The organism is Streptomyces sp. SLBN-31, assembly GCF_006715395.1.
In the GTDB taxonomy this organism is placed as follows: Bacteria; Actinomycetota; Actinomycetes; order Streptomycetales; family Streptomycetaceae; genus Streptomyces.
Window position 1 is genome coordinate 1,520,623 of record NZ_VFNC01000002.1, and the last position, 57,671, is coordinate 1,578,293.

A 57,671-nucleotide genomic window follows, 5' to 3' on the forward strand; every position below is an offset into this window, starting at 1 on the left:
CGGACTGGGCGCTGCGCTGGTTCACGCCCGCGACCGAGGTGGCCATGTGCGGCCACGCCACGCTCGCCACCGCCCACGTGCTGCACACCACCGGCGCCCACGAGGGCACGGTGCGCTTCGCCACCCGCAGCGGTGTCCTGGTGGCGACGCCCCGCGAGGACGACTCGGTCACGCTGGACTTCCCGACCGCCCCGCTCACGGCGGTGGAGGTGCCGGCCGGGGTCGCCGACGCGCTGGGCGCCGAGCCGCTGCGCACGTACGACACCGGGCCGAACGTCGGCGACCTGCTGGTGGAACTCGCCGACGAGAAGACGGTCCACGCCCTCTCCCCCGACCTCAGGGCGCTGGGCGCCTACTCGGAGCGCGGCATCATCGCCACCGCCCGCGCCGCGGACCCCGCCCAGGGCTACGACTTCGTCTCCCGCTGCTTCTTCCCGAACGTCGGCATCGACGAGGACCCGGTCACCGGCAGCGCCCACACCGCGCTGGCCCCCTTCTGGTCGGAGCGCCTGGGCAGCGCCGTCCTGACCGGGCTGCAGGCCTCGCGCCGCTCCGGCCGCGTCCGCACCGAGCTGCGCGGCGACCGCACCCTGCTCACCGGCCACGCGGTCACCGTGATCGAAGGCGAGCTGCTGGCCTAGGCCCTGTCGTCAAATTCCCGTCGTCCGCCCGTAGGCAGGCGGGAATTTGACGACAGGGCCTGGGAACTACGGGGTCGGCAGCCAGCCCACCTTGCCGGCGAGCAGCGCGTAACCGACGAACGCCCCGATGTCGAGCAGAGAATGCGCCACCACCAGGGGGCCCACTCGGCCCCAGCGCCGGTACAGCCAGACGAAGACCACGCCCATCACCATGTTGCCGACGAAGCCGCCGATGCCCTGGTAGAGGTGGTAGCTGCCGCGCAGTACGGAACTGGCCACCAGCGCGGTCCCCGGGGTCCAGCCCAGCTGTCCCAGCCGGCGCAGCAGATAGCCGACGACGATGACCTCTTCGAGGATCGCGTTCTGGATCGCCGAGAGGATCAGCACCGGGTACTTCCACCACACGTCGGGCAGGGCCTCGGGCACCACCGTGAGATTGGCGCCGAAGCCCCGCGCGGCCAGGTAGAAGGCGATTCCGGTACTGCCGATCACCGCCGCGACGGCGGCGCCGCGGCCCAGGTCGGGCCAGGGCCGGGTGCGGTCGAAGCCGAGGGTGCGCAGGCTGCCGCCCTCGCGCAGCAGCAGGTGCGCGACGAGGGCGACGGGCACCAGGGCGGTCGCGATCCCGAACAGCTGCCAGGCGAGATCCAGCCAGGGCCGGCCCGGCGCGGCCGAGGCGTTGAGGGTCGCCGCCTGGTCCTTGAGCCCTCCCGGTTTCGTCACCGATCCGACAAAGCTGATCAGGGCGGACACTCCGCTCGCACCGAGCGAAAGCCCCAGAACGAGCAGCGTCTCGTCACGGAGGATTCGCCGCGAGAGCCGCTCAGGAGGAACAGAATCGGCCACCGCACCCGTCTCCGCCTGCACACCTGACTCCAATTCAGTAATCCCGCCTCATCCCCATCCCCGCCCCGCTAGGGTCTCGAAAGAACTTACGAAGATCGTGCGCTTGGCCGTCAGGGGGGGGACGGACGCCGTACGGGGCGTACCTCCCCTCCGCATGCCGTACGGCCGCTTGCCGGGCACGAGGTTCGACAGGGAGGGGCACCACCGTCATGGGACGTCACAGCTTGCCCGATCATTATGGGGCGGGCGGCAGCGACCCCCGTCCCCGCGCGCGCCGCCGCACGATGGCCGTCGCCACGGTCCTGGTCCTGACGGTGGCCGGGGGCACGGCCGTCGCGGTGCAGAGCGGGCTGCTCTCGTTCGGATCGTCCTGCCAGGACGACGCCGTGCGGCTGCGGCTGGCCGCCTCCCCGGACATCGCCCCCGCCCTGACGGCCGCGGCCGAGCGGGCCCGGCGCGAGAACATCACCTCCGACGGGCGCTGTGTCGCGGTCTCGGTGAGCGCCCGCGACTCCTACAAGGTGGCGGACACGCTCGCCACGGGCGGAAAGTCCGACGTCCAGGTGTGGGTGGCGGACTCCGGCCTGTGGGTCGACCGGATCACGAACGACAACACTGCGACCGAGGTGACCCCGGCGGGCGCCGTGGCCTCCACCCCCGTCGGCGTGGCCATGGTGCCCGAGGCGGCCGAGTCGATGGGCTGGCCGAAGAAGAAGTACAGCTGGATCGAGCTGGCCGGCGCGACCATGCGGGACGACGCGCTCAGACTGGGGGCGGCCGACCCCGCGCGCAGCGCCACGGGACTGCTCGCGCTCACCCGGCTGACCACCGCCGCGGCCGGGCTCAAGGGTGGTGACACCCAGGCCGCGGCGATGATGAAGACGCTGTCGCAGCGCACCTCGGACAGTGACGGCCAGGTCCTGGACACGCTGCCCAGGAACAGTTCGGGAACCGAGCAGGGCAACCCCAGACGCAACCAGGCGCTGATCCTCAGCGAGCAGGCGGCGTACACGTACAACTCGTCGGCGGACGGCGGCGACGGCCTGGACATGTTCTATCCCGAGGACGGCTCGCCGCAGCTGGACTTCCCCTATGCGATGGTCGGGCAGCTCACGACCGACCAGAGCCGGGCCGCGCTGCGGTTCATGAACTATCTGCGGCAGCCGGCACAGCTGCGGCTGCTGCAGAAGTACGGCTTCCGCACCTCCGACGAGGAGGCGCCGGAGGCGGTGGTCGCCGAGGCGGGCGGCAGCAGCCCGCAGCCGTACGCGGAGCCCGCCGTCCAGCCGGCCACGGACGAGGCGCTGCAGGAGGCCCTGGGCACCTGGACGATCACGGTGCAGAGCGCCCGGCTGACCACGGTCGTGGACGCCTCGTCGTCGATGTCCGAGCCGGTGCCGGGCACGGGCGGGCAGTCCCGTATGGCGGTGACGAAGGCGTCGCTGCTGCAGGCCCTCGCCACCTTCACGCAGGAGGACGAGATCGGCCTGTGGGAGTTCTCCACGAAGCTGGACGGCGCCAAGGACTACCGGGTCCTGGTGCCGACCGAGCGGCTCGGCGACCGGATCGGCGACGGCACCCAGCGGGAGCGGCTGTCGGCGGCCTTCGGCGCGCTGAAGCCGGTCGCGAACGGGGCGACGGGCCTGTACGACACCACGCTCGCCGCGTACCGGGCGGCGACGTCGTCGTACGCGAAGGGGAAGTTCAATGCGCTCGTCGTCCTCACCGACGGGGTCAACCAGGACCCCGGCAGCATCTCCCGGGCCGAGCTGATCAGTGAGCTGCAGAAGCTCACCGATCCCGAGCACCCGGTGCCGCTGATCATGATCGCCGTGGGGCCCGACGCCGACCGGGAGGAGGCCGAGGAGATCGCCGGAGCGACCGGCGGCTCGGGCCAGTCGGTGAACAACCCCTCGCAGATCCAGTCGGTGATGCTGAAGGCGATCGTGGCGGCCGGCGCCCAGGGCAGCGGCACGAGCTGACCGCCCGCAAGGCGCCCGCTCACCCCAGCGGCACCGGCTCCGGCATGCCCACCGGCCAGGTGTGTACCGGATCGCCCATGTGCATCAGCTCGCTGTAGCGCCGGGTGGTGGCCGCCAGTGCCTCGTCCCGGGACATGCCCGTCTCCAGGGCCCGGTGGAAGGTGGCCGCCTGCCAGGACGCGCCGTTGACCCGGCGCCGGCAGCGTTCGTCGATGACGCCGAGGTAGAGATCGCGGTCGGCGGGTTCGATGCCCCAGGCGTCCAGGCCGGCCTCGGCGAGCGGCAGCAGCTCGTCGCGGACCAGGCTCACCGCGTCGACCTGCGCCGTGCCGCCGTACCGCCCCCGCCGCGGCCACTCCAGGCGCGCGTCGATGCCGTCCTTGCAGGCGGCGTCGAAGTTGGCGGCGGCGGCCTCGAAGGGCAGCCGGGTCCACACGGGGCGGGGCTCCTCGGCGAGGGCGCGCACGAGACCGTAGTAGAAGGCCGCGTTGGCGATGACGTCGATGATGCTGGGGCCTGCGGGCAGGACGCGGTTCTCGACGCGCAGGTGCGGGACACCGTCGGCGATGCCGTAGACCGGGCGGTTCCAGCGGTAGATCGTGCCGTTGTGCAGGACGAGTTCGTGCAGGTTCGGGATGCCGCCCGCGTCGAGGACCTCCAGGGGGTCCTCCTCGTCGCAGATGGGCAGCAGCGCCGGGAAGTACCGCAGGTTCTCGTCGAAGAGGTCATGGGCGGAGGTGATCCAGCGCTCCCCGAACCAGGTGCGCGGGCGCACCCCCTGGGCCTGCAGTTCGGGCGGCCGTGTGTCGGTGGACTGCTGGAACAGCGGAGGCCGGGACTCGCGCCACAGTTCACGGCCGAACAGGAAGGGCGAGTTGGCGCCCACGGCTATCTGGACGGCGGCGACGGCCTGGGCGGCGTTCCACACGTCGGCGAATCGGCCCGGGGTGACCTGGAGGTGCAGCTGTACGGAGGTGCAGGCGGCTTCCGGCGCTATGGACTTCGAGGTGCAGGTCAGACGTTCCACGCCGTCGATGTCGAGGACGAAGTCCTCACCGCGGGCGGCGACGATCTGATCGTTGAGCAGTGCGTAACGGTCGACCGCGGAAAGGTTGGAGGAGACCAGGTCGTCCCGGTCGAGGGTCGGCAGAATGCCGATCATCACGATTCCCGCGTCGAGCTCACCGGCTTTTCGGTCGGCATATGCCAGAGAGGTCCTGAGTTCCTCTCCGAGCCGGTCGAATACCCGCCCCTGCAAGCGGTGTGGGGCGATGTTCACTTCCAGATTGAACATGGCGAGTTCTGTTTGGAAATCTCGGCTCGCGATCCGTTCCAGGACCTGCGCATTGAGCATTTTCGGCATGCCGTCGGCACCGGCGAGATTCAATTCGATCTCCAGCCCCATCAGGTTCCTGGGGCGGTCGAACCGCTTCTCGGCCAGGAGCCGCTCCAGCCCCGTCAGGCACCTGCGGAGCTTGTCGCGGTAGAGCTGCCGATCGGACAGATCGAAACGACCTGCCACGACCTTCTCCCCCATCGGAGCGTCCCTCCTCGATCGGGCGGCGTCCTGGATCCCGGCCGCCGGTGTCGGGTCACGTGGGATAATGCCCAGCGTCGGCGATCGGTAACGTCCCCATGCGAGCGGGTCGCGCGCTACTCTGGTCACATGTGACCGGCGGCACATTCGCCGGGCATGCCGCACGGCGCAGTTTCATGTACGCGACGAACTCGTGAAAAACGCCGACGAGAATTGGCCGACCCCACCTTCGGCATTTACCGAGGTCACCGCCTCCGGGCCGAGCAGAATCGGGGTGATTCCCGCGTGTCGCCGACCGGATAACCCCTTGCCGAGTGCTCCGGAAACGGCTAGACGAAACACCGGCTGAACATGTGTCGTATAAACTCCGCGAACAGGCAGAGGGTCGGCGCCCCCGGTCTTCGAGACCTGCCGTCAGATGACGAGCGACAGGTCTCACCCACATCCCTCGTACCCGGACCCCGCCCCGTCTCTCTCGCCCCGTGAGCAGACAGCGCCGTCCGCCCCCGCCCTCGCGCCACCGTGCCTGTCGAATGAGAGGCGACCCACCATGCCGTTGCATGTCCCCCCGGCTCCCGCGCCCGCCCTTCGCACCGTCCTGACCGCGCTCGGCTCGCCCACCGCGGTTCGCGAGGCCCGAACACCCTCCCTGCTGCGCTCCCAGGGACCCGCCACACCGGAACTGCCACTTCCCGTGCACGTACTGGACGAGCTCACCCCCGAGGGCGCCTCCGCCAGCCGGCTGGCCGGCTGGCGGTTCCTGATCCGCTGCGGCGACCGCGCGGTGGCCGCGGCCGAGACCATGCTGACCCCGGACGGCTGGGCCTTCTCGCACTTCTTCGAAGGTCCCTACATCGCCTCCACCGAGCGGGCGTTGCGCCAGGCCGAGACGATGAAACAGCCCTACCAGGCGCGCCTGCTGTCGGTGCCGAGCCTGTACATGCTCACGCTCTGGCTGCACGGCGACTGCGCGGCGGACGGCGCGGCCGGCCACCCGGCGGCCACGGACCTGCTCGTCCCGCTGGCACCGGCCCCGCCCGGCATCGCGGCGCACCGCCCGCACCGCGTCGCCGAACTGCTGCCGGTGCTGACCCATCGGGTGACTCCGGCCCCCCTGCTCGGTCAGATCGCCTGACGTAAGACCTCGTGCCCCGCCGTCGAATTCACCGACGGCGGGACACGGCGTTTCACCCGGCGCTTCACCCGGAAGCCATTGCGCTCGTACGAGCGAAAAACTGCTCGTACGAGCCGGAAAGTGGCCCCGCCCGGTATGGACTAGCCCCATCCGACCAGTGCGAACCACCCGAAGGGACAGTGTGGTTGGACTGAACCGTCCGGGCCGCCGAAGCGTCATCAACCTGTGAAGAAGTGGTGCGTCGAAATGCCTGCGGATTCGCCTCCGTAGGGCAACACTGGACTGGACCGACTTAAACCAACGGGGGGCGGCCATGGACAACGCTTCAAGCCGCAGCACAGACACGACAGCCATCTCCGACATCACGACAGAGCGAAAGATCCCACCAATGTGCCAGCATCAGCCGCCGTGCCCTTCAGCAGACTCCGCCGACAGGGAATCCGCCCGACTCGTGGCGCACCACCCGGAGCAGGGGTGGAGCCTGCTGTGCAACGGCGTTCTGCTCTTCGAGGACACCGGTGAGCTGCTGCCGGACGGCCAGGTCATCGCCCCGCACCGCCAGGTGATGACGGCCGCCTGAGGCGGCTTCCGGGCGGCCACGGCCGCCCGGCGGATTTCCGGGGGCCGGTCGCGGAGGACATTGCCGCGAGCCGGCCCCGACGCATGTCCGGCCCCGATCACCCACCGTAGTTACCCGGGCGTACCAGGGTCATGGGGCTCGTATTCGTCGCCTGCGATCCCGTCTTGATCACCCTTCCCACGGGCCCACCTCTTCCGGAAGACTTCTGGAAGTTTCGCGGCGCGTGCGCACGGAGGTGGGGGAATTGGCAGCAGACGGGGCCGGTGCCGAGGGCGTGGCGGAGAGCCGGGGGAAGGTCACGATCACGGAGATCGCCCGGCAGGCGGGGGTGTCGGTGCCGACCGTCTCCCGAGTCGTCAACGGCCGCTCCGACGTCTCGCCGCGGACCAGGGCACGGGTGGAGGATCTGCTGCTGCGGCACGGTTACCGCAAGCGCGCCGGCGCCTCCGGTTCCGGCGCCGCGCTGCTCGACCTGGTCTTCAACGACCTCGACAGTCCCTGGGCGGTGGAGATCCTGCGCGGTGTGGAGGAGGTCGCCCACGCCGCCGGGGTCGGCACGGTGGTGTCGGCGATCCACGGGCGCTCCGGCGACGCCCGTGAGTGGATGCGCAACCTGCGGGCCCGCGCCTCCGACGGCGTCGTCCTGGTCACCTCGGCGCTGGAGCCGGTACTGCACGAGGAGTTGCGCGCCCTGGGTGTCCCGCTGGTGGTCGTCGACCCGGCGGGCTCCCCCGCCCTGGACGTCCCGACGATCGGCGCCGCCAACTGGTCGGGCGGCATGGCGGCCACCGAGCACCTGCTCTCCCTCGGGCACCGCAGGATCGCTCTGATCGCCGGCCCGCCACGGCTGCTGTGCTCCCGCGCACGCCTCGACGGCTATCGCGCCGCCCTGGAGGGCGCAGCCATCCCACCCGACGGCTCCCTCGTCGTCCCCGGGGACTTCCACCCCGAGTCCGGGTTCACCGGCTGCAACGCCCTGCTCGCCCTCCCCGAACCGCCGACCGCGATCTTCGCGGCCAGCGACCAGATGGCGCTCGGCGCGATCGAGGCACTGCGCCGGCGGGGTCTGAGGGTGCCGGAGGACATGAGCGTGGTCGGCTTCGACGACCTTCCGGAGGTCCGCTGGTCGGCGCCGCCGCTCACCACGGTTCGTCAACCGCTGGCCGACATGGGCAAGTTGGCCGTCCGTACGGTCCTGCGGCTGGCCCGCGACGAACAGCCGGACTCCCCGCGCGTGGAACTCGGCACCGAGCTGGTGGTGAGAGCCAGCACGGCACCCCCGGCACCCTGACAGACCGGGGGTGCCGGGACCCCGGCGGTGCTCCCCAATGCACCGCCGGGGCGTTCCGGAAAACCCCTCCCGCAAGGGCTGCTACTTGCCGCCCAGCGCCTCTCGGATCGCGAAGTACGCGGGCTTGGGCCGCAGTTGGTCGTCGTACGGCAGCGCGGCGCCCTCCCCGGGGAAGAACGCCGGGATCCAGGAGTACTTGTCGGTGTAGTCCCACACCGTGATCCCCACGCACCGCCGCACCGCCAGACAGGCGGACGTCATGTCGCGGTACCAGTCGGCCTGCTGGGCCAGCTTCTCCTCGGTCGCCGGCAGGATCATGCGGACGTCGACCTCGGTGAGAGCGGTGTCGAGCCCGAGTCGGGAGAAGCGGCGGAGGTTGTCCTCCAGGGTGGTCGGATAGCCGTACTGCAGCGCCAGATGGGCCTGCAGGCCGATGCCGTCGAGCGGGACGTGCTGTGCCTTCAGCTCCTGTGCGAGCCGGTAGTAGGCGTCGCTCTTCGGTCCGACGGCCTCGATGTTGTAGTCGTTGAGGTACAACTTCGCGTGCGGGTCGGCCTGGTGGGCCCAGTGCAGGGCGTCGGCGATGTAGCCGGGGCCCAGCGTGCGGTACCAGATGGTGTCGCGGTAGGTGCCGTCCTCATTGAACGCCTCGTTGACCACGTCCCAGGAGTAGACCTTGCCGCGGTAGTGCCGCACCTCGGTCTGGATGTGCTTCTTCAGTACGGCCCTGAGCTCGTCCGCCGTCCATGCGCGGCCGGTGAGCCAGTCCGGCAGCTGGCTGTGCCAGACAAGCGTGTGGGCGCGCACCCGCTGGTGGTTGCCGCGCGCGAGGTCGACGATCTGGTCGCCGTCGGTCCAGTCGAAGACGCCCTGCTGGGGCTCGGTGGCGTACCACTTCATGCCGTTGCCGGGCGTGATCATGTCGAACTCGCTGCCCAGTACGGAGGTGTAGGCGGTGTCGGTGAGTTCGGGGTTGTCGGTGGCGCTGCCGAAGTAGCGGCCGTGGCGGTGGGCGAGTTCGGCCAGGGTGGTGGGCCGTGGGTGCGCCTGGGCGGGGGTGCCGGTGGTGACGCCGGCGGCGACCAGGACGGCGGCGAGGGCTCCGACGAGTCTGAGACGGGTCTTGGGCATGGTGCGACTCCTCACGGGGTGGGGTGTGGGGCCGTACGTCCGGCGGCGCGCGTCATCCCTTGGTGGCGCCGGCGGTGAGGCCGCCGACGAGCTGACGCTCGGCGACCGAGTAGAGGGCGAGGGCGGGGACCATCGCCAGGACGAGGTAGGCGAAGACACGGGCGTACTCGGCCGAGTACTGGCCCTGGAACTGCGCGACGCCGAGCGGCAGCGTCCACCACTTGGAGTCGGTGAAGACCAGCAGCGGCAGCATGTAGTTGTTCCAGCTGGTGACGACGGCGAGTACGGAGACCGTGCCGAGCGCGGGCCGGGCCATCGGCAGCAGCACCCGCCAGAAGAAGCCGAAGGCGCTGCAGCCGTCGAGGGTGGCCGCCTCCTCCAGTTCGCCGGGGATCTGCCGGAAGAAGCCGCGCAGGATGATGATCGTCATCGGCAGGCCGAAGGCGGCCTGCGGCAGGATCACGCCGAGGGGGTTGTCCAGCAGGCCGAGGGAGCGCAGCAGGAGGAACAGGGGCAGGGCGGCGACCGCGGGCGGGAACATCAGCCCCATCGTGAAGAAGGTGAACATCAGCTCCCGGCCGCGGAAGGCGAACCGTGCGAAGGAGAAGGCCGCGAGGGCGGACACGGCGACCACGAGCACGCACGTCGCCACCGCCACCAGCGTGCTGTTGCCCAGCAGCCGCCAGAAGTCACCGGACCCGAGGATGTCGGTGTAGTTGCCGGTCAGCCAGTGCTCGGGCAGCCCGAAGGGGTTGCGGGAGAGCTCGTCGGTGGACTTGAAGCCGGACAGCGCGGCGTACAGCAGCGGTACGACGATCACCGAGCCGACGACGACGAGGACCACGTGCAGCGGCATGTTGCGCAGTGTCTTCACCTGCCGTCTCCCCTCATGTTCGTGGTGGCGCCCTCGAGGTCGCGGCGCAGCACGAACCGCTGGTAGGCGAGGGCGAAGACGAGGCAGATGCCGAACATGACCACGCTGATCGCGCTGGCGTAGCCGACCTGGTAGCGCTTGAAGCCGTACTGGAACATGGTCACGGCCATCGTCTCGGAGTGGTGGTCGGGACCGCCCTGGGTGATCACCCACACCAGGTCGAAGAGCTGGATGGACCCGATGACGGACAGGAAGATGCTGATGCGGATGGTGGGCGCGAGCAGCGGCAGGGTGACGTTGCGGAAGCGCTGCCAGGGATTGGCGCCGTCGATCAGCGCTGCCTCCGTCAACTCGGCCGGGATCGACTGGAGTCCGGCGAGCAGCAGCATCATGTGGAAGCCGAAGTACTTCCAGGTCATGACGAGGAAGAGGGTCGCCATGACGTAGGAGGGGTCGGCGAACCACTCACCGCCGACGCCGTCCAGCCCGACGGCGCCCAGGACATGGTCGGCGAGCCCGTCGTCCGGTGCGAAGACCATGCTGAACAGCACGCCGGTGATGGCCTCGGACAGGACGTAGGGCGCGAAGAACAGCATGCGGTAGACGGCCCGGCCGCGCAGCTTCTGGTTCAGTGCCACCGCCATGCCCAGCGCGAACGGCAGTTGCAGCAGGAGCGAGAGCCCGACCAGGAGTGCGCAGCGCCACAGGTCGCCGAGGAAGACGTCGTCCTGGAAGAGGCGGGTGAAGTTGTCGCCGCCGATGTAGTCGGAGGGCATGCCGAAGCCGCCCCAGCGGAAGAACGCGGCGTACAGCGCGAACAGCATCGGCAGCAGGACCAGCCCGATGAAGAGCACCAGCGCGGGCACCTGGAAGCCGACCGCGGTGAGCCAGTTCACCAGGCGCCGGCGCGCCCGCCCCCGCCCCGGCGTCGCCGTCGGGGAGGGGAGGGCGACGTCCGGGCCCGTCCGCTTGTCCGGAAGGAAAGTGGAGGTCATCGCCGGTTACTGCTCTTCCTTCGCGGTCTTGGAGATCGACTGCGTGACCTGCTCGGGCGACTTGGAGCCGGATATCAGCGCGGCGACGCTGTCGTTGACCTCCTGGCCGACGGCGGGCGCGTAGGCCTGGTCGAGGTAGAGCTGGAAGCCGGTGGCCGCCTTCAACTGGGCTTGCACGGCCTTGGTATTGGGGTCGGAGAGCCCCTTCTCGGCGCCGGGGACCACCGGGAGGGTGTTGGTCTTCTTCACCAGCACCAGGTCGGTGGCCTCGGAGGCGAAGAACTTCAGGAAGTCGACGGCCGCCTGCGGGGCGCCCTTGCGCAGGGCGTGTCCGCCGCCGCCGCCGAAGACCTCGGTGATGGCGCCCTTTCCGCCCTCGACCGCCGGGAAGGGGAAGAAGCCGAGGTTCGAGCCGAGGCCCTTGCCGGAGTCGGCCTCGACGACCGGGGCCCACTGGCCCATGAGTTCCATGGCGGCCTTGCCGTTGCCCATGGTGGCCGCCTGGCCGGTGGGCGTGGAGTACGCGGCGCCGAGGAAGCCCTTCTGGAACGGCTGGAGTTTGACCAGGTCCTGGAGGTGCTGTCCGGCCTGGACGAGCCCGGGGGCGGTGAAGTCCTTGTTCTCGTTGGCCTTCTTCAGCGCGTCGATGCCGGCCGTGCGCATCGCGAGGTAGGCCCAGAAGTACATGCCGGGCCACTTCTCCTTGCCGGCCAGGGCGATGGGCGTGATGTTCTTCGCCTTGAGCTTCTTGACCGCGTCGAGGAAGCCGCTCCAGGTGGTGGGCGGGGCGGTGATGCCGGCCTGCTTGAACAGCGCCTTGTTGTACCAGAAGCCGATCATGCCGATGTCGAACGGGATGCCGTACGTCTTGTTGTCCAGGATGTACGCCTGTTTCGCGACGGACAGCATGCCGTCGGCCCACGGCTTGGTCCGGTCGGTGAGGTCCTCGACGAGTCCGGCGTCCACCTGCTGCTGGAGGACGCCGCCGCCCCAGGTGTGGAAGATGTCCGGGAGCTTCCCGGAGGCGGTCAGCGCCGTCATCTTCGACTTGTAGGCGTCGTTCTCCATCTGGACGATCTTCACCTTGACCTTGGGGTTCTGCGCCTCGAACTTCTTGGCCAGACCCGCCCAGACGGTTTTGGTGGGTTCGGTGGTGGAGATGTTCCACCACTCGATGGTGGTCTTCCCGTCGGCCGACCCTCCGTCCGAGTCGCCGCCGCATGCGCTCAGAGCCGTCATGCCCAGACCGGCCGCGGCGGAGGCCGCCAGGAACCCGCGGCGGGACAGTGCCCGGTCGCCCATTTTGTGCTCCTTGGGGTAGGGACGGCGCGTCCACGACCGTCCACTGGGACCGAAAGTTTCGGAGATGATCCAGAAAGCTTCGTTGATGCCGCACCCTAGAGACAGCTCCCAAACGGTGGCAACCCCTTGTACGCGGTGAATCTGCGCGCGACTTCGCCCAGCGCCGACAATGGGGGACTCAGGCCCGGTCCGACAGGGGCGGCGATCCTCGCCCGTCACTTCACGACCGGTCGAAACATTCGACTCCGCAGGCGAACATTACGGAGCTGATCAGGCGGTGCTACCGCACCGACACCGAGTCGGCCCGCTCCGTCTCGCCTTCGGCGGCCGCGAGTGCTTTGTTGCGGCGGACGGAGGACCAGAAGGACCAGGCGATCAGGACGACGCCGATGAGACCGGTGACGACCTCGTTGATCTGGTACTGAATGGTGACCATGAGGATCACGGCCAGGGCGCCGATCGCGTAGTGGGCGCCGTGCTCCAGGTAGACGTAGTCGTCGAGGGTGCCCTGGCGGACGAGGTACACGGTCAGCGACCGGACGTACATGGCGCCGATGCCCAGACCCAGGGCCATCAGCACAATGTCGTTGGTGATGGCGAACGCGCCGATCACGCCGTCGAAGGAGAAGGAGGCGTCCAGGACCTCCAGGTAGAGGAACATGAAGAACGCGGCCCGGCCCACGAGGGTGCCCGCCGAGGGCTTGCTCTGCTCCCGCTCCTCCTCGTCCTCCAGCCTGTTCTCGAAGTAGCCGGACAGGCCGCCGACGACCAGGTAGGTGACCAGACCCGCGATGCCGGAGACGAGCACGGTCTGTGCCTTGTCGGCGTGCGCGCCGCCGTGCTGGTGGGCGTGGGTGGCGAAGGTGAAGGAGGTGATCAGCAGGACGATCAGGGCGATGCAGACCGACAGCATGTCGACCTTGCCGAGCCTGGCCAAAGGGCGCTCGATCCAGCCCAGCCACTGGATGTCGCGGTCCTCGAAGATGAAGTCCAGGAAGATCATCAGCAGGAACATGCCACCGAACGCGGCGATCGCCGGGTGCGCGTCGGTCACCAGCTGCTCGTAACGGCTCTTCTCCGTCAGCGCCAGGTGGACGGCGTCGTATGGGTTCAGTTTCGCGGTGACGGCGACGATGACGACCGGGAAGAGCAGCCGCATGCCGAACACCGCGATGAGCACGCCGATCGTGAGGAAGATCGTCTGCCAGAAGGCGCTCATCTTCTTCAGGATCCCGGCGTTGACCACGGCGTTGTCGAACGACAGGGAGATCTCCAGCACGGCCAGGATCGCCACGATGCCGAACGCGGTCCAGCCTCCGTAGAGCACCCCTGCGGCCAGACCGAGCGCGGTGGCCGCGAACGCCCAACGGAAGGTCTTCAGCATCACCGGTCACCCAGTCCTCTCACCACGGCCCTGAACGCTCCGTACCGTCATCGGCGTTGTCTACCACGCCCGGCTGTCGTGCGGGTGTCCCGCCGGGAACCCGGCACACCGGTTGTCGGGATCTTTGCGCTTCGCGGTGCGGGTTCCGTGCGGTGAGCGGACGGGGGTGTCGCCGTCGGACGCGGCCAGCCCTTGGCCACCAGCTCCCTGAGCGCGATGTCGAGCTCGAGGACGTTCACGCGCGGAAACCCGGGGTGCGGCCCTGCGTGTGGTCCCTGACCAGCCGCTCCACCCGGGCGACGGACAGACCGTTGCGCTCGGCTCCCTGGTCACGGGTGAACGTCCGCCAGGAGGATGTCCAGACCGCGCCGCGTCGTCGCGAGGACCACCCGGTCCCCCGCCCGCAGAAGGCGGCCCTGCTCAGGACGCCAGTCGAAACCAGTCCGGCCAGGACGTGTCCCGTCCGGGGCATCCGCGGCAGCGGGTTGCGGAAGCGGCCCGGCGGCGGCGCCCACGGCCAGCACGCGCCACTCGTTCGCCCGGAACGCCTCGTGCACCGAGCGCCCCTCCAGCTCCGGGTGCCCCGCCACGTCGACGCAGGTGAACAGCAGCGACCCGCGTTCCACCGGCATCACGCCCAGCACATGCCGGCCCATCATCGCGGCGGCGAACGAGGGCGCGGCCAGCGCGGAGACGCTCCTGCTCCGCGTCAGGGCATCCGGGTAGGAGGCGCGCAGGGTGCGCTGGACGGTGGCCGCGAACCCGTCGTCGTACAACCGTGTCACCACGCGCACCTCGGGGTCGGTCTCCCGCACCGCCATGACGATGTCGAGGTTGCGGCCGTCGTCGCGGGTGAGGACGAGCAGCGAGCGGCTTTGCCGGACCCGGGCCCGTTCGAGCACCCCGGGGATCGTGGCGTCGTCCAGGACCAGCGGGATGCCGAGTTCGCGCGCGAGGGCGATACCGCGGGCCTGCGGGTCGCACTCGATGGCCACGACCTGGTGACCGGTGCCGTGCAGCCGGGCCAGCACCCGGGTGCCGACCATGCCGAGGCCGACCAGCACGATATGACCGTTGACGTCCTCGTCGGGGGGATGACTCGCCGAGGCGGTGCGGAAGGCCTCGGTGGCGTTCATGGTCGCGGCGACAACGAGTGGAAGTACCGCCAACCCCACGAAGCCGGCCAGCAGTTGGAGCACACGCCGGGCGGGGGACTCGTCGGTGGCCGGGTCACCCATGGTGAAGATGTCCAGCAGCGGCAGGTAGAAGTTCTTCCACCAGGGATGTTCGTCGGTGAACAGCGCGGTGGCGGTCGACAGGGCCACCACGACAGCGGCCAACGCCCCGTACACGGCCGCGAGTTGGTGTGACAGGAAGACCTTCAAGGGCAGGCGCGCCACGCGTGCCCGCAGCCATTTGCGGGGGCGGAAACGCCGGGCACGGACGGCCGGTTCGGCCGGATGCCTGCCGACCTCCTCCAGCATCAGCCGACCGTGCGTGCCCTGCCGATGCCGCGCGGTACCGGTGTCGGGCAGCAGTTGGGTGCCCTCCTCACCGGGCGTCTCCGCGCTGTCCTGGCTGGCCGGGTCGTCCTGGTGGGCGCCGGACAGGACGGCCAGGGTGGTCAGGTCGGTGGTGTGCGAAGGGGTGCCGGCGGGGCGTACGACACCGCGGAAGACCCTGCTCTCGACCTGGAGGGTATGTCCGCGGCCGAGAGCCGCGGCCGCCACGAGCTCCGGTACGGCGGTGTCGGCGTCGGAGAGCACCGTCGTGGAGGTGTCCCGCGCGAGGTCCTCGCTCAGCCCGGCCGCCCGGTCCAGCAGCCGCTCCAGATGACGGCCACGCTCCCGGTCGAACATCCGGACGACCAGCCGGACGGAGGGGTTGACGGTGCGGGCCAGCAGAGCGGCGGTCATGTTGACCTGGTCGTCGCGGTAGGTGAGGGCGAGTGCCACCGCCCGCTCCACGCCCGCCGCGCGCAGGGTGCGTTCGTCCGGGCGGACGGAGACGTGCAGTTCGACCGGCGACCGCGGGTCGTGGTGCAGTTCGGCGACCTGGGCGCCGTGCTGGTCACTCGCCGACGGCAGCACGACGGTGACGATCTCACCGCACACGGCGTCCAGCTCGACGGCGAGCCGGTGCGCGAGTCCGTCGTCGCCGCAGATCACCATGTGCCGGGATCTCTGGCCGGGTTCCGTGCGGGCGGGGTGGGTCGACGTCACATCCGACGAACGGCCGGACCATGAGACCAGTTCCGGCCGTGTACCTGACAGAGTCCAAGATTGCGTCAAGGAGGCGCCAAGAGGGCGGGACGTTTCCTGGCACCCGGAGATGACGCTGGGTGTCCACCCACGCCCCTCTCCCGCCCAGCACATCCGCCGCCCGGCACCGCCGTTCGCTCCGCTCTCGGCATGCGGACGCCTCTCACCAGGTCGGTCTTAACGCAAGCTTGACGCCCTCGCCCCCCTCATCCACGGGCCAGCACGTCACGCTCCGCTTACGCTGGTGCCGCCGTCCGCGTGATGGCCTCCACCACACGCCGAGCCGCACCTCAGGAGCACGTCGATGGCCACCACCGAGCACCCACCCCCCAGTCGCCTGCGCGCCTGGATGCTGGAGGGGCTCTCCGACATGGGCAAGGGCGTCCAGCAGGCGCCGCACGCCCGGCCGGAACCCCCGCACAAGGGCCAGCGCTGGTACCGGGTGATGTGCCTGACCGGCGTCGACTACTTCTCGACCCTGGGCTACCAGCCGGGTATCGCGGCCCTCGCCGCAGGACTGCTGTCACCGGTGGCGACCGTCGTGCTCGTGATCGTCACGCTCGCCGGCGCACTGCCCGTCTACCGCCGCGTCGCCGAGGAAAGCCCGCACGGCGAGGGCTCGATCGCCATGCTGGAACGCCTGCTGTCCTTCTGGAAGGGCAAGCTCTTCGTCCTGGCGCTGCTGGGCTTCGCCGCCACCGACTTCCTGATCACCATCACCCTCTCCGCGGCGGACGCGGCCACCCACATGGTCGAGAACCCGCACCTGACCAGCATGCTGCAAGGCCGGCAGATGCTGATCACGCTGGTCCTCGTCGCCCTGCTCGGCGCGGTCTTCCTCAAGGGCTTCCTGGAGGCGATCGGCGTCGCGGTGGCCCTGGTGGTGGCCTACCTCGGCCTCAACGCGGTCGTCGTGGTCGTCGGCCTGTGGCACGTGCTCACCGCGGGGAACGTCGTCACCGACTGGGCCGGCGCCCTGACGACCGAGCACGGCAACGTCTTCGCCATGATCGGCGTGTCCCTGCTGGTCTTCCCCAAGCTCGCGCTGGGCCTGTCCGGTTTCGAGACCGGCGTTGCCGTCATGCCGCACGTGCAGGGCGACCCCGGCGACACCGAGGACAACCCCAAGGGCCGCATCCGCGACACGAAGAAGCTGCTCACGACCGCCGCCCTGATCATGAGCGTCTTCCTGATCGTCACGAGCTTCATCACCACCGTGCTGATCCCCGAGAAGGAGTTCAAGTCCGGCGGCCAGGCCAACGGACGCGCCCTCGCCTACCTCGCCCACGAATACCTGGGCAACGCCTTCGGCACGGTCTACGACGTCTCCACCATCGCCATCCTGTGGTTCGCGGGCGCCTCCGCGATGGCCGGCCTGCTCAACCTGATGCCGCGCTACCTGCCCCGCTACGGCATGGCCCCACACTGGGCCCGCGCCGTCCGCCCGATGGTGATCGTCTTCACCCTGATCGCCTTCCTGGTCACCTGGATCTTCGACGCGAGCGTCGACGCCCAGGGCGGCGCCTACGCCACCGGCGTACTGGTCCTGATGTCCTCCGCGGCGATCGCGGTGACCATCGCCGCCCACCGCGCGGGGCAGCGCGGCTGGACGATCGGCTTCGGCGTCGTCTCGGCGGTCCTGCTCTACGTCACCGGCGCCAACGTCGTCGAACGCCCCGACGGCGTCAAGATCGGCGCCTGCTTCATCGCCGGCATCATCCTGGTCTCCCTGCTGTCCCGGCTGGCCCGCGCCTTCGAGCTGCGCGTCACCGACGTCCAGCTCGACGCTATGGCGCAACGCTTCATCCGGGACATGGCCAGCCGGAAGATACGGTTCATCGCCAACGAGCCCGATCAGCGGGACAAGGCCGAGTACCGCGACAAGATCGAGCAGATCCGCGCCGACAACGACATGCCCGACGCGGAGGACTTCGTCTTCGTCGAGGTCACGGTCACCGACCCCTCCGAGTTCGAGGCCGGCCTCACGGTGCGCGGCGAAGTCCTGCACAACCGCTACCGCGTGCTGACCCTGGAGTCGTCCTCGATCCCGAACGCCCTGGCCGCGCTCCTCCTCCACGTCCGCGACACCACGGGCTGCATCCCGCACATCTACTTCGAGTGGACCGAGGGCACCCCCTTCGCCAACTTCCTGCGGTTCTTCCTCTTCGGCCAGGGCGAGGTCGCCCCGGTCACCCGGGAGGTGCTGCGCGAGGCTGAACCCGACCGCGACCGCCGGCCGCGCGTGCACACGGGCTGACGTACGCACGGGCTGACGTACGCACGGTCTCGACATGCGAGGCAGCGGGCCGCCGAGCCCGGCCGGCGACCGCCACCGGCGTGGCTGCGCACGGCCGGCCGGGTGCTGCGCGCTCGTCTCCTGCGCCACGGCCGAACCGGTCGCCTGGGACGCACGCACCCTGACGCCCCTGCGCGCCCGGGTCCGGCTTCCGTCGCACGTCACGAGCCCAACCCTTTTCCGCCGCGATCCGTTCCCGGCCCTATCGTGACCGCATGCAGAGCTACACGATCGGCCAGGCAGCACGGCTGCTCGGCGTCAGCCCGGACACCGCACGCCGCTGGGCCGACGCCGGCCGGGTGGACACCCACCGCGACGAGGGCGGACGCCGGCTCATCGACGGCCGGGCACTCGCGGCCTTCTCCGTCGAACTCGCCAAGGCCGGCAGCACCGACGACGAAGCCCCTTACACCTCGGTCCGCAACGCCTTCCCCGGGATCGTCACCGCGATCAAGCTCGGGGACGTCGCCGCCCAGGTCGAGATCCAGGCCGGCCCGCACCGCCTGGTCTCCCTCCTGACCCGCGAGGCGGTGGAGGAACTCGGTCTTGAGGTCGGCATGGAGGCCACGGCCCGCGTGAAGTCGACCAACGTCCACATCGACCGCACCTGACCCGCCCGCCCCACCCCTCCCGTACGAACGCACATGCACGGCCCCGGCGCCCATTGGGCCAGCTCGTGCGAAGCAACAGGAGGCTTATGCCTCGCATATGCGCCAGTATGATCGACGCATGGGAGGGGCTCGACGGACTCCTCCACGGAGGCAACCGAGGGAGTGGACCCCGTGATGACCCGTTCCGCGCGCCGGACCCTGCGGACGGCCGGCGCCGGCACCGCCGCGCTGCTCGCCCTGACCGCCTGCTCGTCCTCCGACTCCAGCGACACGAAGTCCGCCCCCGCGCCGTCCTCGTCGGCGAAGCTGTCCGGCACGGTCACCGTCTTCGCCGCCGCCTCCCTCCAGGAGAGCTTCACGACCCTGGGCAAGGAGTTCGAGAAGGAAAACCCCGGCACGAAGGTCACCTTCAACTTCGGTGGCAGCGACACCCTCGCGGCGAGCATCACCGGCGGCGCCCCGGCCGACGTCTTCGCCGCCGCCAGCCCCAAGACGATGGCGATCGTGACCGACAAGAAGGACGCGGCCGGCACCCCGGCCACCTTCGTCCGCAACCAGCTGGAGATCGCCACGCTGCCGGGCAACCCCGACGAGGTCTCCTCCCTCAAGGACCTCACCAGGTCGGGCCTCAAGGTCGTCCTGTGCGACAGGACGGTGCCCTGCGGCGCCGCGGCTCAGAAGGCCCTCGACGCGAGCAACCTGAAGCTCACCCCGGTCTCCTACGAACAGGACGTCAAGAGCGCCCTGACGAAGGTCGAGCTGAAGGAGGCCGACGCGGCCGTCGTCTACAAGACGGACGTGAAGGCCGCCGGTGACAAAGTGGAGGGCGTGGAATTCCCCGAGTCCGCCAACGCCGTCAACGACTACCCGATCGCCCTGCTCAAGAACGCGCCCAACGCCGCCGCGGCCCAGGCCTTCATCCAGCTGGTGAAGTCCGCCGAGGGGCAGAAGGCGCTGAGCGGGGCCGGGTTCCTCAAGCCATGACCTCCGGCGACGAGCCCGACGCCGCGGCCGACACCCTTGCGGGCGGCCCGCGGCCCGGCCGTGCCCGCAAGACCGGACCGTCCCGGCGCCAAGACCGCCGGCTGCGGGGCCGCGGCGTCCCGCTGCCCCTCCTGCTCCCCGCCCTGCTCGGGCTTGCCTTTCTCCTCCTCCCGCTGCTCGCCATCCTCGTCCGGGCCCCCTGGAGCACCCTCCCCGACCAGCTGACCAGCGCCGAGGTGTGGCAGGCGCTGCGGCTGTCCCTGGTGTGCGCGACGTCGGCGACCCTGGTGTGCCTGGTCGTCGGCGTCCCGCTGGCCTGGCTGCTGGCCCGCACCGACTTTCCCGGCCGCGGTCTGGTACGGGCTCTGGTGACCCTGCCCCTCGTCCTGCCGCCGGTCGTCGGCGGTGTCGCCCTCCTCCTCGCCCTCGGCCGCAACGGCATCGTGGGCCAGTGGCTGGACTCGTGGTTCGGCATCACCCTGCCCTTCACCACGACCGGCGTCGTGGTCGCCGAGACCTTCGTGGCGCTGCCGTTCCTCGTCATCTCCGTCGAGGGCACCCTGCGCGCGGCGGATCCCCGATACGAGGAGGCGGCCACCACCCTGGGCGCCTCCCGCTTCACCGCCTTCCGCCGGGTCACGCTCCCCCTCATCGCCCCCGGCATCGCCGCGGGCGCCGTCCTGGCCTGGGCCCGGGCACTGGGCGAGTTCGGCGCGACGATCACCTTCGCGGGCAACTTCCCCGGCCGCACCCAGACGATGCCCCTGGCGGTCTACCTGGCCCTCCAGAACAACCCGGAGGCGGCCATCGCCCTCAGCCTGGTCCTCCTGACGGTCTCGATCGCGGTACTCGCAGGGCTACGGGACCGCTGGATGACGACGTCATGAGACGCGAAAACCCACCCGACCGCAAAGACCTGCCGGACCCGAGGGCCACCTGATGCGAAACCCCCACCCCGCAGCCGCCGACGGCGCTCAAGCCCCACAGGGGCCACCCGCACCCGACCACGAATCCGGCACGGATGGTGCCGGTGGGAAGCCCGTCCCGGCCGAAGGCCGGGCAGGACAAGCCCGCACCGCCCTCGACGCCCACCTCCAGGTGATCCACGCCCGGTTCAGCCTGGACATCACCCTTACCGCGGCCCCCGGCGACGTCGTCGCCCTCCTCGGCCCCAACGGCGCCGGCAAGACCACCGCCCTGCGCGCCCTCGCCGGCCTCACCCCCCTCACCGACGGCCACCTCCGCCTCGACGGCACCGACCTGACCCGCACACCCCCCGAGAACCGCCCCGTCGGCGTCGTCTTCCAGGACTACCTGCTCTTCCCCCATCTCACCGCCCTGGACAACGTCGCCTTCGGCCCCCGCTGCCAGGGCGCCACGAAGGCCGAGTCCCGGGCCCGGGCCACCGAATGGCTGACCCGCATGGGCCTGGCGGACCACATGACGGCCAGACCCCGCCGCCTCTCCGGCGGCCAGGCCCAGCGCGTCGCCCTCGCCCGCGCCCTCGCCACCAACCCCCGCCTGCTCCTCCTCGACGAACCCCTCGCCGCCCTCGACGCCCGCACCCGCCTCGACGTACGCGCCGAACTCCGCCGCCACCTGGCGGAGTTCGAAGCCGTGGCCGTCCTGGTCACACACGACCCCCTGGACGCCATGGTGCTGGCCGACCGGCTGGTGGTCGTCGAGCACGGCGAGGTCGTCCAGGAGGGCAGCCCGTCCGACATCGCCCGTCACCCCCGTACGGACTACATCGCCAGACTGGTCGGCCTGAACCTCTACAAGGGCCGGGCCGACGGGCACACCGTCCGCCTCGACGCCGGCCCCACCATCACCACCACCGAAGACCTGTCCGGTCCGGTGTTCGTCGCGTTCCCGCCCAGCGCCGTCACCCTCTTCCGCAACCCGCCCACCGGCTCCAGCGCCCGCAACCACTGGCGCTGCGAGGTGGCCGGCCTGGAGACCCACGGCGACCAGATCCGCGCCGACCTCATCGGCGAACTGCCGCTGGCCGCCGACCTCACCACGGTCGCGGCGGCCGAACTCGGCCTGCACCCCGGCTCGGTGGTCTGGGCGACGGTCAAGGCGACGCAGACGCACGCATACCCGGCATGACGGGCGCCCGGCCCTAGGGTTTGCCCATGACCCTGAGCATCCGCAACCAGATCCCCGGCACGGTCACCGCCGTCACCCCAGGCGAGGTGATGGCGACGGTCAAGGTGCGCCTCACCGGCGGCCAGGACATCACCGCGGCGATCACCCGGGAGTCCGTCGAGGACCTCGGCCTCACCGACGGCACCGCCGTACGCGTGCTGGTGAAGTCGACGGAGGTCTCCCTGGCCACCGCCCCGGTCGCGGGCCTGTCCATCCGCAACCAACTGCCCGGGACGGTCACCGGCCTCGCCACCGGCGGCGCCATGGCCTCCGTCAAGGTGGCCGTCCAGGGCGCCGAACTGACGTCCGTCATCACCAAGGACGCCGCACAGGACCTCGGTCTGGCCTCCGGCACCTCGGTCGTCGCCCTGATCAAGGCGACGGAGATCTCGCTCGCCACCGCCTGAGAACGACACCCACCAACCCCGCCCCCGGCGCGCCACACGCAACGCGAAAGGGCCCCACCGAAGCGGGGCCCTCCTCCAAGCCTGTCGGCTCAGTCCTCGTACGCGTCCAGCGGCGGGCAGGAGCAGACCAGGTTGCGGTCGCCGTACGCCTGGTCGATACGGCGCACCGGCGGCCAGTACTTGTCGGCGGCCGAGACCCCGCCCGGGAAGACGGCCTCCGCACGCGTGTACGCGTGCTCCCACTCCCCGCCCAGCGCGGCGGCGGTGTGCGGAGCGCCCCGCAGCGGGTTGTCGTCCGCCGGCCACTCGCCCGCGGCGACCTTCTCGATCTCCGCGCGGATGGCGATCATCGCCTCGCAGAACCGGTCGAGCTCGCCGATGTCCTCGGACTCGGTCGGCTCGATCATCAGCGTGCCGGCGACCGGGAAGGACATCGTCGGCGCGTGGAACCCGTAGTCGATGAGCCGCTTGGCGACGTCGTCGACGCTCACGCCGGTCGCCTTGGTCAGCGGCCGCAGATCGATGATGCACTCGTGCGCGACCAGCCCACCGGGGCCGGTGTAGAGCACCGGGTAGTGGGGCTCGAGCCGCTTGGCGATGTAGTTGGCGGAGAGCACGGCCACCTGCGTGGCCCGCTTCAGCCCCTCGCCGCCCATGAGCCGGACGTAGGCCCACGAGATCGGCAGGATGCCCGCCGAGCCCCAGGGCGCGGCGGAGATCGGGCCGACGCCCGTCTCCGGCCCGGCGGCCGGCTGCAGCGGGTGGTTGGGCAGGTACGGCGCCAGGTGCGCACGCACGCCGACCGGGCCGACGCCCGGACCGCCGCCGCCGTGCGGGATGCAGAAGGTCTTGTGCAGGTTCAGGTGCGACACGTCGCCGCCGAAGTGGCCCGGCTTGGCGAGGCCCACGAGCGCGTTGAGGTTGGCGCCGTCGACGTACACCTGCCCGCCGGCCTCGTGCACCTGCGCGCAGATTTCCGCGACGTGCTCCTCGAACACACCGTGCGTCGACGGGTAGGTGATCATCAGCACCGCCAGCTCGTCGCGGTACTGCTCGATCTTCGCCCGCAGGTCCTCGACGTCGATCTCGCCGTCCTCGGCGGTCTTGACGACGACGACCTTCATGCCCGCCATGACGGCGCTGGCCGCGTTCGTGCCGTGCGCGGACGACGGGATGAGGCAGACGGTCCGCTGCTCGTCCCCGTTGGCCCGGTGGTAGCCGCGTACGGCGAGCAGTCCGGCCAGTTCGCCCTGCGACCCGGCGTTGGGCTGCAAGGACACCTTGTCGTACCCGGTGACCTCGGCCAGCCGCTCCTCCAGCTCCCGGATGAGCGTCAGGTAGCCCTGGGCCTGCTCGGCGGGCGCGAAGGGGTGCAGCTGCCCGAACTCGGGCCAGGTGACCGGCTCCATCTCGGTCGTCGCGTTGAGCTTCATGGTGCAGGAGCCCAGCGGGATCATGCCGCGGTCGAGCGCGTAGTCGCGGTCGGCGAGGCGGCGCAGGTAGCGCAGCATCGCGGTCTCGGAGCGGTGCTGGTGGAAGACGGGGTGGGTGAGGAAGTCGCCGTCGCGCAGCAGCTCGCGCGGCAGGGCCTCCTCGACGACGGCGTCCAGCGCCTCGATGTCGCCCTTGACCCCGAACGCGCTCCACACGGCGCTCAGCTGGGCCCGGCCGGTGGTCTCGTCGCAGGCGACGGAGACGTGGTCGGCGTCGACGAGCCGCAGGTTGACGCCGTTGTCGCGGGCGGCGGCGACGATCTCGGCCGCCTGCCCGGGAACGCGCGTGGTCAGGGTGTCGAAGTAGGAGCCGTGCACGACCTCGACCCCGCCGGCCCGCAGCCCCTCGGCAAGGATGGCGGCGTACCGGTGGGTGCGCCGCGCGATGCCCTTCAGGCCCTCCGGTCCGTGGTAGACGGCGTACATGCCGGCCATGACGGCGAGCAGCACCTGGGCCGTACAGATGTTGCTGGTGGCCTTCTCCCGGCGGATGTGCTGCTCACGGGTCTGCAGCGCCAGCCGGTACGCCCTGTGCCCGTCCGCGTCCACGGACACGCCGACGAGCCGCCCGGGCAGGCTGCGCGCGAACTTCTCCTGTACGGCCATGTAGCCGGCGTGCGGCCCGCCGAAGCCCATCGGCACACCGAACCGCTGCGTCGTACCGACGGCGATGTCCGCACCGAGCTCCCCGGGCGACTTCAGCAGCGTCAGCGCGAGCAGGTCGGCGGCCACGGTGACGAGCGCGCCGAGCTCGTGCGCCTGCTCGATGACCCGCTTGATGTCGCTCACGGCACCGGAGGCGCCGGGGTACTGCACCAGAACGCCGTTGATCTCACGGCCGGCGAGGTCGGTCGGGATCCCGTCCCGGAGGTCGGCGACCACGACCTCGACGCCCGCCGGCTCGGCTCGGGTCTCGATGACCGCGATGGTCTGCGGCAGCGCGTCGGCGTCGACGAGGAAGAGGCCCTTCTTGTTCTTCCCCATGCGCCGGGAGAGCGCCACGGCCTCGGCGGCCGCCGTCCCCTCGTCGAGCAGGGAGGCGCCGGAGGTGGGCAGTCCGGTGAGTTCGGCGACCACGGTCTGGAAGTTGAGCAGGGCCTCCAGCCGGCCCTGCGAGATCTCCGGCTGGTACGGCGTGTAGGCCGTGTACCAGGCGGGGTTCTCCATCACGTTCCGCAGGATGACCGGCGGCGTGAAGGTGCCGTAGTAGCCGAGCCCGATCATGGAGTCGAGGACCTGGTTGCGGTCGGCGAGCGAACGCAGCTCGGCGAGCACCTCGGCCTCGGTCCGCGCGCCCGGCAGATCGAGCGCGTCGGCGTTCTTGATCACGTCCGGTACCGCGGCGGCGGTCAGCTCGTCCAGCGAGCCGTACCCGACCTGCGCGAGCATCTTCGCCCGCGCCTCGTGGTCGGGCCCGATGTGGCGCTGCTCGAACGGGATTCCCTGTTCGAGCTCGGAGAGCGGAATGCGGTGGGCGGTCATTGCGGAGGCCTCCTGGTCTGACGCGACCTTCGAGGGGCACCACGGCGCGGGTACCCGGACGGCCTCCCCCTCTGTCATCTCAACCTGAGAGCTTCACCGGATCGCCCAGGGGCGCCCGGTTTTCACCGTCGGTGAGAGCGGAAGCCGTCGACACCCGCCCTGCTTTCCAGAGTGACCTCGTCCGTGCGGTACGTGAGCCTGAGAGATTCCGGGGAGGATTTGCTCCTTCGGCGCCTCCGGTGTTCTCCGGAGGACTCTCCCGCACGGGGTCAGCAGCCAGTGCCAGCGTACCAGCGGGCACAACACAGGGGTCTTTCGAGTGGCCGCCCGTCCCGTTGTGCTCTTTTGTAGTGCTTAGGACGAGTTGCGAGCAACAGGAGGGCACGTGCAGACCGACATCGATCCGCGCAACCTGATCGGCCGCAAGGCGTTCGACCGCAACGGCACCAAGATCGGTACCGTCGACGAGGTCTATCTGGACGACGCCACCGGCGTGCCCGAGTGGGCGGCGATACGCACCGGTCTGTTCTCCCGCGACGCCTTCGTCCCCCTGGAGCCCAGCGAACTGGTCGAGGGCACGCTCCACATTCCCTTCGAGCGCTCCCTCATCAAGGACGCCCCCGACTTCGGTGTGGGCCGCCACCTCTCGCCCGAACAGGAACTGCAGCTCTACCACCACTACGGCCTTGACGTGGCACCCCCGCCGTCCTTCCCGGACCGCAGCTTCGGCAAGCTGGCGGGAACGGAGGACGCGGACGCCTAGGCCCGGTCACGCACCGACCCCCTCGACGGAGACCCCAGCCGCCCCCTCGACCAACGGCAGCGGATCGGCCGGCTCCAGGTCGGGATCGTCGACCCGGAACGTCCGCACCCGCCCCGGCTCCGACCCGGGCGTCTCGAAGCGCACGGTCACCCTGCCCAGCCCGCTCCCCTGCACCCACCCGTGCCCGAACTCGGCATGCCGCACGTCGTGCCCCGCGGGCCACCGCCGCTCGACGACCACCTGCTGCTCCTCGACCGGCTCCTCGTCCCCCTCCTCCGCCACCTGCTCGGCCGCGCCTTCCCCGGCCGCCTGGGCGAACAGATCCTCCTGCGTGTAGTCGGCCAGCCCGCTCACCCCGACCCCCAGCAACCGCACACCCCCCGTCGTGTCCACGGAGTCCAGCAACCGCGCGGCGGCCTCCCGCACCACCGCCGGATCGTCGGTCGGCCCCCGCAGCGTCTCCGACCGGGTCAGGGTGGAGAAGTCGTACCGCCGCACCTTCAGCACGATGGTCCGCCCCGACAGCCCCGCGGCCCGCAGCCGCCGCACACACCGGTCGGCGAGCCGCTGCACCTCCAGCCCAACCCGCAGCCGGTCGTGGATGTCCACGTCGTACGTGTCCTCGACGGACACCGACTTCGCCTCGCGCTCGGCCACCACGGGCCGCTCGTCGCGCGCCAGCGCCATGGCGTGCAGGGCGTGCCCGTGCGCCTTGCCCAGCAGCCGTACGAGCTCGTCCTCCCCGGCCTCGGCAAGGTCGTCGACCGTGGTGATCCCGGCCCGCCGCAGATGGTCCCCCGTCGCCGGTCCCACCCCCGGCAGGGTCCGCACCGACATCGGCCCGAGCATCGCCCGCTCGGTCCCGGGCTCGATCAGCACCAGCCCGTCCGGTTTGGCCTCCTCGGATGCGATCTTCGCGAGCATCTTGGACGCCGCGAGCCCCACGGACCCGGTGAGCCCCGTGCCGGCCCGTATGTCGGCCCGCAGCTTCTCCCCCACCAGCCGCGCCGAGACCGCGTCCCAGGCCACCCCGCCGGCCTCCAGGTCCACGAACGCCTCGTCCAGGCTCAACGGCTCCACCAGGGGCGACAGCACGTGCAGGAGCCCCATGACCTGCTCGCTGATCGCCCGGTAGAACCCGAACCGGGGCACCAGATACGCGGCGTTCGGTGCCAGCCGCCGCGCCTGGGCCATCGGCATCGCGGACCGCACCCCGAACACCCGCGCCTCGTACGAGGCCGTCGCCACGACCCCGCGCGGCCCCAGTCCGCCCACGACGACGGCTTTCCCGCGCAGACTCGGCTTGGACGCCTGCTCCGCCGAGGCGTAGAAGGCATCCATGTCGAGATGCAGGATCGTGGGCGCGTTTCTCACATCTCCGATGCTGCCCTACGCCACTGACAATGCCCCCGTACGACGGCCGGACCGCCGTCGCTCCCGCCTCAGACGGCCCGGTTGCGCCGCCGCGCCAGTTCGTCGGCCGGGTTGGATCCCACCAGGGTCTCGCCGGTGTCGATGCGCTCGCCGTGCAGCTGGGACAGCGCGCTCTCGACGTCCCGCCAGACCACCCCGACGGCGATGCCGAAGATGCCCTGGCCGCCCTGGAGCAGTGCGTGGACCTCGTCGGGCGAGGTGCACTCGTAGACCGTGGCGCCGTCGCTCATCAGCGTCATGCGCTCAAGGTCCCGGAAGCCGCTCTCCCGCAGGTGCTGCACCGCGGTACGGATGTTCTGCAGCGACACACCGGTGTCCAGGAAGCGCTTCACGATCTTCAGGACGACGACGTCCCGGAAGCTGTAGAGCCGCTGCGTCCCGGAACCGTACGCGGGCCGCACGCTCGGCTCCACGAGCCCCGTGCGCGCCCAGTAGTCCAGTTGCCGGTAGGTGATGCCGGCGGCCGCGCAGGCCGTCGGCCCGCGGTAGCCGATCTCCTCGGACGCCATCGACGCCGCCCCTCCGCTGCTCGGCACGGCCGCAGGTCGCTGCGGAACGTGGTCGGCCGCGTTGCTCTGAAGCGGGTACGGTCCGCTGTCCCCGGGACCACGTCCGGGGGCACCCCCAGCCGTACCGTCGCCGCTGCTTCTCACGCCGACCTCCGTCCTTGACCTGCCTCCTCGACGGTAGGCAGCCACCAGGGGTGCGTCAACGACCGCCACACTCGGCACGCCGAGTGATAATCACCCTGAGAGTGGTTTCCCGTGCCCCACCGCGGGGAAAGGCTAGCCGAATGCGCTCGGAGCGAGCCGCAGGACGCTCGCACTGGCCCCTGGCAAATGCGGGCATTTGAGCCGTGATCGCCTGCGAACCGGCCACTCACGGACCACCGGGGTCCGCCGGGCCGGCCCCGCCTCACTGACTGCTGGTTCCGAAGTCCTCCGGCGAGATCTGGTCGAGGAACTCGCGGAACTTCTCCACCTCGTCCTCCTGCTCGTCCGGGATCGCGATGCCCGCGTCGTCGAGCACACCGTCGCTGCCGTAGATCGGCGTACCGGTGCGCAGCGCCAGCGCTATGGCGTCGGACGGACGGGCGCTCACCTCGACCCCGCTGGCGAACACCAGCTCGGCGTAGAAGACGCCCTCACGCAGGTCGGTGATGCGCACTTCGGTGAGCTCCTGGCCGACGGCCTCCAGCACGTCCTTGAACAGGTCGTGGGTCAGCGGTCGCGCGGGGGCCATGCCCTGCTGGGCGAAGGCGATCGCCGTCGCCTCCCCCGGCCCGATCCAGATGGGGAGGTAGCGGTCGCCTCCCACTTCACGCAGGAGCACGATCGGTTGGTTGGAGGGCATTTCGACCCGGACACCTACGACATCGAGCTCGTTCACACAGCAACCCTAGGACGTGCCCGGGACGTTTGGGTAGTCGGGCAGGAAACGGGGGGACGATCCGGCCTTGCGGCGCATGCCCGGCTCAGGGCAGTCGCACACCGAGCGCGGTCTGCACAAGAGCCGCGTGCAGCTTCACCGTGAGCGCCGCCAGCTCCTTCGTACGGGCCTCCGCGTGGGCCCTGGTCTGCGGATTGCGGTGCCGCTTCAGCGGGGCCACCACCTGGTCCACGAGCCCCGCCTCGCGGTCGGCGGCGGCCTTCATCGCCCTCAGGTGCCGCGGCTCGATCCCGAACCGCCCCAGTTCCACCACGAGGGAGGCGACGGTGACCGCCTCCGCGTCGTACGACCCGTCCGGCATCGGAGTGAGCAGACCGTACGACTCCCACTCCTTGAGCTGCTCCTCGCCGATCTCGGCGGCGGCGAGCAGCTCGTCCTTCCCGATCCTGGCGGCCGTCGGCCCCTCCAGGGGCTCCAGGGCGGCCTCACCGTCCCGCTGACGGCCCACCGCGGGCAGCGCCACGGCCTCGCCGCGCTCCATGGCGTCCAGGTGCTCTCGGATCACCTTCAGCGGCAGGTAGTGGTCGCGCTGCATCCGCAGGACGTGGCCGAGGCGCTCGACGTCGCCGACCGTGAACTTGCGGTATCCGGAAGGGGTCCGCTGCGGCTCGATGAGCCCTTCCGACTCCAGGAAGCGAATCTTGGAGATGGTGACTTCGGGAAACTCCTCGCGCAGCACGTTCAGCACTGTGCCGATGCTCATCAGACCGTCCGTGGCGGTGGTGCCGTGGCCGGCACCACCGCTCGGTGTTTGCAGCATGGACATTCCCTGGGGTCCCCCCGGACGCTGTCCGGGAGCGGTCAGTAGCCCTGCTGGCTCGCGTAGAAGACCAGCCGGTACTTGCCGATCTGGACCTCGTCACCGTTGTTCAGGGCGACCTGGTCGATCCGCTCTCGGTTGACGTACGTGCCGTTGAGGCTCCCCACGTCGGCCACCGTGAACGTGCCGTCCGCACCGCGGCGGAATTCCACGTGCCGACGCGAGACCGTCACGTCGTCCAGGAAGATGTCGCTCTGCGGATGGCGGCCCGCCGTGGTCAGGTCGCCGTCCAGGAGGAAGCGGCTTCCCGAGTTCGGCCCGCGACGCACCACCAGCAGTGCGGAGCCCAGCGGCAGCGCGTCCACGGCCGCCTGCGCCTCGGGAGAGAGCGCCGGCAGCTGCGTCTGGCCGGTGACCTCGGCGTCGTAGGCCTCGATACCGGAGATGGAGATCGTGGAGGTCGTCTCGGACGGCCGCTCGGCCGCGGCTCCGCCGCGCAGCGGGGCTCCGCAGTTGGAACAGAAGCGGCTGTTCTCCGCGTTGCGGTTACCGCACCTCGTACACACCAGGGCCGACATAGGGGAAAACCCTCCACCCGTACTTGAGGTTGACGGTTGCCCGAAACCTATGCCGCCGGGCTGCGCAGGGTCAACCGACGGCGCGCCCTGACCTCCGGAAATGTCACCGCCCGGCCCAGCGACCTGGTCCCGGAAGAGGGGACGCTGGCCTTCCGCCTCGGGCTGTGCGCGATGACGAGCGGTGGCATTGTCGCTGCCCTCTCGCGCGCTCTTGCCGAACAACTTCGCAAACAACTTCACGGGCGATTCCCCTTGACCGAAACAGACCCGCCCGTGGGGCAGGACGAACCCTGACTCAATACGCCGGCCGACCCGGACATCCTCACAACGTCCGTATCCACCAGACAGTTTCCACCACGCGCCACCCAATCGATGCGCCGACCCCCCGCAACCTCATGCCCCTGCCGGTCGCCCCCCATGCACCGCCGGTTCACTGGGAGGACGACCGAGCGTAGTCAGGCCGCTTCGCCGCTCGCAAGGCGTCCACGACGATCTTGTTCGATCGGCCGACAGCGACGGTGGCCTGCTCCTTCTCGAGAGTCTGCACCACGCCTCCAGGGATGTTGAGCGCCGGTTCGAGGTCCTCCGGCTTGCCGATGACCTTGAAACGATAGGGCGCGTTGATCTTGTTCCCGTCGACGCTCACGCTCTTGCCTGCGTCCGAGAGATAGGTGCTGGCCACGACACGTACGCCGTTCACCTGGATCGCCTCGGCCCCAGCCGCGCGCAGCTCCTGGACCGCGTCGAGCAGCATGTCCGCCTGGACCGTCCCCTTCGTGTCGTTGATCGTCATCGTGATGCCGGGCCCCTGCGCCGCCACCGTGCCCGCCAGAATGCCGAGTTGCTTCTCCTTCTCGACGGTCTGCTTGCGGGCCTCCTCGGCCTGGTCGGAGCTGTTCTCCAACTCGTCGCGCTGCTTCTGCAGCCCTTGCTTCTCGTCCTCAAGACGTTGAGTACGGTCGTCGAGTTCATCGAGGATGCGAACAAGATCTTCCTGACGCGCCCCGCGCAGCGCGCTGTCACTGTCGCTGTTCGACGCCACCTGGACGGCGAGGCCGAAGCCCAGGCCGAACAGCAGTACCGCGACGATCAGTTGGGCGCGGCTCACCCGCGGCGGCCACAGGCCCTGGACCAGCCGCTGCCGACCGGTCAGCCGGGGCGTCTCCTCGGTCGTCTCCTCGGGCTTCGCCTCGGGCGTCTCGTCAGCGGCCTCGGGGACCGCCGCGGGCACCTCTTCGGGCAGTTCCTTGCGCAGCCTGTTCTCGGGCTCGTCCTTCGCGTCGCTCATCGGCCTCACGCCCTGAACACGTGGCGACGGATCGCCGCGGCGTTCGAGAAGATGCGGATCCCCAGCACCACGACGACACCGGTGGACAACTGGGCTCCCACGCCCAACTTGTCGCCCAGGAACACGATCAGCGCGGCCACGACCACGTTGGACAGGAACGACACCACGAAGACCTTGTCGTCGAAAATGCCGTCCAGCATGGCCCTCAGCCCACCGAAGACGGCGTCGAGCGCCGCTACGACGGCGATCGGCAGATAAGGCTCGACGACCGCCGGAACCTCAGGCCGGACCAACAGTCCGGCCACGACTCCCACGACGAGGCCCAGTACGGCGATCACGATGTGCCTTTCTCCGTCTTCTCGTTCTTCGGCTGTGCTGTACGTACGATCACACTGGGTGCGGCGGGCAGCCGGAGGTCACCCTGCACCGAGATGCTGGTCCTGATGCCGTAGTTCTCCTGCAGGGCGTGCAGGTACAGCCCGTCGGCACTGTTCTGGAACCTGGTGCTCAGCCTTTGCCCATCACCCACCGCCAGCACGGTATAGGGCGGCACCAGCGGCCTGTTGTCGACCAGTATCGCGTCACCCGCGGCCCTGATCGCCGACAGCGCGGTCAGCCGCTGCCCGTTGATGGAGATGGCCTCCGCCCCCGACTCCCACAGCCCGTTCACCACTCGCTGCATGTCCCGGTCGCGAACCCGGCCGGTGTCGGAGAAGTCAGAGGTCTCCCGCGGGTTCCCGTTGCCCCCGGAGGTCGCCTCCTTGGCGTCGTTCACGACCAGCCGCACACCGGGGCCGTGCACCTCGACGGCGCCCGAGAGCAGGCCCACCAGCTCGGACTGGTCGCCGCCGCCGCTCTTCTCCAGAGCTTCCCGCTGTCGGGCGCTCACGTCGTCGCGCAGCTTGTCGACGGAGTGCTCCAGCTTGTCCGCCGTCGCCGTCTCACGGTCGATGCGGTCGATCAGTTCCTCGCGCTCCTTGGCGACGACGGGAGCCGCCACCCGCGCCTGCGCCGCCCCCACCGTCACGACCAACGCCGCGAGCACCAGCCCGGCCGCGAGGCCGAGCCTGGCCCGCAGTGTCCTGGGCATACCGCCGGCGCCCGCGGCCTTCTTCCGGGCGGCCGCCTCGGCGTAGCCGTCGTCGAGGCTGTGGTCCATGACGTTGGTGAGGAGGAACATGGACGCGTCCGGCCGCGAAGGGCGCGTCGGTGTGCTCCGAATGGGGGGCTGCTGCGGCATGCCGCACATCGTCGCACGTCGCGGCCACTACTTCCGAATGGCCCCACGGGCGTGCCGGACAGGCCCCCTTGGGGACACTTGTCCGGCACGCGCGCGTGCAGTGTTCTTCAGCGCCCGGCGCTGTCCACGACGGCCGACCACTCGTCGAGCAGGGCCTGCGCGGACGCGTCGTCCGGTCCCTCCGCCCACAGATGGGTGACGGCCTCGGCAGGGTCGGGCAACACCATCACCCAGCGGCCGTCGGTCTCGACGACACGCACACCGTCCGTGGTGTCCACGAAGCGGTCTCCGGCCTCCTCGACGACCCGTCGCATCACAAGGCCCTTGACGGCCCAGGGAGTCGCCAGGTCCCGCTTGAGGACGTGCGCACGCGGGATCCGCGCGTCGATCTGGCTCAGCGTGAGCTGCGTCCGTGCCACCAGACCGATGAGCCTTACGAAGGCCGCCGCGCCGTCGAAGACGCTGCTGAACTCCGGGACGATGAAACCGCCCTTGCCGTCACCGCCGAAGATGGTCGAGTCGTCACCCCCGACCCGGGTGAGGTCGTCGGGCGAGGTCGTCGTCCACTCCACCTGGGTCCCGTGGTACGCCGCCACCTGCTCGGCGATCCGCGTCGTGGTCACCGGAAGCGCCACCCGCCCACTGCGCCGCTCGGCGGCGACCAGGTCGAGCAGGACCAGCAGGGCCCGGTCGTCCTCGATGATCCGGCCCTTCTCGTCGACGAGGGAGAGCCGCTCACCGACAGGGTCGAACCGGACGCCGAACGCCGCCCTGGACGAGGCCACGATCTCGCCGAGCCTCACCAGCCCGGACCGCCGCTGGTCGCCGGTCTCGGTGGGCCGTGCCTCGTCGAGGCCGGGATTGATGGTCAGGGAGTCCACGCCCAGCTTGCCGAGCAGGCTGGGCAGCACGAGCCCCGCACTGCCGTTGGACGCGTCCACGACGACCTTCAACCCGGACTCGCTGATGCCGGTCGTGTCGACGTTCCGCAACAGCGACCCCGTGTAGGAGTCGAACACGCTGGCGGGGAAGTGCAGGTCACCTATCTCGCCGGGGAACGCCCGCCGGTACTCCTGCCGCGCGAACACCCGGTCCAGCTTCCGCTGACTGCCCTGCGACAGGTCGGCGCCGTTGCCGTCGAAGAACATGATGTCCACGGAGTCCGGCACCCCGGGTGTGGTCCGGATCATGATGCCGCCGGCACTGCCCCGCGCCGTCTGCTGCCTGGCGACGGGCAGCGGTACGTTCTCGAGGTCTCGTACGTCGATGGCGCTGGCCTGCAGCGCCGAGATCACCGCGCGCTTGAGCGCCCGGGCGCCGCGGGAGTGGTCGCGGGCCGTGGTGACGGTGGAGCCCTTCTTGAGCGTCGTGGCGTAGGCGCCGGCGAGGCGGACGGCGAGCTCCGGCGTGATCTCCACGTTCAGGATGCCCGAGACACCACGGGCCCCGAAGAGATGCGCCTGTCCCCTGGACTCCCAGATGACCGAGGTGTTGACGAACGCACCGGCCTCGATCGTCTTGAACGGGTACACCCGCACATTGCCCTGCACGATCGATTCTTCACCGATCAGGCACTCGTCACCGATGACCGCGCCGTCCTCGATGCGTGCAGCGCGCATGATGTCGGTGTTCTTGCCGACGACACAGCCACGCAGATTGCTGTGCGTTCCCACGTACACGTTGTCGTGCACGACGGCCTTGTGCAGAAAGGCCCCGCTCTTCACGACGACGTTGGAACCGACGACCGTGTGTTCACGGATTTCCGCGCCGGCTTCGACCTTGGCGTAGTCGCCGATGTACAGCGGCCCGCGCAGAACCGCGTCGGGATGCACCTCGGCACCCTCGGCGACCCACACGCCCGGGGAGATCTCGAAACCGTCGATCTCGACGTCGACCTTGCCCTCGAGGACGTCGGCCTGCGCCTTCACATAGCTCTCGTGGGTGCCGACGTCCTCCCAGTAGCCCTCCGCGACATACCCGTAGATCGGCTTGCCTTCCTTCATCAACTGCGGGAAGACGTCACCGGACCAGTCGACGGGCACATCGGGGTCGACGTAGTCGAAGACCTCGGGCTCCATCACATAGATTCCGGTGTTCACGGTGTCGGAGAAGACCTGCCCCCAGGTCGGCTTCTCGAGGAAACGCTCGACCTTGCCTTCCTCGTCGACGATCGTGATGCCGAACTCCAGCGGATTGGGCACACGCGTCAGACACACAGTGACGAGCGCGCCCTTTTCCTTGTGGAAATTGATCAGCTCGGTGAGGTCGAAATCGGTCAGCGCATCGCCGGAGATGACAAGGAAAGCATCGTCCTTCAACGCCGCCTCGGCGTTTTTCACGCTCCCGGCGGTACCGAGCGGCTTCTCCTCGTTGGCATAGGAAAGCTCCATACCGAGCTCTTCGCCGTCACCGAAATAGTTCTTGACCAATGAGGCCAGGAACTGGACAGTTACGACGGTCTCGTTCAACCCATGCCTTTTGAGCAGCCTCAGCACGTGCTCCATGATCGGGCGGTTCGCCACGGGCAGGAGCGGCTTGGGCATACTCGAAGTCATGGGACGAAGGCGGGTGCCTTCGCCTCCGGCCATCACGACGGCCTTCATGTCGGAAGCGTCCTCCTCAAGAGACGACGGTCTAGCCGACTTCACCCGTCCAGATTGTCCCGCACTTTTGCAGCGGGGGCCATCCAGCCGCTAGGGCCGCAGCAATCAGGGGTTCAGTCGGCCATGGCGTCCGCACGGACCAGGTGGCGGACTTGTACCACGTAGAGGACTCCTGCCCACCAGTACAGCGTTGTACCCCATCCGGCGAACGCCCATCCGAAAATAGCAGCGAGTGACGGCAGCCAGCCAGTTCCGTCACTGAGCAGAAGCAGCGGGAAGGCGTACATCAGGTTGAAGGTGGCGGCCTTCCCGAGGAAGTTCACCTGCGGTGGCGGATAGCCGTGGCGCCTGAGGATGCCCACCATCACCAGCAGGAGCAGCTCTCGCGCGAGAAGTGCAGCTGTCAACCAAAGCGGGAGGATCTCACGCCAGGTGAGACCGACCAAGGTCGAGAGAATGTAGAGCCGGTCGGCCGCGGGATCCAGCAGCCGGCCCAGGCTGCTGATCTGGTTCCAGCGCCGCGCCAACTTGCCGTCCAGATAGTCGCTGATGCCGCTCAGAGCGAGTACCAGCAGCGCCCACCCGTCACTCTTCGGGCCTCCGAACTCAGGCCTCAGGATCAGCCACAGGAAGATCGGCACGCCGACGAGACGCGCCATGCTGAGGATGTTGGGGATGGTGAGGACCCGGTCCGTCTGGACACGGGTCTCCTGGACCTCCACCCGGGGGCCTCCTGTGGGAAACGAGCCAACGATGCCCCCTGACCCTACCTCAACGCAAAAAAGCTCTGGCTCTTGGGCTTGAGTGCCCAAGAGCCAGAGCTCTAAAAGAAGTTCGGCGGCGTCCTACTCTCCCACAGGGTCCCCCCTGCAGTACCATCGGCGCTGTAAGGCTTAGCTTCCGGGTTCGGAATGTAACCGGGCGTTTCCCTCACGCTATAACCACCGAAACACTATGAAGTTAGACCGGAAAAAACACGGTCGTTGCCTCAGAACTAACACAGTGGACGCGAGCAACTGAGGACAAGCCCTCGGCCTATTAGTACCGGTCACCTCCACACGTTACCGTGCTTCCAGATCCGGCCTATCAACCCAGTCGTCTACTGGGAGCCTTACCCCATCAAGTGGGTGGGAGTCCTCATCTCGAAGCAGGCTTCCCGCTTAGATGCTTTCAGCGGTTATCCCTCCCGAACGTAGCCAACCAGCCATGCCCTTGGCAGAACAACTGGCACACCAGAGGTTCGTCCGTCCCGGTCCTCTCGTACTAGGGACAGCCCTTCTCAAGACTCCTACGCGCACAGCGGATAGGGACCGAACTGTCTCACGACGTTCTAAACCCAGCTCGCGTACCGCTTTAATGGGCGAACAGCCCAACCCTTGGGACCGACTCCAGCCCCAGGATGCGACGAGCCGACATCGAGGTGCCAAACCATCCCGTCGATATGGACTCTTGGGGAAGATCAGCCTGTTATCCCCGGGGTACCTTTTATCCGTTGAGCGACGGCGCTTCCACAAGCCACCGCCGGATCACTAGTCCCGACTTTCGTCCCTGCTCGACCCGTCGGTCTCACAGTCAAGCTCCCTTGTGCACTTACACTCAACACCTGATTGCCAACCAGGCTGAGGGAACCTTTGGGCGCCTCCGTTACTCTTTAGGAGGCAACCGCCCCAGTTAAACTACCCATCAGACACTGTCCCTGATCCGGATCACGGACCCAGGTTAGACATCCAGCACGACCAGACTGGTATTTCAACGACGACTCCCCCTGAACTGGCGTCCAGAGTTCACAGTCTCCCAGCTATCCTACACAAGCCGAACCGAACACCAATATCAAACTGTAGTAAAGGTCCCGGGGTCTTTCCGTCCTGCTGCGCGAAACGAGCATCTTTACTCGTAGTGCAATTTCACCGGGCCTATGGTTGAGACAGTCGAGAAGTCGTTACGCCATTCGTGCAGGTCGGAACTTACCCGACAAGGAATTTCGCTACCTTAGGATGGTTATAGTTACCACCGCCGTTTACTGGCGCTTAAGTTCTCAGCTTCGCCACACCGAAATGTGACTAACCGGTCCCCTTAACGTTCCAGCACCGGGCAGGCGTCAGTCCGTATACATCGCCTTACGGCTTCGCACGGACCTGTGTTTTTAGTAAACAGTCGCTTCTCGCTGGTCTCTGCGGCCACCCCCAGCTCGAGGAGCAAGTCCTCTCACCAAGCGTGGCCCCCCTTCTCCCGAAGTTACGGGGGCATTTTGCCGAGTTCCTTAACCATAGTTCACCCGAACGCCTCGGTATTCTCTACCTGACCACCTGAGTCGGTTTAGGGTACGGGCCGCCATGAAACTCGCTAGAGGCTTTTCTCGACAGCATAGGATCATCCACTTCACCACAATCGGCTCGGCATCAGGTCTCAGACACATGAGCGGCGGATTTGCCTACCACTCGTCCTACACCCTTACCCCGGGACAACCACCGCCCGGGATGGACTACCTTCCTGCGTCACCCCATCACTCACCTACTAACCGCTTGGTTCGGCGGCTCCACCACTCCCCTTTGCCCGAAGGCTCCGGGGCGGCTTCACGGCCTTAGCATCACGATGCTCGATGTTTGACGCTTCACAGCGGGTACCGGAATATCAACCGGTTATCCATCGACTACGCCTGTCGGCCTCGCCTTAGGTCCCGACTTACCCTGGGCAGATCAGCTTGACCCAGGAACCCTTAGTCAATCGGCGCACACGTTTCCCACGTGTGAATCGCTACTCATGCCTGCATTCTCACTCGTCAACCGTCCACAACTCGCTTACGCGGCTGCTTCACCCGGCAGACGACGCTCCCCTACCCATCACAGCGGGCGTTGGCCCTCATGCTGCAATGACACGACTTCGGCGGTACGCTTGAGCCCCGCTACATTGTCGGCGCGGAATCACTAGACCAGTGAGCTATTACGCACTCTTTCAAGGGTGGCTGCTTCTAAGCCAACCTCCTGGTTGTCTCTGCGACTCCACATCCTTTCCCACTTAGCGTACGCTTAGGGGCCTTAGTCGATGCTCTGGGCTGTTTCCCTCTCGACCATGGAGCTTATCCCCCACAGTCTCACTGCCGCGCTCTCACTTACCGGCATTCGGAGTTTGGCTAAGGTCAGTAACCCGGTAGGGCCCATCGCCTATCCAGTGCTCTACCTCCGGCAAGAAACACACGACGCTGCACCTAAATGCATTTCGGGGAGAACCAGCTATCACGGAGTTTGATTGGCCTTTCACCCCTAACCACAGGTCATCCCCCAGGTTTTCAACCCTGGTGGGTTCGGTCCTCCACGAAGTCTTACCTCCGCTTCAACCTGCCCATGGCTAGATCACTCCGCTTCGGGTCTTGAGCGTGCTACTAAAATCGCCCTGTTCGGACTCGCTTTCGCTACGGCTTCCCCACCCGGGTTAACCTCGCAACACACCGCAAACTCGCAGGCTCATTCTTCAAAAGGCACGCAGTCACGAGAATGAAGACAAGTCTTCATTCCGACGCTCCCACGGCTTGTAGGCACACGGTTTCAGGTACTATTTCACTCCGCTCCCGCGGTACTTTTCACCATTCCCTCACGGTACTATCCGCTATCGGTCACCAGGGAATATTTAGGCTTAGCGGGTGGTCCCGCCAGATTCACACGGGATTTCTCGGGCCCCGTGCTACTTGGGTGTCTCTCAAACGAGCCGCTGACGTTTCGACTACGGGGGTCTTACCCTCTACGCCGGACCTTTCGCATGTCCTTCGCCTACATCAACGGTTTCTGACTCGTCCTGTTGCCGGCAGACAACAGAAGAGAGATCCCACAACCCCGCATGCGCAACCCCTGCCGGGTCTCACACGCATACGGTTTGGCCTCATCCGGTTTCGCTCGCCACTACTCCCGGAATCACGGTTGTTTTCTCTTCCTGCGGGTACTGAGATGTTTCACTTCCCCGCGTTCCCTCCACTTGCCCTATGTGTTCAGGCAAGGGTGACAGCCCATGACGACTGCCGGGTTTCCCCATTCGGACACCCCCGGATCAAAGCCTGGTTGACGACTCCCCGGGGCCTATCGTGGCCTCCCACGTCCTTCATCGGTTCCTGGTGCCAAGGCATCCACCGTGCGCCCTTAAAAACTTGGCCACAGATGCTCGCGTCCACTGTGCAGTTCTCAAACAACGACCAGCCACCCATCACCCCGAGCTTCCACTCGAGTTCACTGGGGCCGGCGACTGAGGAAAACCATTCCCTCAGACACCCAACAGCGTGCCCGACACCCTCGCCGCTCTCCTCAACGTTCCACGCTCTTACGAGCAGTACTAGAAGGAGAAGACGGTCAAGTGTGCCGAGTAGTCAACGTTCCACCCATGAGCAACCAGCATCAGGCGTTCGCTGATGTTCTGGCCTCTGACCGAGCGAGCCCGGTAAGAAGTGCTCCTTAGAAAGGAGGTGATCCAGCCGCACCTTCCGGTACGGCTACCTTGTTACGACTTCGTCCCAATCGCCAGTCCCACCTTCGACAGCTCCCTCCCACAAGGGGTTGGGCCACCGGCTTCGGGTGTTACCGACTTTCGTGACGTGACGGGCGGTGTGTACAAGGCCCGGGAACGTATTCACCGCAGCAATGCTGATCTGCGATTACTAGCGACTCCGACTTCATGGGGTCGAGTTGCAGACCCCAATCCGAACTGAGACCGGCTTTTTGAGATTCGCTCCACCTCACGGTATCGCAGCTCATTGTACCGGCCATTGTAGCACGTGTGCAGCCCAAGACATAAGGGGCATGATGACTTGACGTCGTCCCCACCTTCCTCCGAGTTGACCCCGGCGGTCTCCTGTGAGTCCCCATCACCCCGAAGGGCATGCTGGCAACACAGAACAAGGGTTGCGCTCGTTGCGGGACTTAACCCAACATCTCACGACACGAGCTGACGACAGCCATGCACCACCTGTACACCGACCACAAGGGGGGCACTATCTCTAATGCTTTCCGGTGTATGTCAAGCCTTGGTAAGGTTCTTCGCGTTGCGTCGAATTAAGCCACATGCTCCGCCGCTTGTGCGGGCCCCCGTCAATTCCTTTGAGTTTTAGCCTTGCGGCCGTACTCCCCAGGCGGGGAACTTAATGCGTTAGCTGCGGCACCGACGACGTGGAATGTCGCCAACACCTAGTTCCCACCGTTTACGGCGTGGACTACCAGGGTATCTAATCCTGTTCGCTCCCCACGCTTTCGCTCCTCAGCGTCAGTAATGGCCCAGAGATCCGCCTTCGCCACCGGTGTTCCTCCTGATATCTGCGCATTTCACCGCTACACCAGGAATTCCGATCTCCCCTACCACACTCTAGCTAGCCCGTATCGACTGCAGACCCGAGGTTAAGCCTCGGGCTTTCACAATCGACGTGACAAGCCGCCTACGAGCTCTTTACGCCCAATAATTCCGGACAACGCTTGCGCCCTACGTATTACCGCGGCTGCTGGCACGTAGTTAGCCGGCGCTTCTTCTGCAGGTACCGTCACTTTCGCTTCTTCCCTGCTGAAAGAGGTTTACAACCCGAAGGCCGTCATCCCTCACGCGGCGTCGCTGCATCAGGCTTTCGCCCATTGTGCAATATTCCCCACTGCTGCCTCCCGTAGGAGTCTGGGCCGTGTCTCAGTCCCAGTGTGGCCGGTCGCCCTCTCAGGCCGGCTACCCGTCGTCGCCTTGGTGAGCCGTTACCTCACCAACAAGCTGATAGGCCGCGGGCTCATCCTTCACCGCCGGAGCTTTTAACCCTCACAGATGCCTGCGAGAGTGTTATCCGGTATTAGACCCCGTTTCCAGGGCTTGTCCCAGAGTGAAGGGCAGATTGCCCACGTGTTACTCACCCGTTCGCCACTAATCCCCACCGAAGTGGTTCATCGTTCGACTTGCATGTGTTAAGCACGCCGCCAGCGTTCGTCCTGAGCCAGGATCAAACTCTCCGTGAATGTTTTCCCGTAATCGGGATGAACACCACGAGAGCGGAACAGTCAGGCGGAATGAGCCCGACCGTTCACAGCGTCCTCGCTGTGTTTTCTTCAAAGGAACCTCGCCACCAGGAAATCCCGGTGTCGGGGTATCAACATATCTGGCGTTGACTTTTGGCACGCTGTTGAGTTCTCAAGGAACGGTCGCTTCCTTCGTACTCACCCTCTCGGGCTTTCCTCCGGGCGCTTCCCTTCGGTGTTCCACACTCTATCAGTGTTTTTCCGTCTCCCTGACCACCCTCCTGCGGACATGCAGAAGGCGATCCCGGGATAGGATCTGAGGAGTTATGGGTCCTGCCGATCAAGGGCGCTTGGTCGCGCCGCTCGGTCTCAAGCAGGAGTACGACTGTACATGGGGCCCGGAAGCCGGTGCAAATCCATTGGGCTGGTGGTCTAGACCTCTTGCGGGTATCTTCCATGCGGAACCGTCACTTCATCTGACATACGCTGCTGCACAGTGCGTCGTCAGGGACAGACAGTGACGACCCGTATATGAATCTCCACCCCTGGGAGGCTCCCATGACCACCGTGACGTCCCCGCTGGCAGGACGCGCTATCGGACTGGCCGCTGTGCCGGATCCCGTCTTCTCCGGGGCCATGGTCGGCCCGGGCACGGCCATCGACCCCGTCCGTGAGCCCTCCGAGGCGGTCGCTCCCGTGGACGGAGTCATCGTCTCCCTGCACCCGCACGCGTTCGTCGTCGTCGACGAGCACGGGCACGGAGTACTCACCCACCTCGGCATCGACACCGTGCAGCTCAATGGCGAGGGCTTCGAGCTGCTCGTGAACAAGGGCGACACCGTCACCCGCGGTCAGGGCATCGTGCGCTGGAACCCAGCCGCCGTCGAGGCCTCCGGGAAGTCCGCGGTGTGCCCGGTCGTGGCCCTGGAGGCCACGGCCGAGGCGCTCTCCGATCTTCGTGACAGCGGCGACGTCAAGGCCGGCGACAGTCTTTTCGGCTGGAAGTGACGCCAGCACCGTCCCATGACGGCAAGTACGACAACCACCGCGGCGGCGGGACCCGCCGCACTATCGGAGACGGGTGAGATGGAGACAACGCTGCGAGGCGTCGGCGTGAGCCACGGGGTGGCGATCGGCGAGGTTCGGCACATGGGAACGGCGGTCCTGGAGCCGCCTGCCAAGCAGATACCGGCCGAGGACGCGGAGCGCGAACAGGGGCGCGCCCGCAAGGCGGTGGAAGCCGTGGCGGCCGATCTGATGGCGCGGGGCAATCTGGCGGGCGGCGAAGCCCAGGCGGTGCTCGAGGCACAGGCCATGATGGCCCAGGACCCCGAGCTGATGGCGGATGTGGAACGGCGTATCGCGGTCGGGAGCACGGCGGAGCGTGCCGTGTACGACGCGTTCGCCGCGTACCGGGCGCTGCTGGCCGGTGCCGGGGAGTACCTCGCCGGCCGGGTGGCCGACCTGGATGACGTGCGGAATCGTATCGTCGCCCGGTTGCTGGGGGTGCCGATGCCCGGTGTCCCCGACAGCGACGAGCCGTACGTCCTCATCGCGCGTGATCTGGCGCCGGCCGACACGGCTCTGCTGGACCCGACGCTGGTTCTCGGCTTCGTCACCGAGGAGGGCGGGCCGACGAGCCACAGCGCGATTCTGGCGCGGGCCCTCGGTGTCCCGGCCGTGGTGGCGCTGCCGGGTGCCTGCGAGCTCGCCGAGGGCACGGTGATCGCCGTGGACGGCAGCACCGGCGAGATCTTCGTGAATCCGAGTGCGGAGAAGAAGGCGCAGCTTCAGGCCGCGGCCGCCGAGCGCAAGGCGGCGCTGGCCGCCGCGACCGGGCCGGGCGCGACCTCCGACGGGCACAAGGTGCCGCTGCTGGCCAACGTCGGTGGCCCGGCGGACGTGCCGGCCGCCGTGGAGGCCGGGGCCGAGGGTGTGGGTCTGTTCCGCACCGAGTTCCTCTTCCTGGACGACAGCAAGAACGCGCCGTCGGAGGAGAAGCAGGTCGAGGCGTACCGTCAGGTGCTCGAGGCGTTCCCGGAGGGGCGCGTCGTCGTGCGTGTGCTGGACGCGGGTGCGGACAAACCGCTGGACTTCCTCACCCCGGCCGACGAGCCCAACCCGGCGCTGGGTGTGCGTGGTCTGCGGACGCTGCTGGACCACCCGGAGGTGCTGCGCACCCAGCTGACGGCGCTGGCGAAGGCCGCCGAGGGGCTTCCGGTGTATCTCGAGGTCATGGCGCCGATGGTGGCGGACCGTGCCGACGCGAAGGCGTTCGCCGACGCGTGCCGCGAGGCGGGGCTGCGGGCGAAGTTCGGTGCGATGGTCGAGATTCCGTCGGCCGCGCTGCGGGCGCGTTCGATCCTGCAGGAGGTCGAGTTCCTGTCGCTGGGCACCAATGACCTCGCGCAGTACACGTTCGCCGCCGACCGTCAGGTGGGTGCGGTGTCCCGCCTGCAGGATCCGTGGCAGCCCGCACTGCTCGACCTGGTCGCGTTGTCCGCCGAGGCGGCGAAGGCCGAGGGCAAGAGCTGCGGTGTCTGTGGTGAGGCCGCGTCCGACCCGCTGCTTGCCTGTGTGCTGACCGGTCTCGGTGTCACCTCGCTTTCCATGGGTGCGGCGTCGATTCCTTACGTGCGGGCGACGCTGGCCAAGTACACGCTGGCTCAGTGCGAGCGGGCGGCTGCCGCGGCTCGTGCCACGGAGAGCGCCGAGGAGGCGCGCAGCGCGGCTCAGGCGGTGCTGTCCGGCGAGTAGGCGGCCGGCTTTCCGGTTCCGAAAGGGGCGCTCCACCTGCGGGTGGGGCGCCCCTTTCGGTGTTCAGTGGTGATGACCGCCTGTCTCCGGCTCGTCTCCGAGGTCGGGCGGTGCGCAGTAGTCGACGTCGGACTCCGGTGAGATCAGGTCGCCGGATTCGATGTCGGTGCAGTAGGCGTCGAAGACCTCGCCGGCGGTGAGGGGTGACAGGCCTTCGCCTCGCAGGCGCCAGCCGTAGATGCGGTCGGTGGTTCCGGGGGCGCTGGTGCGCATGACGAGTCCGCCGGGGCTGCGGGTGGCGATGCCCAGTGCCAGGACGGTGGTGAATTCGAGGGCTTCCGCTTCGTCGAGTTGCAGGGCGCCGTTGTCGTCCGCGTCCGCGTGGAGAACTGCGAGGAGTGTTTCCGGGGTGGCCGAGACGCTGCAGACGAGGTGTCGGTTGCCCGGTCCCGCGGTGTCGAGGATGCGGACGAGGAGGTCGGAGGCGCGGGTGAAGGCGGCGCGGCCGATGTCCTCGCCGCAGGAGGCGCAGGCGCCCACCCGGGCCAGCAGGGTGGAGGCGTACTCCCAGGTGGCCTGTCGGACGGCTTCGTCGACGAGGACCGGTACGAGGTCGGACAGGGGCTGGCCCTGGTAGGGGACGGTGGGGCCGGTGGTCGCCAGTTCCGCGGTGAAGCGGGTGCGGCTCGACGGGACGTCGGGGTCGAGGCCTGTTTTCGCGCAGTATTCCGCGTACTCCTGAGGGTCGAAGAGGGCGACCGTGGTGTGGCTGCCCTGGGAGGCGCGGGTCTTCAGAAGGGCTTCGACCTGTTGCAGGTAGGTCTGATGGCTGTCGAAGGCGAAGGTGCGATAGCGCCGCATGGCCCGGAAGTCGTGTTCGTCGGTGAGCAGGCCGATGGTTCCGGCGATCTCGCGGCGCAGGACGCGTCGCATGGTCTGGTGGTCGGTGTGCGCCATGTTTCCCCCTGAGCACGGTCGATCAATGCTCACTCACAGTAACCGGCGGCACTGACAACGCGGTCGGGGCGAGGCGGCTGCGGACCAGACGGTGCTGGATTGCGCAGGTCAGTGCGATGCCCGCGCCGAAGACGCTCCATCCGACGGGACCGCCGGCGATGGCCGCGGTGACGGCGAGTGGGCCGAGGCTGCGTTGGGCGGACTGTGCCAGGCCGTGGACGCCGAGGTAGGTGCCCTGCCCGGTCTCGGGGGCGAGGGCGACGGACAGTTCCCAGGAGACGGTGGCGTGGAGGATCTCGGCCAGTGTGAAGGCGGTGGCGGCCGCGGTGAGGAGCAGGGTGGCTGTCACGGTTCCGCCGGTGGCCGAGAGGGCCATGGCGACGCCGGCGAGGGCGAAGGCGGCGGCGAGCGGGAGGAGGAGGGCTCGGGCGGCCGCGGTCGTGGCTCCGAACCGGGCGAGGGGGACTTGGAGGGCCACCACCAGCACGTTGTTGAGCACCAGCAGCAAGGGGGCGAGGCCGTGCGGTGCGTGGGTCGCGTGGGCGATCCACAGGGGCAGGCCGACCTTGAAGACGGAGTCGTCGAGGAAGAGGACGGTCTCGGAGGCGACGTAGGCGAGGTAGGTGCGGTCGCGCCAGGGGTTGGGTGCCCTGGTGCTGGGGGCCAGGTCTTTCGAGGTGGTGACAGTGCGGGAGGCGGAGGGGGGTTCGGCGCAGCGGAGGGTGAGGAGGGCGGAGGCGAGGAAGGACAGGGCGTCGCCGGCGAGGAGCCACTGGTAGGCGGCGGTGCTGCCGAGGGCCAGGGCGGTCGCGGCGGCGAGGCCGCCGAGTGCCCAGCCGGCGTTGGCCACGGTGCGTTGGACGGCCTGGTAGCGGACGCGGTCCGCTCCGGCTACCCGCGTGGCGTAGAGCCTGGTGAGGACGCTGGCCGCCCGGTCTCCGAGGCTGCCCACGGCGGCGAAGGCGACCAGAAGGGGGTAGTCGTTCGTGGTCAGCAGCGCCAAGGAGCTCAGTGCGCGCAGGAGTTGGACGGTGGTCAGGACGCGGGTGAGCGGGAATCTGTCGGCGATGCGGCCGCCCAGCGGCGCTCCGGCGATTCCGATGGCTCCGGCGGTGGCGGCGAGCGTGCCGACCTGGGTGAGGGACAGCCCTGAGACGTAGGTGAAGTACAGGACGGAGACGGAGGCCCACAGGCCGCTGCCGACGCGGTCCACGAGGGCGATGGCGAGCATTCTTCGCCCGTCTCGCCCTCCGGGTATCCGGTTCGACCATGCGGCTGCGCGGCGCATCGGATGCACTGCTCCCCCTTGCCTTCGATTATGTACTGATACATAATTTCCAACGTGGCAACACAATATGGGATCACTGGTACGACGGCCAAGGGAATTGCGGCGTCCGTCGAACGGGCCGTGGCCGACGGCGCGTTGGGGCCGGAGGCGGCGCTGCCTCCCGTGCGGCGGCTCGCGGACGACCTCGGGGTCAGTCCCGGCACGGTCGCGACGGCCTACAAGGAGCTGCGGCAGCGCGGGATCGTCGTCACGCGTGGAAGGGGCGGGACCGTGGTGGCCCCGGCCCCTTCCGTGGCGTCCCGACGGCCTCCGAGAGTTCCGGAGGGGCTGCGGGACCTGTCCGGCGGCCATCCCGATCCCGCACAGCTCCCCGCCCTCGTACCGCCCTCACGGTTGTCCCCCGGGGTGCGGGCCCACCGCTCGGCGCCCAGGCTGACGCGGCTGGAGAAGGCCGTTCGCGAGTGGGTCGGCCCGGACGGCGTGCCCGTGGACCATGTGACGTTCGCCCATGGGGCACTCGATCTGATCGGGCGGCTGCTCTCCGTGGAGCTGCGGCCCGGCGACGCCGTGGCGATGGAGGACCCCGGGTATCACCATCTCCTGGACCTGGTCACGGCCCTGGGGCTGCGAAGTGTCCCGGTGGCCGTGGACGACGAGGGGGTGCGTCCCGATGCGCTGCACGAGGCGCTGCGGGCCGGTGCGCGTGCCGTGGTGTGCAGCCCTCGGGCGCAGAATCCGTACGGCGGCCGCTTCTCCGCGGCACGCCGGGACGCCCTGGTGGACGTGCTGCGGGACCGGCCGGACGTACTGGTCGTCGAGAACGACCATGCGTCCGCCGTGGCGAACGCCCCGCTGCACACGCTCGCCGGAGGGGGCTTGCGGCGCTGGGTGCACGTGCGGACGGTCAGCAAGTTCCTCGGGACCGATCTGCGGTGGGCCGCGGCCGCGTGCGACGCGACCACGCTGGCCCGGCACGACGGCCGGCTGCTGCTCACGTCGGGCTGGGTCAGCCATCTCCTCCAGGAGATCGTCCACGGGTTGCTGACGGACGACGGCACGCGGGCGTTGGTGGCACGCGCGCGGGAGACGTACGCGCTGCGCCGCGGGGCCCTTGTCGACGAGCTCGGGGAGCGCGGGATCGGGGCGCGCGGGTCGAGCGGGATGAACGTGTGGGTGCCCGTGCGGGACGAGTCCGCCGTCGTCAACGGGCTGCGGTCGTACGGCTGGTGGGTGGCCGCGGGGGCGAGGTTCCGGCTGTCGTCGGCGCCGGGCGTGCGGATCTCCGTCGCCGAGCTCGAACCGGCCGACGCGGCACGGCTGGCCTCGGACTTCGCCGCCGTGCTCGGCGAGTCCGAGGCCACGTACGGGGGGTGAGGCGCCGTCTCAGGAGCGCTTGCGGGCGAGGTCCTCGTAGAAGTGCAGCAGTTCGAGGTCGTCGATGGAGCCCGGGTTGACCGCCTTCTCCAGCGGGGCACCCTGCAGGAGGCGTTTGACCGGGACCTCGATGCGCTTGCCGGTGAGTGTGTGCGGGACTCCGGGAACCTCGATGATCTCGTCCGGCACGTGGCGTGGTGAGAGCTGTTCCCGGATGGTCCGCTTGATGCGGTTCAGGAGCGCCTCGTCCAGGGTGGCTCCGGGGGCGAGGTGCACGAACAGGGGCATCCAGTAGCCGCCGTCGGGCTGTTCGATGCCGATGACGAGGGATTCCTTGATCTCCGGCAGCCGCTCGACGGCTTCGTAGATGTCCGCCGAGCCCATGCGCACGCCCTGGCGGTTGAGGGTGGAGTCGGAGCGGCCGTGGATCACGACCGAGCCTCGCGAGGTGATGGTGATCCAGTCGCCGTGCCGCCACACACCGGGGTAGGTGTCGAAGTAGCTGTCGTGGTAGCGGCTGCCGTCGGGGTCGTTCCAGAAGCGGATCGGCATCGACGGCATGGGGTTGGTGACGACGAGTTCACCGACCTCGTCGGTCAGGGGTTCGCCGTTCGCGTCCCAGGACTGCAGGTCGGTGCCCAGGCCGGCCGCCTGGAGTTCACCGATGTACACGGGCAGGGTCGGTACGGCTCCCGCGAAGCAGGAGCACACGTCCGTGCCGCCGCTGACGGAGGCGATCCACAGGTCGTCGCGGACCTCGTCGTGCAGCCAGCGGAACCCGTCCGGCGGGAGCGGTGATCCGGTGGTGGCGACGCAGCGCACCTTGGAGAGGTCGAAGTCGCGCCCGGGGTGGACGCCGGCCTTGGCGCAGGCCATGACGTAGGCGGCCGACGTGCCGTAGAGGGTTGCTCCGGTGCGTTCCGCGACGCGCCACTGGGCGCCGGTGTCCGGGTAGCCGGGGCTGCCGTCGTACAGGACGACCGTGGTGCCGGTGAGCAGGCCGGAGACGAGGAAGTTCCACATCATCCAGCCGGTGGACGTGTACCAGAAGAAACGATCCATGGGGCCGAGGTCGCAGTGCAGTCCGAGCTGCTTGAGGTGCTCGACGAGGATGCCGCCCTGGGACTGCACGATGGCCTTGGGCAGCCCGGTCGTACCCGAGGAGTACAGGACCCACAGCGGGTGGTCGAAGGGCACCTGCTCGAACACCGGTTCAGTGTCCGCGCCGGTCAGCGCCGACCATTCGAGGGCGCCTTCGGGTGCCTCCGTGCCCAGCAGGGGGATGTGGACGACGGCACGCAGCGTGGGCAGCTCGCGGCGGAGCTCGGCGACGATCTCGCGGCGGTCGTGCTCCTTGCCGCCGTAACGGTAGCCGTCGACGGTGAACAGGACGACCGGTTCGACCTGCTGGAAGCGGTCGAGGACGCTGCGGGCCCCGAAGTCGGGCGCGCAGGAGGTCCACACGCCGCCCACGGCGGCCGTGGCGAGGAGAGCGACGACGGCCTGCGGGATGTTCGGGAGGTAGCCGCTGACGCGGTCCCCGGGGCGTACGCCGAGGTCGCGCAGCTCGGCGGCCAGGGAGCCGACCTGGCGACGCAGTTCCGACCAGCTAAGGGGGCGCGCCTCGTGGGTCTCGTCGACGTACAGGAGGGCCGGTTCGTCCGCGCGGGTAGCGGCGGCGCGCAGGGCGTGCTCGGAGTAGTTGAGGGTCGCCCCGGGGAACCACTGGGCACCCGGCATCGAGCGGTCGCCGAGTACGCGCGCGTAGGGCGTCGAGAAGCGCACGTCGAACCATTCCGTGACGGCTTTCCAGAAGGTGTCCAGCTCGTCGACGGACCACCGGTGCAGGGCCGGGTAGCCGCCCTCGGCCGGAGCCCCGTGCTCGCGGGCCGCCCAGGCCTGGAACTTCGTGACCTGTGCCTGGGCGATGCGTTCCGGATCTGGCTGCCAGAGCGGCTGGGGGTTCACGGTCGACATGGGGCGGCTCCCGGACTCTGCGCTTCGTGTGCGTGTGTCGCGCACGGGCTGGGGTGTGCGCGTGACGCGATGACACGGACGATGCCATGTGATCGACTTCTACACCAGGGTGCGCCCCACATAGTCCGTGTCGTGAAGATGTGGTCCCAGCACGGGTGAACGGAAGTTGAACGACACCCCTGTTCGGCGCGGTCAATGGCAGGGTGAGCAGCATGGACGGTCGTGACCTGGTGCGTTCGGTGAGGGTGGTCGGTTCGGTGGGGGCGGCCCAGAGGTTGCGTACCGTGAAGGCGGCGTGGCGCAGGAGGCGTGCCGACGCGGGCGCCCTGCCGCCGCGGGGTCCGGAGCGCGCGCGGGTGCCCGGGCCCGTGCGGGAGGTGGAGCCCGGTCCGGGCGGTGGTGTGATCCGCTTCAACCGCTCGGAGCTGCGGATTCTGGTCGCCGTGAACGGCGCGGTCTTCTGGGGCTGGGACGGGGCCGCTCCGGAGCCGTCGTACGCGCTGTTCGGGCGCTGCCCGGAGGCGGACCCACGGGCGGTCCTGGAGCCGGACAAGGACGGCGGCTGGCGGGTCGTGGCCGAGCGCGTGACGGTGGCCGTCTCACGGCACGGCGCGGTCGAGGTGCGGACGCCCGGAGGCGTCACGCTGCGCCGTGATCTGCCGCCCCGGTGGTGGGAGCCGGTCGGCGGCGGGGTGGCGCGGTGGATGCAGCGCTCGGAGGTGCCCGCCGACGCCCGCTTCTTCGGGCTCGGAGGGCGGGCGTCGGGCCCGCGGCTGCGTGCCGGGACCTACCGCCTGTGGAACACGGACCCCGGCCGGGCCTTCGGCCCCGCCGACGATCCGCTGTGCATCACGATGCCGGTGCAGCTGGTGGTGTCCGACGCGGCCACTCATCTGGTGTTCCACGACACTACGTGGGACGGCACGGTGACGCTGCGGGAGGGCGAGGAAGGGGCCGGTTCCGGTCACGACAGGGCGGGCACGAGCGAGCTTCGGGTGACGGGCGGTCCGCTGCGCTGCTGGGTGATGGTGGGCACCCCCGCGCGCGTGCTGCTCGCCTGGGCGTCGCTGACAGGCGCGCCCGCGCTGCCGCCCACCTGGGCGCTGGGCCACCACCACGCGCGCCGGGGCTTCGGCAGCGAGCAGGAGGTGCGCCGGATCGTCTCGGGCTACCAGGAGCGGGGACTGCCGCTGGACGCGGTCCATCTCGACATCGACCACCTCGACGAGCACCAGGTGTTCACCGTCGACCAGGAACGCTTCCCCAAGCTGCCGTTGCTGGCCGAGGAGCTGCGCCGCGACGGCATCCGGCTGGTGTCGATCGTCGACCCGGCGGTGAAGGCCGCGGAGGGCAACGCGGTGTACGACGGCGGGACGGCCGTGGACGCGTTCGTGCGAGACGCTTCGGGACAGCTGGTGCGGGGCGTGGCGTGGCCCGGGGAGGTGGTCTTCCCCGACTTCACGCACGCGCGTGTGCGTGAGTGGTGGGGCGGGCTCTACGAGGAGCGGCTCGCCCAGGGCTTCTCGGGTTTCTGGCACGACATGAACGAACCCACCTCGTTCGCCGCGTTCGGGGAGTCGACGCTGCCGCGCTCGGCCAGGCACTGCCTGGAGGGCCGCGGCGGGGACCACCGCGAGGCGCACAACGTCTACGCCCTGTGCATGGCCAGAGCGGGTTACGAGGGGCTTCTCGAAATGGCCCCCAAGGAGCGGCCGTTCGTCTTCTCGCGCTCCGGCTGGGCCGGGATGCAGCGCTACGGCGGCACCTGGTCCGGCGATGTGGCGACGGGCTGGCCCGGTCTGCGGGCGTCCCTGTCGCTGGTCATGGGGCTCGGACTGTGCGGAGTGCCCTATTCGGGGCCGGACGTGGGCGGCTTCGACGGCGGTCCGTCGCCCGAGCTGTATCTGCGCTGGCTCCAACTCGCCTCGTATCTGCCCCTGTTCCGTACCCACGCGAGCCTGCGCGCGGGCCGCCGGGAGCCCTGGGAGTTCGGGCCCGAGGTACTGGAGCACGCGCGCGTGGCGCTCCTCGAACGCCGGCGGCTGCTGCCGTACTTCGTGACCCTGGCGCATCTGGCCCGGCGCACGGGAGCGCCCTATGTGCGGCCTTTGTGGTGGAACGCGCCCGAGGACCGCGCGCTGCGTGACTGCGAGGACGCGTTCCTGCTGGGCGATGGCCTGCTGGTGGCGCCGGTGCTCGACCCGGGGGCCGACCGGCGCGTGGTGCAACTGCCGCGGGGGCGTTGGTACAACACCGCCACGGAGCGGATGTACGAGGGGCCGGCGCAGGTGCTGGTGGACGCTCCCCTGTCGCGGATACCGGTGTTCGCGCGCGCGGGTGCCGTCATCCCCGTGCGCGGGGACGACGGCGGACTGGAGTTGGAGGTGTGGGCGCCGCCTCGCGGCCGCAGCGGGGGCGGGCTGGTGGTCGCCGACGGCGGCGACGGCTGGCACGAGCCGGAACTCGAGCGCTATGTCGCCCGTTGGAAGAGCAGGGGAAAGCGGCTGGTGGTGGAGGCAGCGGGTGAGGGCGGCTCGTCCGAACCGCCCTACCCGGTGCGTGTGCGGGGTCTTGGGGAGCGCTGAGCTCATATGTAGCGGCCCTCGAACCAGGCGCGGACGGCCAGGGTGTGCAGCGGGAAGGCGAGCTCCTGCGGCCTGCGCAGGAGGTGCCAGCCCTCCGTCTCGTCCGTGGCGGCGGACTGGGGCAGACCGTCGGCCGGGCGTTCCGGAAGGGCTCCGAACAGCAGCAGATGCCCGTCGGGCGAGCTCATGGCGTCGACGAGGCGTACGTCGCGGCTCGCCGCGTCGATGCCGGTCTCTTCCTTCAGCTCACGGACGACGGCGTGCCGCCAGTCCTCGCGGTCGTCGATGAAGCCGCCGGGCAACGCGATGCCCCCGCTGGCGGGGGCGACGGTTCGGGTGATGACGACCAGGGCCGTGCCCTTGGTGTCGTACACGGGCTGGAGTGCGACGGCCACCGGCAGTGGGTTGCGGTAGGCCACGGCGTGGCAGGCCGGGCAGGTGCGCGGCCAGCCGGAGACGCCCTCTCCATAGGGCGCTCCACAGCTCGAACAATGCGAGCCGGGCGCGGAGTTGGGGATGGATTGAGTTTCGGACACGCGGCGGACTGTATCCGATCAGTGGAGGGGCGTCTTCCGGAGGCTGCTCAGTGGCCGTCGGCGAGGGACTTCCAGGAGACCGGGAAGTCGAAGTAGGTGTCCGGGTAGGGCTCGGGCTTGTACGTGTAGTGCCACCACTCCTCTGCGAGGTTCACGAATCCCAGCCCCTCCAGGGTGCTCCTGAGCAGCAGGCGGTTGGCGCGCTGTTCGCCCTGGATACGCGGGTCGAGGGTGTGGGCGAGGGTGTCGAAGCAGTCGAAGCCGGTGCCCATGTCGACGGAGTTGTCCGGAAAGCGTTCGGCCTTCGGCGCGTAGCACGGTACGAGCGGCTGTCCGGGGCGGTAGGGCCGGGTCGGCCTCGCCGGGAGCCTGACGATGGTGAGGTCCATCGTCGAGCCACGGCTGTGGCCGGATTTCTCCGCGATGTAGCCGTCCTCGAAGAGCCGGGTCTTGTCGACGTTCGGATAGAACTCGCCCTTCATCGCCTGGTCGTCGAGCTCCTCGGCCCAGCGGACGAAGTGGTTCACGGCGCGCTGCGGCCGGTAGCAGTCGTAGACCTTGAGGGTGTATCCCCTGCGCAGCAGTTTCAGCTGGGCCTTGTGGAGGGCTTGGGCGGCCGGCCGGGTGAGGATGCACATCGGTTGGGCGTAGCCGTCGATGCGTTCGCCGACGAAGTTGTGCGGGGTGAAGTAACGCATCTCCTGGAGGATTGTCGGGTCGACGGTTCTCAGGGCCACGAAGTCCTTCGGTGCCCTGGGTCCGGTCTCCGCCGTGGCGGTGGCCGAGGTGGCGGTCACGGCCAGCACGGCGGCCAAGGCTGCAACGAGACCGCGTACTGCACGGGTGAGTCGTGTCATGTCTCCTGCACTGCCCAATTCCGCCCGCCCGTGACACACTTCTGACGTACCGTCAGATTCCGTGCCAGGGAGGGGACATGTCTCGCACTCGTACGCCCGTGGTCGACGGATGGTTCGCTGGGACGCGAGACGATTTCCGGCTCCTCGGCACCCGTTGCGCGGCCTGCGGCTCGGTGTTCTTCCCCCGGGAAGAGACGCATTGCCGCAATCCCCGATGTCCCGGCGGCGATCTTGACGAGGTACCGCTGTCGCGACGGGGGCGCATCTGGTCGTTCACGGACAGCCGGTACCGCCCTCCGTCACCCTATGTGAGCAATCCGGAACTTCCGTGGGAGCCGTACGCGTTGATCGCTGTGGAGCTGGAGGCCGAGCGGATCGTGGTGCTGGGGCAGGCGGTTCCCGGGGTCACTGTCGCCGATCTGGCGGTGGGCATGGAGGTGGAGGTCGTCCCCGGCGTGCTGCACGAGGACGCGGAGACGACCTGGACGACGTGGCACTGGCGGCCTACGGGGGTGCCGGCATGACGGGCGAGGTGGCGGTGCTCGGCGTGGGCATGCACCCGTGGGGCAAGTGGGGGCGCGGCTTCGTCGAGTACGGCGTGGCGGCCGCGCGCGCGGCACTCGCCGACGCCGGTCTGGAGTGGCGTGACGTCGGCTCGATCGTCGGCGCGGACACGGTGCGTGGCGGCTATCCGGGCTATGTCTCCGGCGCGACCTTCGCGAAGGCGCTGGGCTGGCAGGGCGCCCGAGTGACGAGCGTGTACGCGGCGTGCGCGTCCGGCGCCCAGGCCGTCGACACGGCGCGGGCACAGATCATGTCCGGCCTCGCGGACGTCGTCCTGGTGGTGGGTGCGGACGCGGCGCCCAAGGGGTTCTTCCGGCCCGCAGGGGGCGAGCGTCCTGACGATCCGGACTGGCTGCGGTTCAGGGTCCTGGGGGCCACGAACCCGACGTACTTCGGCCTTTACGCGCGCCGCCGCATGGCCGTACACGGAGACACTCCGCAGGACTTCGCGCAGGTCAAGGTGAAGAACGCGGCCGTGGGCGCGCTGAACCCGAACGCGCGCTACCGCACCCGGGTGAGCGCCGAGGAGGTCGCCGCCTCCCCCGTGGTCGCCGACCCGTTGCGGCTGCTCGACATCTGCGCGACCTCGGACGGCGGGGCGGCCCTGGTGCTGGCCGGCATGGACTTCGCACGCCGGCACGGGGCGGCGCGGCCGGTACGGATCCGGGCCGTGTCGACGGTGACACCACGCTTCCCGAACACCGTGCTCGACCTCCCGGACATCGCGACGGACTCCTGGGCGGCGGTGGCGCCCCCCGACGGGACGTTCCGGACGTCGATCGCCCGGGCGGCGTACGAGGAGGCAGGCATCGGACCCGAGGACCTCTCCCTCGCCGAGGTCTACGACCTGTCCACGGCTCTGGAGTTGCAGTGGTACGAGGACCTGGGGCTGTGTGGGCAGGGCGAGGGCGCCAAGCTCCTCCGAGACGGGGCGACGAGCCTCGGCGGGCGAATACCGGTCAACGCCAGCGGCGGACTGGCCTCCTTCGGCGAGGCGGTGCCGGCCCAGGCGATCGCCCAGGTGTGCGAGCTGACCTGGCAGTTGAGGGAGCAAGCGGGTGACCGGCAGATCGCGGGGGCACGCGTGGGGATCACGGCCAACCAGGGACTGTTCGGGCACGGGTCCTCGGTGATCGCCGTGCGGTGAGCGAAGAGCGAGCACTCTGCGGGTCTGGTGAGCCGACCGAGGAGCAAGCCCTTTCCCGCACTCAGCGTGATCAGCCGGGAATCCTGCGTGAACGTCTCATGAACTGGGCCTATGGGCACGCCCGCGGAGCCATCATGCTCCCGTGCGCTCCTGGACGGACACTCTCCGCTTCGCCTTCCAACCGGTGGTCAACCTGGCCACCGGAGGGGTCGCGGGGCTGCAGATACTCGCCCGCCCCGAGGCCGGAGACGTCCTGGCCGAGGCCCGCCGCGACCCCGAACTCGACGGCCGGCTCGCCGTGCTGGCGGTCCGGGCGGCCGCGCGCCGGGAGACGCTGCTGCCGCTGCACGTCAACGTCTTCGCGGGCACCCTCGCCGACCTCGGCGGGCTGACCCCGCTGCACGACGCCGTGCGCGCGGCGGGACGCCTGCCGTGGGAGGTGACCGTCGACATCGGGCCGCCGTACACGCACGTGCCGCAGCGGGCCCTGCTGGAGGCGGTCGGCTTGCTGCGGGCGCAGGGGTTCCGGATCGGTGCGGACGGCGTCGGCGACGGGGACGTACCCCTGCGGCTGCTCACCGATCTCGCCCCCGACCTGGTGAAACTCGATGCCTCGCTGCTGACCCGGCCGGCCGCGACGCGGGCGATGCGGACGCTGTGCGAGCAGTTGGGAGCGCTGCTGTCCGTCGAGGGCGTGGAGACGGAGCTGCAGTGCGCGGCCGCGATGTCGGCCGGTGCCCAGCTGGCCCAGGGAGCGTTGTTCGCGCCCCCGGCCCGGCTGCCCGCGGCGGATGTGTACGTTCCGCCGCGCTCCCCCGGCGACATGGCGCCGGCGCCCCGGCCGGGGCCGTCGGTGCGGGAGTTCGTGCGGCCCGCCGCGCTGCTGCCCGCGACCGCGTCCGCGGGGCAGGTGCGGGCATTGCTGACCGGATCGCCCGAGGTCTCCGGAGTCCTCCTCGTGGACCCGCAGGGGGTTCCGGTCCGGTCGGTGCACCGTTCGCGCTTCCTGCTGTCGATGTCGGGGCGCTACGGCCACGCGCTGTACGCGGACCGGCCCGCCGTCCGGCTCGGCGACCCGCCCCGCACGGTGGGCGCCGACGCCACCGCGTGGGAGGTCCTGGACGTGCTGGCGGTCGGCGGGCGGGAGCGCACCTCGGACGACGTGGCCGTGGTCGACGCGTACGGGCGGTGCGTGGGCGTCGTACGCCTGGCCGACCTGGTGCGGGCGCTGGCGGAGAGCCGGGTCGAGGAGGCGGCCGGGCTGAATCCGCTGACGCGGCTGCCCGGCTCGGACGCGATCACGGGCGAGGTGGACCGGTTCATCGCGGAGGGGCGGACGTTCGCGCTGAGTTGGCTGGACGTGGACCACTTCAAGCATGTCAACGACGGGGCCGGGTTCGCGGCGGGTGACGAGCTGATCCGGTCCGTGGGGCGGACGCTGCAGGGCGCGGCCTCCGGAACCACCCGGGTGGGGCACATCGGCGGGGACGACTTCCTGGTGCTCGCCGATCCGGAGCGGCTGGGTCCGCTGGTCGGCGCCGTACTGGACGCGCCATGGTCGGCCGGCGGGCGGCCCGTCACGCTGTCGCTGGCGACCGTCCTGTGCCCGCCCGGCAGCGTGCGCGACCACCGGGAGGCCGCCGCCTGTCTGGCGCCGCTGAAGAAGGCCGCGAAGTCGCTGCAGGGGGCCAGCTGGGTGCTCGGCCGGGCCGGGCTGGAGGGGCTTGAGGTCCTCCGTGGCGCCCAGCCGGCGCCCGCTCCGGCGGGCTGAGCGGCACGCGGGCGTGTCACCGTTGCCGTCCCTGAACTTGACGCTCTCTGGGTGCCGGTGAACACTTCCGGTGTAGGTCGACATCGCCGTACAAACACGCTGTAACCAGGCATACACCGCAAAAACCGCCTGAAGGGCAGGCCACTCCCCCGCGGGTGATTCGGCTGCGACGGCACCGTTCGCCGCCATGCGCAAAGACATCTTCGTCGGTGAGGTCATCGGCACGGCGATCCTGATCCTCTCCGGCGCCGTACTGCAAGGAACGACGAAGGGGACGTCATGACGGACAAGTTCGTCGCCGCTATCGACCAGGGCACCACATCCAGCCGCTGCATCGTCTTCAACCAGGACGGCGCGATCGTCGCCGTCGACCAGCGGGAGCATCGCCAGATCT

At 69.1% G+C, this 57,671-nt stretch carries 44 protein-coding genes, 3 rRNA genes, 1 pseudogene and 1 riboswitch (2 of these 49 only partly in view); of the genes and pseudogenes, 20 read left to right on the top strand and 28 right to left on the bottom strand.

Annotated elements, in window-relative coordinates:
• Positions 1-641, top strand: partial view of a PhzF family phenazine biosynthesis protein gene (locus FBY22_RS26985; protein ID WP_142150200.1) — the 3' portion only. Its footprint begins 169 nt before the window's first position; 641 of the gene's 810 nt are visible here — the last part of the coding sequence; the start codon falls outside the window, past its left edge; the stop codon is at positions 639-641.
• Between the two features lie 66 nt (positions 642-707).
• On the opposite strand, the gene FBY22_RS26990 is transcribed toward FBY22_RS26985, so the two are convergent.
• Complete coding sequence (locus FBY22_RS26990; protein ID WP_142150202.1) at positions 708-1,508, bottom strand: CPBP family intramembrane glutamic endopeptidase; 801 nt, start codon at positions 1,506-1,508, stop codon at positions 708-710.
• Between the two features lie 188 nt (positions 1,509-1,696).
• Between FBY22_RS26990 and FBY22_RS26995 the strand changes: the two genes are divergently transcribed.
• On the top strand, positions 1,697-3,469 hold the full coding sequence (locus tag FBY22_RS26995) for a substrate-binding and VWA domain-containing protein (RefSeq protein ID WP_142150204.1): 1,773 nt from the start codon (positions 1,697-1,699) through the stop codon (positions 3,467-3,469).
• Between the two features lie 19 nt (positions 3,470-3,488).
• On the opposite strand, the gene FBY22_RS27000 is transcribed toward FBY22_RS26995, so the two are convergent.
• Positions 3,489-5,006 (bottom strand): glutamate-cysteine ligase family protein, encoded by a 1,518-nt coding sequence (locus FBY22_RS27000; protein WP_142150206.1) that lies wholly within the window; start codon positions 5,004-5,006, stop codon positions 3,489-3,491.
• Positions 5,007-5,556: 550 nt separating this feature from the next.
• On the opposite strand from FBY22_RS27000, the gene FBY22_RS27005 reads away from it, so the two are divergent.
• The 3 genes from FBY22_RS27005 (at position 5,557) to FBY22_RS27015 (ending at position 8,012) form a co-directional block, all read left to right on the top strand.
• Positions 5,557-6,141, top strand: coding sequence for a hypothetical protein (locus FBY22_RS27005; protein WP_142150208.1), 585 nt, complete (start codon positions 5,557-5,559; stop codon positions 6,139-6,141).
• Positions 6,142-6,529: 388 nt separating this feature from the next.
• A complete protein-coding gene (locus tag FBY22_RS27010; RefSeq protein ID WP_142150210.1) occupies positions 6,530-6,721 on the top strand; it encodes a DUF5999 family protein in 192 nt (63 codons plus the stop codon).
• 244 nt (positions 6,722-6,965) lie between these two features.
• Positions 6,966-8,012 (top strand): LacI family DNA-binding transcriptional regulator, encoded by a 1,047-nt coding sequence (locus FBY22_RS27015; RefSeq protein WP_142150212.1) that lies wholly within the window; start codon positions 6,966-6,968, stop codon positions 8,010-8,012.
• Between the two features lie 81 nt (positions 8,013-8,093).
• On the opposite strand, the gene FBY22_RS27020 is transcribed toward FBY22_RS27015, so the two are convergent.
• The 7 genes and pseudogenes from FBY22_RS27020 to FBY22_RS27050 form a co-directional block, all read right to left on the bottom strand.
• Positions 8,094-9,143, bottom strand: coding sequence for an endo-1,4-beta-xylanase (locus tag FBY22_RS27020; protein ID WP_142150214.1), 1,050 nt, complete (start codon positions 9,141-9,143; stop codon positions 8,094-8,096).
• A 52-nt stretch (positions 9,144-9,195) separates the two neighbouring features.
• Positions 9,196-9,999 (bottom strand): carbohydrate ABC transporter permease, encoded by an 804-nt coding sequence (locus tag FBY22_RS27025; protein ID WP_142152532.1) that lies wholly within the window; start codon positions 9,997-9,999, stop codon positions 9,196-9,198.
• A 14-nt stretch (positions 10,000-10,013) separates the two neighbouring features.
• On the bottom strand, positions 10,014-11,012 hold the full coding sequence (locus FBY22_RS27030; protein WP_142150216.1) for a carbohydrate ABC transporter permease: 999 nt from the start codon (positions 11,010-11,012) through the stop codon (positions 10,014-10,016).
• 6 nt (positions 11,013-11,018) lie between these two features.
• Positions 11,019-12,314 (bottom strand): extracellular solute-binding protein, encoded by a 1,296-nt coding sequence (locus FBY22_RS27035; RefSeq protein ID WP_142150217.1) that lies wholly within the window; start codon positions 12,312-12,314, stop codon positions 11,019-11,021.
• Positions 12,315-12,594: 280 nt separating this feature from the next.
• Positions 12,595-13,701 carry a DUF475 domain-containing protein gene (locus FBY22_RS27040; protein ID WP_142150219.1) on the bottom strand — a complete coding sequence of 369 codons (1,107 nt, stop codon included), beginning with the start codon at positions 13,699-13,701 and terminating at the stop codon, positions 12,595-12,597.
• 188 nt (positions 13,702-13,889) lie between these two features.
• Positions 13,890-14,020, bottom strand: a pseudogene (locus tag FBY22_RS45390) (potassium-transporting ATPase subunit C); the annotation flags it as partial.
• Positions 14,021-14,027: 7 nt separating this feature from the next.
• Positions 14,028-15,869 (bottom strand): NAD-binding protein, encoded by a 1,842-nt coding sequence (locus tag FBY22_RS27050; protein WP_142150221.1) that lies wholly within the window; start codon positions 15,867-15,869, stop codon positions 14,028-14,030.
• 394 nt (positions 15,870-16,263) lie between these two features.
• On the opposite strand from FBY22_RS27050, the gene FBY22_RS27055 reads away from it, so the two are divergent.
• The 6 genes from FBY22_RS27055 (at position 16,264) to FBY22_RS27080 (ending at position 22,408) form a co-directional block, all read left to right on the top strand.
• On the top strand, positions 16,264-18,216 hold the full coding sequence (locus tag FBY22_RS27055) for an APC family permease (protein ID WP_142150223.1): 1,953 nt from the start codon (positions 16,264-16,266) through the stop codon (positions 18,214-18,216).
• Positions 18,217-18,470: 254 nt separating this feature from the next.
• Entirely contained in the window at positions 18,471-18,866 is a 396-nt protein-coding gene (locus tag FBY22_RS27060; RefSeq protein ID WP_142150225.1) for a molybdopterin-binding protein, read from the top strand.
• 174 nt (positions 18,867-19,040) lie between these two features.
• Positions 19,041-19,850 (top strand): molybdate ABC transporter substrate-binding protein, encoded by an 810-nt coding sequence (gene modA, locus FBY22_RS27065; protein ID WP_142150227.1) that lies wholly within the window; start codon positions 19,041-19,043, stop codon positions 19,848-19,850.
• A complete protein-coding gene (locus tag FBY22_RS27070; RefSeq protein ID WP_142150229.1) occupies positions 19,847-20,737 on the top strand; it encodes an ABC transporter permease in 891 nt (296 codons plus the stop codon). The genes modA and FBY22_RS27070 overlap by 4 nt, the downstream gene beginning before the upstream one ends.
• A gap of 52 nt (positions 20,738-20,789) precedes the next feature.
• Positions 20,790-21,962 carry an ABC transporter ATP-binding protein gene (locus FBY22_RS27075; RefSeq protein WP_142150231.1) on the top strand — a complete coding sequence of 391 codons (1,173 nt, stop codon included), beginning with the start codon at positions 20,790-20,792 and terminating at the stop codon, positions 21,960-21,962.
• A 26-nt stretch (positions 21,963-21,988) separates the two neighbouring features.
• A complete protein-coding gene (locus FBY22_RS27080; protein WP_142150233.1) occupies positions 21,989-22,408 on the top strand; it encodes a molybdopterin-binding protein in 420 nt (139 codons plus the stop codon).
• Between the two features lie 89 nt (positions 22,409-22,497).
• On the opposite strand, the gene gcvP is transcribed toward FBY22_RS27080, so the two are convergent.
• Complete coding sequence (gene gcvP, locus FBY22_RS27085; RefSeq protein WP_142150235.1) at positions 22,498-25,383, bottom strand: aminomethyl-transferring glycine dehydrogenase; 2,886 nt, start codon at positions 25,381-25,383, stop codon at positions 22,498-22,500.
• Between the two features lie 176 nt (positions 25,384-25,559).
• A riboswitch (glycine riboswitch) is annotated at positions 25,560-25,655 on the bottom strand.
• 113 nt (positions 25,656-25,768) lie between these two features.
• Here gcvP and FBY22_RS27090 point away from each other — a divergent pair.
• Positions 25,769-26,146 (top strand): PRC-barrel domain-containing protein, encoded by a 378-nt coding sequence (locus FBY22_RS27090; protein WP_142150237.1) that lies wholly within the window; start codon positions 25,769-25,771, stop codon positions 26,144-26,146.
• A 6-nt stretch (positions 26,147-26,152) separates the two neighbouring features.
• On the opposite strand, the gene FBY22_RS27095 is transcribed toward FBY22_RS27090, so the two are convergent.
• The 13 genes from FBY22_RS27095 to FBY22_RS27155 all read right to left on the bottom strand — a co-directional run bounded on the left by FBY22_RS27095 (position 26,153) and on the right by FBY22_RS27155 (position 41,464).
• A complete protein-coding gene (locus FBY22_RS27095) occupies positions 26,153-27,520 on the bottom strand; it encodes a DNA polymerase IV (protein WP_142150239.1) in 1,368 nt (455 codons plus the stop codon).
• A gap of 68 nt (positions 27,521-27,588) precedes the next feature.
• The gene (locus FBY22_RS27100) at positions 27,589-28,233 is read right to left on the bottom strand and encodes a MerR family transcriptional regulator (RefSeq protein WP_142150241.1); all 645 of its coding nucleotides are present in this window, start codon (positions 28,231-28,233) and stop codon (positions 27,589-27,591) included.
• A gap of 262 nt (positions 28,234-28,495) precedes the next feature.
• Positions 28,496-28,969 carry a bifunctional nuclease family protein gene (locus FBY22_RS27105; protein ID WP_004002801.1) on the bottom strand — a complete coding sequence of 158 codons (474 nt, stop codon included), beginning with the start codon at positions 28,967-28,969 and terminating at the stop codon, positions 28,496-28,498.
• 85 nt (positions 28,970-29,054) lie between these two features.
• The gene (locus FBY22_RS27110; protein WP_142150243.1) at positions 29,055-29,789 is read right to left on the bottom strand and encodes a MerR family transcriptional regulator; all 735 of its coding nucleotides are present in this window, start codon (positions 29,787-29,789) and stop codon (positions 29,055-29,057) included.
• 41 nt (positions 29,790-29,830) lie between these two features.
• Entirely contained in the window at positions 29,831-30,736 is a 906-nt protein-coding gene (locus FBY22_RS27115) for an FHA domain-containing protein (RefSeq protein WP_142150245.1), read from the bottom strand.
• 61 nt (positions 30,737-30,797) lie between these two features.
• Positions 30,798-31,655 (bottom strand): DUF881 domain-containing protein, encoded by an 858-nt coding sequence (locus FBY22_RS27120; RefSeq protein ID WP_142150247.1) that lies wholly within the window; start codon positions 31,653-31,655, stop codon positions 30,798-30,800.
• A 5-nt stretch (positions 31,656-31,660) separates the two neighbouring features.
• Entirely contained in the window at positions 31,661-31,993 is a 333-nt protein-coding gene (locus tag FBY22_RS27125) for a small basic family protein (protein ID WP_003988855.1), read from the bottom strand.
• Entirely contained in the window at positions 31,990-32,895 is a 906-nt protein-coding gene (locus FBY22_RS27130; protein ID WP_174267273.1) for a DUF881 domain-containing protein, read from the bottom strand. Before FBY22_RS27130 ends, FBY22_RS27125 begins: the two co-directional genes overlap by 4 nt.
• Positions 32,896-33,002: 107 nt before the next feature.
• On the bottom strand, positions 33,003-35,498 hold the full coding sequence (locus FBY22_RS27135) for a mannose-1-phosphate guanyltransferase (protein ID WP_142150251.1): 2,496 nt from the start codon (positions 35,496-35,498) through the stop codon (positions 33,003-33,005).
• A gap of 113 nt (positions 35,499-35,611) precedes the next feature.
• Positions 35,612-36,220, bottom strand: a complete 609-nt coding sequence (locus tag FBY22_RS27140) for a CDP-alcohol phosphatidyltransferase family protein (RefSeq protein ID WP_142150253.1) — start codon at positions 36,218-36,220, stop codon at positions 35,612-35,614.
• Between the two features lie 110 nt (positions 36,221-36,330).
• Positions 36,331-36,447, bottom strand: a 5S ribosomal RNA gene (gene rrf / locus FBY22_RS27145).
• A 69-nt stretch (positions 36,448-36,516) separates the two neighbouring features.
• Positions 36,517-39,639 (bottom strand): 23S ribosomal RNA (locus tag FBY22_RS27150).
• Between the two features lie 299 nt (positions 39,640-39,938).
• Positions 39,939-41,464, bottom strand: a 16S ribosomal RNA gene (locus FBY22_RS27155).
• The 16S, 23S and 5S rRNA genes sit together here, the layout of an rRNA operon.
• A gap of 558 nt (positions 41,465-42,022) precedes the next feature.
• Here FBY22_RS27155 and FBY22_RS27165 point away from each other — a divergent pair.
• Positions 42,023-42,472, top strand: a complete 450-nt coding sequence (locus FBY22_RS27165) for a PTS glucose transporter subunit IIA (protein ID WP_142150257.1) — start codon at positions 42,023-42,025, stop codon at positions 42,470-42,472.
• Between the two features lie 78 nt (positions 42,473-42,550).
• Positions 42,551-44,221, top strand: coding sequence for a phosphoenolpyruvate--protein phosphotransferase (gene ptsP, locus FBY22_RS27170; RefSeq protein WP_142152533.1), 1,671 nt, complete (start codon positions 42,551-42,553; stop codon positions 44,219-44,221).
• 63 nt (positions 44,222-44,284) lie between these two features.
• Here ptsP and FBY22_RS27175 read toward each other — a convergent pair whose 3' ends face one another.
• Positions 44,285-45,178, bottom strand: coding sequence for a hypothetical protein (locus tag FBY22_RS27175; RefSeq protein WP_142150259.1), 894 nt, complete (start codon positions 45,176-45,178; stop codon positions 44,285-44,287).
• Positions 45,179-45,200: 22 nt separating this feature from the next.
• Positions 45,201-46,409, bottom strand: a complete 1,209-nt coding sequence (locus FBY22_RS27180; protein WP_142150261.1) for an MFS transporter — start codon at positions 46,407-46,409, stop codon at positions 45,201-45,203.
• 111 nt (positions 46,410-46,520) lie between these two features.
• On the opposite strand from FBY22_RS27180, the gene FBY22_RS27185 reads away from it, so the two are divergent.
• Positions 46,521-47,840, top strand: a complete 1,320-nt coding sequence (locus tag FBY22_RS27185) for an aminotransferase class I/II-fold pyridoxal phosphate-dependent enzyme (RefSeq protein WP_142150263.1) — start codon at positions 46,521-46,523, stop codon at positions 47,838-47,840.
• A gap of 9 nt (positions 47,841-47,849) precedes the next feature.
• Here the strand turns inward: FBY22_RS27185 and FBY22_RS27190 are convergent, their stop codons facing one another.
• On the bottom strand, positions 47,850-49,817 hold the full coding sequence (locus tag FBY22_RS27190) for an acetoacetate--CoA ligase (RefSeq protein ID WP_142150265.1): 1,968 nt from the start codon (positions 49,815-49,817) through the stop codon (positions 47,850-47,852).
• Between the two features lie 212 nt (positions 49,818-50,029).
• Here FBY22_RS27190 and FBY22_RS27195 point away from each other — a divergent pair, with 212 nt between their 5' ends.
• Positions 50,030-52,402: a TIM-barrel domain-containing protein gene (locus FBY22_RS27195; protein ID WP_142150267.1), complete on the top strand. Its 2,373-nt coding sequence runs from the start codon at positions 50,030-50,032 to the stop codon at positions 52,400-52,402.
• A gap of 2 nt (positions 52,403-52,404) precedes the next feature.
• Here the strand turns inward: FBY22_RS27195 and FBY22_RS27200 are convergent, their stop codons facing one another.
• The gene (locus FBY22_RS27200; RefSeq protein WP_142150269.1) at positions 52,405-52,938 is read right to left on the bottom strand and encodes an NUDIX domain-containing protein; all 534 of its coding nucleotides are present in this window, start codon (positions 52,936-52,938) and stop codon (positions 52,405-52,407) included.
• 47 nt (positions 52,939-52,985) lie between these two features.
• Positions 52,986-53,795, bottom strand: coding sequence for a M15 family metallopeptidase (locus FBY22_RS27205; RefSeq protein ID WP_142150271.1), 810 nt, complete (start codon positions 53,793-53,795; stop codon positions 52,986-52,988).
• 98 nt (positions 53,796-53,893) lie between these two features.
• Between FBY22_RS27205 and FBY22_RS27210 the strand changes: the two genes are divergently transcribed.
• From FBY22_RS27210 to glpK, 4 genes are all read left to right on the top strand, one after another.
• On the top strand, positions 53,894-54,319 hold the full coding sequence (locus FBY22_RS27210; protein WP_142150273.1) for a Zn-ribbon domain-containing OB-fold protein: 426 nt from the start codon (positions 53,894-53,896) through the stop codon (positions 54,317-54,319).
• Entirely contained in the window at positions 54,316-55,506 is a 1,191-nt protein-coding gene (locus FBY22_RS27215) for a lipid-transfer protein (RefSeq protein WP_142150275.1), read from the top strand. Before FBY22_RS27210 ends, FBY22_RS27215 begins: the two co-directional genes overlap by 4 nt.
• Positions 55,507-55,648: 142 nt before the next feature.
• The gene (locus FBY22_RS27220; RefSeq protein WP_142150276.1) at positions 55,649-57,277 is read left to right on the top strand and encodes a GGDEF domain-containing protein; all 1,629 of its coding nucleotides are present in this window, start codon (positions 55,649-55,651) and stop codon (positions 57,275-57,277) included.
• Positions 57,278-57,556: 279 nt separating this feature from the next.
• Positions 57,557-57,671: the start of a glycerol kinase GlpK gene (gene glpK / locus FBY22_RS27225; RefSeq protein ID WP_142150278.1), read on the top strand. 1,397 nt of this gene lie beyond the right edge of the window; the window shows 115 of its 1,512 coding nt (coding positions 1-115); its start codon is at positions 57,557-57,559; the stop codon falls past the right edge of the window.

What these genes read in the sequence shown, in the direction of transcription:
- FBY22_RS26995 (WP_142150204.1), top strand. Translation starts at nt 1,697, where the DNA reads ATGGGACGTCACAGCTTGCCCGATCATTATGGGGCGGGCGGCAGCGAC.
- FBY22_RS27000 (WP_142150206.1), bottom strand. Translation starts at nt 5,006, where the DNA reads ATGGGGGAGAAGGTCGTGGCAGGTCGTTTCGATCTGTCCGATCGGCAG.
- FBY22_RS27005 (WP_142150208.1), top strand. Translation starts at nt 5,557, where the DNA reads ATGCCGTTGCATGTCCCCCCGGCTCCCGCGCCCGCCCTTCGCACCGTC.
- FBY22_RS27010 (WP_142150210.1), top strand. Translation starts at nt 6,530, where the DNA reads ATGTGCCAGCATCAGCCGCCGTGCCCTTCAGCAGACTCCGCCGACAGG.
- FBY22_RS27020 (WP_142150214.1), bottom strand. Translation starts at nt 9,143, where the DNA reads ATGCCCAAGACCCGTCTCAGACTCGTCGGAGCCCTCGCCGCCGTCCTG.
- FBY22_RS27025 (WP_142152532.1), bottom strand. Translation starts at nt 9,999, where the DNA reads ATGCCGCTGCACGTGGTCCTCGTCGTCGTCGGCTCGGTGATCGTCGTA.
- FBY22_RS27030 (WP_142150216.1), bottom strand. Translation starts at nt 11,012, where the DNA reads ATGACCTCCACTTTCCTTCCGGACAAGCGGACGGGCCCGGACGTCGCC.
- FBY22_RS27035 (WP_142150217.1), bottom strand. Translation starts at nt 12,314, where the DNA reads ATGGGCGACCGGGCACTGTCCCGCCGCGGGTTCCTGGCGGCCTCCGCC.
- FBY22_RS27050 (WP_142150221.1), bottom strand. Translation starts at nt 15,869, where the DNA reads ATGGTGATCTGCGGCGACGACGGACTCGCGCACCGGCTCGCCGTCGAG.
- FBY22_RS27055 (WP_142150223.1), top strand. Translation starts at nt 16,264, where the DNA reads ATGGCCACCACCGAGCACCCACCCCCCAGTCGCCTGCGCGCCTGGATG.
- FBY22_RS27060 (WP_142150225.1), top strand. Translation starts at nt 18,471, where the DNA reads ATGCAGAGCTACACGATCGGCCAGGCAGCACGGCTGCTCGGCGTCAGC.
- modA (WP_142150227.1), top strand. Translation starts at nt 19,041, where the DNA reads ATGACCCGTTCCGCGCGCCGGACCCTGCGGACGGCCGGCGCCGGCACC.
- FBY22_RS27070 (WP_142150229.1), top strand. Translation starts at nt 19,847, where the DNA reads ATGACCTCCGGCGACGAGCCCGACGCCGCGGCCGACACCCTTGCGGGC.
- FBY22_RS27075 (WP_142150231.1), top strand. Translation starts at nt 20,790, where the DNA reads ATGCGAAACCCCCACCCCGCAGCCGCCGACGGCGCTCAAGCCCCACAG.
- FBY22_RS27080 (WP_142150233.1), top strand. Translation starts at nt 21,989, where the DNA reads ATGACCCTGAGCATCCGCAACCAGATCCCCGGCACGGTCACCGCCGTC.
- gcvP (WP_142150235.1), bottom strand. Translation starts at nt 25,383, where the DNA reads ATGACCGCCCACCGCATTCCGCTCTCCGAGCTCGAACAGGGAATCCCG.
- FBY22_RS27110 (WP_142150243.1), bottom strand. Translation starts at nt 29,789, where the DNA reads ATGCTGCAAACACCGAGCGGTGGTGCCGGCCACGGCACCACCGCCACG.
- FBY22_RS27120 (WP_142150247.1), bottom strand. Translation starts at nt 31,655, where the DNA reads ATGAGCGACGCGAAGGACGAGCCCGAGAACAGGCTGCGCAAGGAACTG.
- FBY22_RS27130 (WP_174267273.1), bottom strand. Translation starts at nt 32,895, where the DNA reads ATGCCGCAGCAGCCCCCCATTCGGAGCACACCGACGCGCCCTTCGCGG.
- FBY22_RS27135 (WP_142150251.1), bottom strand. Translation starts at nt 35,498, where the DNA reads ATGAAGGCCGTCGTGATGGCCGGAGGCGAAGGCACCCGCCTTCGTCCC.
- FBY22_RS27165 (WP_142150257.1), top strand. Translation starts at nt 42,023, where the DNA reads ATGACCACCGTGACGTCCCCGCTGGCAGGACGCGCTATCGGACTGGCC.
- ptsP (WP_142152533.1), top strand. Translation starts at nt 42,551, where the DNA reads ATGGAGACAACGCTGCGAGGCGTCGGCGTGAGCCACGGGGTGGCGATC.
- FBY22_RS27175 (WP_142150259.1), bottom strand. Translation starts at nt 45,178, where the DNA reads ATGGCGCACACCGACCACCAGACCATGCGACGCGTCCTGCGCCGCGAG.
- FBY22_RS27180 (WP_142150261.1), bottom strand. Translation starts at nt 46,409, where the DNA reads ATGCTCGCCATCGCCCTCGTGGACCGCGTCGGCAGCGGCCTGTGGGCC.
- FBY22_RS27190 (WP_142150265.1), bottom strand. Translation starts at nt 49,817, where the DNA reads ATGTCGACCGTGAACCCCCAGCCGCTCTGGCAGCCAGATCCGGAACGC.
- FBY22_RS27195 (WP_142150267.1), top strand. Translation starts at nt 50,030, where the DNA reads ATGGACGGTCGTGACCTGGTGCGTTCGGTGAGGGTGGTCGGTTCGGTG.
- FBY22_RS27205 (WP_142150271.1), bottom strand. Translation starts at nt 53,795, where the DNA reads ATGACACGACTCACCCGTGCAGTACGCGGTCTCGTTGCAGCCTTGGCC.
- FBY22_RS27215 (WP_142150275.1), top strand. Translation starts at nt 54,316, where the DNA reads ATGACGGGCGAGGTGGCGGTGCTCGGCGTGGGCATGCACCCGTGGGGC.